Annotated in this window: 35 protein-coding genes and 1 riboswitch (1 of these 36 running past the window's edge); of the genes, 9 read left to right on the forward strand and 26 right to left on the reverse strand. The window is 43.0% G+C overall.

Going from position 1 to position 42,923, the window contains the following annotated elements; genetic code table 11:
- The 23 genes from rng to ACED28_RS03025 all read right to left on the reverse strand — a co-directional run.
- A protein-coding gene (gene rng, locus ACED28_RS02915; RefSeq protein ID WP_009847846.1) for a ribonuclease G crosses the window boundary here: on the reverse strand, positions 1-579 show its start. It extends 891 nt beyond the left edge of the window; only the first 579 of its 1,470 coding nucleotides appear in the window; its start codon is at positions 577-579; its stop codon lies beyond the left edge, outside the window.
- 20 nt (positions 580-599) lie between these two features.
- Complete coding sequence (locus ACED28_RS02920) at positions 600-1,232, reverse strand: nucleoside triphosphate pyrophosphatase (protein ID WP_017098896.1); 633 nt, start codon at positions 1,230-1,232, stop codon at positions 600-602.
- A gap of 7 nt (positions 1,233-1,239) precedes the next feature.
- Positions 1,240-1,728, reverse strand: coding sequence for a rod shape-determining protein MreD (gene mreD, locus ACED28_RS02925; RefSeq protein WP_009847848.1), 489 nt, complete (start codon positions 1,726-1,728; stop codon positions 1,240-1,242).
- Complete coding sequence (gene mreC / locus ACED28_RS02930) at positions 1,718-2,605, reverse strand: rod shape-determining protein MreC (RefSeq protein WP_012603147.1); 888 nt, start codon at positions 2,603-2,605, stop codon at positions 1,718-1,720. The genes mreD and mreC overlap by 11 nt, the downstream gene beginning before the upstream one ends.
- A gap of 94 nt (positions 2,606-2,699) precedes the next feature.
- Entirely contained in the window at positions 2,700-3,743 is a 1,044-nt protein-coding gene (locus tag ACED28_RS02935) for a rod shape-determining protein (protein WP_009847850.1), read from the reverse strand.
- A gap of 148 nt (positions 3,744-3,891) precedes the next feature.
- The gene (locus tag ACED28_RS02940) at positions 3,892-8,256 is read right to left on the reverse strand and encodes a DUF6701 domain-containing protein (protein WP_371709239.1); all 4,365 of its coding nucleotides are present in this window, start codon (positions 8,254-8,256) and stop codon (positions 3,892-3,894) included.
- A gap of 5 nt (positions 8,257-8,261) precedes the next feature.
- Positions 8,262-8,693, reverse strand: coding sequence for an MSHA biogenesis protein MshP (locus ACED28_RS02945; protein WP_371709240.1), 432 nt, complete (start codon positions 8,691-8,693; stop codon positions 8,262-8,264).
- Positions 8,683-9,405 carry a PilW family protein gene (locus ACED28_RS02950; protein WP_371709241.1) on the reverse strand — a complete coding sequence of 241 codons (723 nt, stop codon included), beginning with the start codon at positions 9,403-9,405 and terminating at the stop codon, positions 8,683-8,685. Before ACED28_RS02950 ends, ACED28_RS02945 begins: the two co-directional genes overlap by 11 nt.
- Positions 9,405-9,989 (reverse strand): prepilin-type N-terminal cleavage/methylation domain-containing protein, encoded by a 585-nt coding sequence (locus ACED28_RS02955; RefSeq protein WP_371709242.1) that lies wholly within the window; start codon positions 9,987-9,989, stop codon positions 9,405-9,407. Before ACED28_RS02955 ends, ACED28_RS02950 begins: the two co-directional genes overlap by 1 nt.
- A complete protein-coding gene (locus ACED28_RS02960; RefSeq protein WP_371709243.1) occupies positions 9,980-10,531 on the reverse strand; it encodes a prepilin-type N-terminal cleavage/methylation domain-containing protein in 552 nt (183 codons plus the stop codon). The genes ACED28_RS02955 and ACED28_RS02960 overlap by 10 nt, the downstream gene beginning before the upstream one ends.
- Before the next feature lie 139 nt (positions 10,532-10,670).
- Positions 10,671-11,225 (reverse strand): type II secretion system protein, encoded by a 555-nt coding sequence (locus ACED28_RS02965; RefSeq protein WP_009847856.1) that lies wholly within the window; start codon positions 11,223-11,225, stop codon positions 10,671-10,673.
- 34 nt (positions 11,226-11,259) lie between these two features.
- Positions 11,260-11,835, reverse strand: coding sequence for a prepilin-type N-terminal cleavage/methylation domain-containing protein (locus tag ACED28_RS02970; RefSeq protein ID WP_269335426.1), 576 nt, complete (start codon positions 11,833-11,835; stop codon positions 11,260-11,262).
- 79 nt (positions 11,836-11,914) lie between these two features.
- Positions 11,915-12,370 carry an MSHA biogenesis protein MshF gene (locus ACED28_RS02975; protein ID WP_371709244.1) on the reverse strand — a complete coding sequence of 152 codons (456 nt, stop codon included), beginning with the start codon at positions 12,368-12,370 and terminating at the stop codon, positions 11,915-11,917.
- Between the two features lie 3 nt (positions 12,371-12,373).
- The gene (locus tag ACED28_RS02980; RefSeq protein ID WP_009847859.1) at positions 12,374-13,597 is read right to left on the reverse strand and encodes a type II secretion system F family protein; all 1,224 of its coding nucleotides are present in this window, start codon (positions 13,595-13,597) and stop codon (positions 12,374-12,376) included.
- A gap of 12 nt (positions 13,598-13,609) precedes the next feature.
- Positions 13,610-15,334: a GspE/PulE family protein gene (locus ACED28_RS02985; protein ID WP_371709245.1), complete on the reverse strand. Its 1,725-nt coding sequence runs from the start codon at positions 15,332-15,334 to the stop codon at positions 13,610-13,612.
- Positions 15,324-16,418 carry a tetratricopeptide repeat protein gene (locus tag ACED28_RS02990; protein WP_371709246.1) on the reverse strand — a complete coding sequence of 365 codons (1,095 nt, stop codon included), beginning with the start codon at positions 16,416-16,418 and terminating at the stop codon, positions 15,324-15,326. The genes ACED28_RS02985 and ACED28_RS02990 overlap by 11 nt, the downstream gene beginning before the upstream one ends.
- A gap of 2 nt (positions 16,419-16,420) precedes the next feature.
- On the reverse strand, positions 16,421-17,260 hold the full coding sequence (locus ACED28_RS02995; protein WP_017101381.1) for an ExeA family protein: 840 nt from the start codon (positions 17,258-17,260) through the stop codon (positions 16,421-16,423).
- 56 nt (positions 17,261-17,316) lie between these two features.
- Positions 17,317-18,972: a pilus (MSHA type) biogenesis protein MshL gene (gene mshL / locus ACED28_RS03000; protein ID WP_017101382.1), complete on the reverse strand. Its 1,656-nt coding sequence runs from the start codon at positions 18,970-18,972 to the stop codon at positions 17,317-17,319.
- 15 nt (positions 18,973-18,987) lie between these two features.
- The gene (locus ACED28_RS03005) at positions 18,988-19,320 is read right to left on the reverse strand and encodes an MSHA biogenesis protein MshK (protein WP_371709247.1); all 333 of its coding nucleotides are present in this window, start codon (positions 19,318-19,320) and stop codon (positions 18,988-18,990) included.
- Positions 19,313-19,960: a type 4a pilus biogenesis protein PilO gene (gene pilO, locus ACED28_RS03010; RefSeq protein WP_371709248.1), complete on the reverse strand. Its 648-nt coding sequence runs from the start codon at positions 19,958-19,960 to the stop codon at positions 19,313-19,315. The genes ACED28_RS03005 and pilO overlap by 8 nt, the downstream gene beginning before the upstream one ends.
- Positions 19,960-21,402: an MSHA biogenesis protein MshI gene (locus ACED28_RS03015; protein WP_371709249.1), complete on the reverse strand. Its 1,443-nt coding sequence runs from the start codon at positions 21,400-21,402 to the stop codon at positions 19,960-19,962. Before ACED28_RS03015 ends, pilO begins: the two co-directional genes overlap by 1 nt.
- Positions 21,403-21,404: 2 nt before the next feature.
- Positions 21,405-23,420, reverse strand: a complete 2,016-nt coding sequence (csrD, locus tag ACED28_RS03020; protein ID WP_371709250.1) for an RNase E specificity factor CsrD — start codon at positions 23,418-23,420, stop codon at positions 21,405-21,407.
- A gap of 161 nt (positions 23,421-23,581) precedes the next feature.
- The gene (locus ACED28_RS03025) at positions 23,582-24,139 is read right to left on the reverse strand and encodes a single-stranded DNA-binding protein (protein WP_009847868.1); all 558 of its coding nucleotides are present in this window, start codon (positions 24,137-24,139) and stop codon (positions 23,582-23,584) included.
- 277 nt (positions 24,140-24,416) lie between these two features.
- On the opposite strand from ACED28_RS03025, the gene ACED28_RS03030 reads away from it, so the two are divergent.
- The 4 genes from ACED28_RS03030 to ACED28_RS03045 all read left to right on the forward strand — a co-directional run bounded on the left by ACED28_RS03030 (position 24,417) and on the right by ACED28_RS03045 (position 30,933).
- The gene (locus ACED28_RS03030) at positions 24,417-25,064 is read left to right on the forward strand and encodes a LuxR C-terminal-related transcriptional regulator (RefSeq protein WP_029222919.1); all 648 of its coding nucleotides are present in this window, start codon (positions 24,417-24,419) and stop codon (positions 25,062-25,064) included.
- Between the two features lie 154 nt (positions 25,065-25,218).
- Positions 25,219-26,091 carry a UTP--glucose-1-phosphate uridylyltransferase GalU gene (galU, locus tag ACED28_RS03035; RefSeq protein WP_017101387.1) on the forward strand — a complete coding sequence of 291 codons (873 nt, stop codon included), beginning with the start codon at positions 25,219-25,221 and terminating at the stop codon, positions 26,089-26,091.
- 150 nt (positions 26,092-26,241) lie between these two features.
- A complete protein-coding gene (gene uvrA, locus ACED28_RS03040; RefSeq protein WP_017101388.1) occupies positions 26,242-29,073 on the forward strand; it encodes an excinuclease ABC subunit UvrA in 2,832 nt (943 codons plus the stop codon).
- Between the two features lie 96 nt (positions 29,074-29,169).
- Entirely contained in the window at positions 29,170-30,933 is a 1,764-nt protein-coding gene (locus ACED28_RS03045) for a PglL family O-oligosaccharyltransferase (RefSeq protein WP_371709251.1), read from the forward strand.
- A 104-nt stretch (positions 30,934-31,037) separates the two neighbouring features.
- On the opposite strand, the gene ACED28_RS03050 is transcribed toward ACED28_RS03045, so the two are convergent.
- Positions 31,038-32,177 (reverse strand): alanine--glyoxylate aminotransferase family protein, encoded by a 1,140-nt coding sequence (locus ACED28_RS03050; protein WP_371709252.1) that lies wholly within the window; start codon positions 32,175-32,177, stop codon positions 31,038-31,040.
- A gap of 176 nt (positions 32,178-32,353) precedes the next feature.
- A riboswitch (Lysine riboswitch) is annotated at positions 32,354-32,531 on the forward strand.
- 108 nt (positions 32,532-32,639) lie between these two features.
- Here ACED28_RS03050 and lysC point away from each other — a divergent pair.
- Positions 32,640-34,007 (forward strand): lysine-sensitive aspartokinase 3, encoded by a 1,368-nt coding sequence (lysC, locus tag ACED28_RS03055; protein WP_371701451.1) that lies wholly within the window; start codon positions 32,640-32,642, stop codon positions 34,005-34,007.
- A gap of 115 nt (positions 34,008-34,122) precedes the next feature.
- On the opposite strand, the gene metH is transcribed toward lysC, so the two are convergent.
- The gene (gene metH, locus ACED28_RS03060) at positions 34,123-37,800 is read right to left on the reverse strand and encodes a methionine synthase (protein ID WP_371709253.1); all 3,678 of its coding nucleotides are present in this window, start codon (positions 37,798-37,800) and stop codon (positions 34,123-34,125) included.
- A 169-nt stretch (positions 37,801-37,969) separates the two neighbouring features.
- On the opposite strand from metH, the gene ACED28_RS03065 reads away from it, so the two are divergent.
- The 4 genes from ACED28_RS03065 to ACED28_RS03080 all read left to right on the forward strand — a co-directional run bounded on the left by ACED28_RS03065 (position 37,970) and on the right by ACED28_RS03080 (position 41,959).
- Positions 37,970-39,250, forward strand: a complete 1,281-nt coding sequence (locus ACED28_RS03065; RefSeq protein WP_017102902.1) for a sodium:proton antiporter — start codon at positions 37,970-37,972, stop codon at positions 39,248-39,250.
- 1,055 nt (positions 39,251-40,305) lie between these two features.
- Positions 40,306-40,740 (forward strand): hypothetical protein, encoded by a 435-nt coding sequence (locus ACED28_RS03070; RefSeq protein ID WP_017084678.1) that lies wholly within the window; start codon positions 40,306-40,308, stop codon positions 40,738-40,740.
- A 283-nt stretch (positions 40,741-41,023) separates the two neighbouring features.
- Positions 41,024-41,407: a hypothetical protein gene (locus ACED28_RS03075; protein ID WP_017084676.1), complete on the forward strand. Its 384-nt coding sequence runs from the start codon at positions 41,024-41,026 to the stop codon at positions 41,405-41,407.
- A 123-nt stretch (positions 41,408-41,530) separates the two neighbouring features.
- Entirely contained in the window at positions 41,531-41,959 is a 429-nt protein-coding gene (locus tag ACED28_RS03080) for a hypothetical protein (RefSeq protein WP_017084675.1), read from the forward strand.
- 126 nt (positions 41,960-42,085) lie between these two features.
- Here the strand turns inward: ACED28_RS03080 and ACED28_RS03085 are convergent.
- The coding region (locus ACED28_RS03085) for a tyrosine-type recombinase/integrase (protein WP_371709254.1) at positions 42,086-42,923 on the reverse strand (838 nt) is incomplete at its 5' end.

Genomic DNA, 42,923 nt, shown 5'->3' on the forward strand with positions numbered 1-42,923 from the left:
CCATAATCGCTTCAAGAATGCGGCATCTTGCGCCAACTCATTTGAATCTGCGCCTTCTGCTGCCGTGCGGATGATAAAGCCACCGTGCTCGTCACAGTAACGAGACACGACTTTTTTTAGGCGGTTGCGTTCTGACTCACTATCAATTCTCTGAGAAACACCAACGTGGCTTGCGCCCGGCATGAATACCAGATAACGAGATGGCAAAGTAATGTCTGTGGTTAGACGGGCACCTTTGGTACCAAGAGGATCTTTGACCACTTGAACGACAATATCTTGCCCTTGGCGAACAAGCTCTGAAATATCACGAACCTGAAATTGCTTCTTTTCATTCTCAGCAACACATTCAGTGTGGGGGACAATATCAGAGGCGTGCAAAAAAGCTGCTTTATCAAGGCCAATATCCACAAATGCCGCCTGCATTCCAGGCAAAACACGGCTTACACGTCCTTTGTAGATATTTCCTACGATCCCGCGTCGAGCATCTCGTTCGACATGGATCTCTTGAAGAGCTCCCCCTTCAATCATGGCCACACGAGTCTCACTCGGGGTCACGTTCAGCAACAATTCAGCACTCATGGTGCACCTCAGATTAGTAATTATAAGAATTCTTGCAGTAGCTGGTCCGTTTCAAATAAAGGTAAGCCGACAACGGCGTAATAACTACCTTCGATTCGGGTAACAAAGCGTCCGCCCAAACCTTGGATCCCATAGCTACCAGCTTTATCGCATGGCTCCCCTGTTTGCCAGTATTGTTCTATTTCTTTTTCACTGAGGGGTTTAAACCATACGTCGGTAATAATGATTTCTGTCTTTTGTTTTTCTTCCGATACAACAGAAACTGCCGTCATCACTTGGTGACGATCATTCGCTAACTGAGTAAGCATACGCTTAGAGTCAGCAAGGTCTATTGGCTTCTCGAGCACTTGCCCTTGGCTTACGACGACTGTGTCAGAGCCCAGAACCACTGTTTCAGAATCAAGAGAACTAGCAACTACAGTATCAGAACCAGAAGCAACATGCTGTTTTTCAGAAGGGTTACCTTTCAATAAAGACAACGCAGCTAAGGCTTTATCTAAAGATAGTCGCTTAACGTACTCTTCGGCGGTTTCTTGAGCGTGTTTACACTCTTCGACATCAGTTACAAGGACAGAAAACTCATAACCGAGTTGAGATAACAATTCTTTGCGGCGTGGAGAGCCGGATGCCAAAACTAAATGTTTCTTTTCCATCGTCACTCTACCTTACATGCCAATGGCGACGTACACGTCTCATTAATAAAAACATCCAAGGCCAAAGTATACAGTTTATCAATGCGCTCCATAGCGATAACGGATTGAAAACGACATCTTGGATCAAATATTCACCAAAGAATATCAGCACTTCAAACAACACTGTTAAGGCTGCAATGATTATCGCTTGCTGCCATAGCGCCATATTTCGAATCACGAGGAAGTTCATTGCAATAATGTACATTACTATTGCCATCATCATGCCTCTAATACCGAGAGTCGAACCGATCAAAAGGTCCCACAATAAGCCCAGTACTAGAGCACTACCAACGTTAACTCTGTAAGGTAACGCTAAAACCCAATAGCAGGTAACCAGTAATAACCAAGATGGCCTGAATAGGTCTAAACTACCCGGCCAAGGGATCGTTTGTAGAATAAGTGCTATCAAAAATGAGCAGCCAATTACGACTTTGCTTCTTAAAACGCTATTGGCCATTTTCACCTTCTAACAATGCTTGTTCGATACTGGATTGTTCTGCTTGCATCTGTTTATTTTCATCAGGCCACACAAGCAACAAGTATCTGAGCTTATCAAACTCAACTACAGGTTCTGCTTTAATAACGGCGAACTCACGCTTCGGATCATAATCAACGGCAGTCACATAAGCGACTGGGTAACCCTCTGGATATACACCACCAAGTCCAGATGTCACCAGCAGATCTTCTTCTTGGATATCTGTACTGGTTGGAATGTGCTCTAACTGGATCTCATCAATCATGCCATTACCAGAAGCAATAACACGTATATCGTTACGAATAACCTGAACAGGAATTGCGTTATTTGCATCAGTCAGTAGCAAAACACGACTATTATGAGCAGCAACAAAAGTGACTTGACCAACAATGCCTTTTTCATTGATCACAGGCTGACCTTCGTACACTCCATCAATCTGACCTTTGTCGATCACGACTTGATGTCGGTATGGTGAAGTATCCACCGCCATAACCTCTGTGACGACCTTCTTCTCATCACGAATAAACGGAGAGCCTAATAGCTTGCGAAGGCGCTTGTTTTCTTCTTGATATTGCTCAAGCAGAATCAACTCGCTCTTCAGTCGCAAGACTTCTCGTTTAATATTATGGTTGGATTCAATGAGCCCTTTACGAGTACTAAAACGGTCGTATACGCCATCAAACATGGTGCGAGGCAAATTAGCGGCATACTGAATTGGCGCAACCATGCTGTTTAATAGATAGCGGACATTTGAGAATGCATCTAAACGACTATCAGCCAGCATAAGGCTGGCTGATAATGTTACAGCAAAAAACAGGCGCAATTGTAGAGAGGGACCTCTACCAAAAATTGGCTTCATTCTATATTTGGTCCTAGAGCGACATTTGATCCTATAGACAAGGTGTTAGGCTCTTTACATAAAACTAGATAAGAAAAGAGCCTAACACTAGATACTATTCTTCGCTGAAAAGATCACCGCCGTGCATGTCGATCATCTCTAGAGCTTTACCACCGCCTAGAGCAACACACGTTAATGGCTCTTCCGCCACAACAACAGGGATACCCGTTTCTTCAGTTAGCAGGCGATCAAGGTCTTTAAGCAGTGCACCACCACCTGTCAGTACCATACCGTTTTCTGAGATATCAGAAGCAAGCTCTGGTGGACACTGTTCAAGTGCAACCATGACTGCAGATACGATGCCAGATAAAGGTTCTTGAAGCGCTTCAAGGATTTCATTTGAGTTCAGGCTAAAGCTACGAGGAACACCTTCAGCAAGGTTACGACCACGTACTTCAATCTCATCGACTTCATCGCCTGGGTAAGCAGAACCGATTTCGTGTTTGATCTTTTCGGCTGTTGCTTCACCGATCAAGCTGCCGTAGTTACGACGAACGTAGTTGATGATAGCTTCATCAAAACGGTCACCACCGATACGTACAGAAGACGAGTAAACCACGCCGTTTAGTGAGATAACGGCAACTTCAGTCGTACCACCACCGATATCAACCACCATTGAACCTGTTGGCTCAGATACACGTAGGCCTGCACCAATCGCAGCAGCCATAGGCTCATCGATTAGGTAAACCTCACGAGCACCAGCACCCAGTGCTGATTCACGGATTGCACGGCGCTCAACTTGCGTTGAACCACAAGGAACACAAACCAATACGCGAGGGCTTGGTTTAAGAACACTGTTATCATGCACTTGCTTAATGAAGTGCTGAAGCATTTTTTCCGTTACGTAAAAGTCAGCAATTACGCCGTCTTTCATTGGACGGATTGCTGAGATATTACCAGGCGTACGGCCAAGCATTTGCTTAGCAGCGTGACCAACCGCAGCGACACTCTTTGCAGAACCCGCACGATCTTGGCGGATAGCTACAACTGAAGGCTCATCAAGAACAATGCCTTGGCCTTTTACATATATAAGGGTATTGGCAGTACCTAAATCAATCGATAGGTCGTTTGAAAACATGCCACGAAGCTTTTTAAACATATTCTTCGCTCATCCTGCAAGAATTAGAAGACAAAAATTGCACTAAATGTACCAATGCCTTGCTGTCACGGCAAGGCATTGAAGTATAAACATGGACTGAAACCCACAATTTCTTACAGATTCCTAACTTAACAGCCAAAAAATCATATTATTGCTGACCTATTAAGCCACTTTCACCTCGGTAGATCACACGATCGTTCCCGCGATGGATGCCAAAGGTGACTACTGTTGAGGGATCTTCTTCACCAGCAACTTCCACCCGGTTAGGATCTTGCCAGCGATAACGGAGCCAAGGAGCGGCATTTACACCGCTATTTAGCTCCAACCAAACCTGTGTTTGTTGCCTAACCTCTGGATCTATTGGCGCTTGAACAACCTGTATAGAGTTAGATATACCATTCACAACACCACCGCCCCCTAAAAGATTTACATCAGCGGCCGTAGCTCCCGTTTCAACCCAGATATCTCGGTTGTCACCTTCCGTATTTATACCGGCTAAATTCGTCGAGTTATCACCTTCATGAGTGGCAAAACTTGTTCCGGTCCAATGCTCTATGCGGAGCGGTATATTCATACCACCACCAGCAACTCCACCAACGCTATCTATTACAGCGCGACCAAATCGAATAGTAGGCTGAACCGTTAGTAATCGAGGAGTACCATTATAGTGATAGCTAATAGGATCGACGTTGTTCCCCACAGCATCAATTGAAATCGTCGAGGTTGCACTTACCGCGGTATTGAATGGTCCATCCTCATAGCCATCAACCGATGATGCTTTAGCCCAACACAACTCGCTAGCACAGTTAGTAGAAGGCGAATTCTCATGTAGCGTAAATGTGCCAATACTCTTATCCGAGGCGGAAGCCCACGACTTACTCGGAGTCCCAGAATGAAAACGACTGACAAAAACAGGGTTAGCCTCATACAAAGCAAAGTTAGCGGTAATTGTTGGATTAAAATATCCATAGTTCTTCACCGCAGTGAGTTGTAGACTCAGTGCTTCCACATCAAATGTAACGCCGTCAAAAGGCTGATTCATGTATGCATATGATTGATTTCCCGGGTAATCCCACACCGCATTGTTCACCACTTGAAAATATTTAGGATAAAAACGACCAGCGGTTGTTTTATAACCTGGCACCGTCATCCCATTCAGGTAGTCCGGTTTGTCTGCCCATAGTTTAATGCTACCTACTTCAGACCAAGCTAAGCTCTTATACGCGTAGCCATTCAACCACATATCAGCAGGGATAGGTTGCGGTGACAATTCATCACCACTGTTTTTATTACCAACGCTTAATACGCCATTATGGCCATTACTCGGGCTTTCAAGAGCATAATTGACATACACAACTTCATCATCAAAGCCAGATACTGAAAGAGCCCTACATAAATCCCCCGAAAATGAACTGTCAATGAGACCGTCATTATTACGATCAGCACTAGGCTCCCAAGCTATCGCACTAACCGCTAAGTAAGCAGTATTACCTGCGGCGATAAATGAAGCTCCTCCTGTTGAGCTACCGGAAGGGAATGGGGCATTTGGTACACCGGAGTTATCTTGGCAACTCACCAAAGCAAATGGCCTAACATACACATCAGTAGAACTCTGTAAGCCTTTCCAATTGGGTATAGATTGATTCGTGGGTTGCCAGTCAGCATCTGCCAAATGAAGTTTTATATGACCAGCCGACCAGTATTGAGAAGTCAGTTTTGCAACACCATTCTGAAAAACAATATTGTTCACTTTAGTTCCATTTAAAGGTGAACTGCCGATCTTAATGCTATACGAATTGAGAAATAGCTCATTATTCCAACCACTATTGCCTTGAGTTATCTGCTCATAGGAAGCATAAAGTGATTTAGTTCCATCATAATCCGATATTTTCTGACATGCCCTTGGGTTAGAAGCCCCTGATGCTACTGCAGTAACTTCGGTCTCAAATGTTCGGAAAGCAACCTGCCCCTTACCTCCATCAACCCTTTGTTTATCTTCAATTTTAAATCCGTAAGGCACAAACTGATACGGTCCACCGGTTGCACTGATGTTACTTTGCCCCCGAATAGAAGCAGAGATTGAAACCGGAGATAGGCCAATACTTGACAGTGACTTGGTGTAAGTAGCTGTCTGCCCTGCTACGAAATCGTGACTCAAGGATGCAGAACAGGTTCCATCTGAATTTAACCAACACGCATCCCTCGAACTATTATTTGGAATTGTCACATCAAGAGTTCCCGTATAATTATTAACAGGTTGCTTGGTTATTTTATCGACCAACTTAAAGTTTATAGGAATACCGGTACAAGCTAACCCAGAGCTAGAGCCTGGAGTAATAACCAACTCTGGCTCAGAAAAACATTGGCTTTCCCCGGTAATCTGAGATGCTCCACTCATATGAAGGTCACGAACGGTAACCGCACCGTACACATGTGATCCATTAGATAACCGAACCTCCCCCTCGCTGTAAATCAATGCTTTGATTTGTGATTGACTGGATAAATCCATTTCACAACCATATGCAGGGCACGTTTGTCCAGATGAACCTTTAGTAGGGTCATACCCAACTATTACAAGGTTATCTGCATTACCTGAATTATTAATCCTTGAATTATTCGATAAATTTAAGTATCGAGTATGAATAATCACCTTCCCTTGAATATTCAAGGAAGAGTGGGTATTGATATTCAAAGAATTAAAATAGTAGTCGCCAGCAGTCAGTGTCACGGTTGACTGACCAATTGATAAGCTCTTTTGAGATAAAGGTGTTAACGTTTTTGTTGTATTCCAGATATCACTACCTGAATTTGTTATCAGGAAATCATCCAGTTTAGATTGGACGATTTGCTTTGTGGGATCGTTAGTACACGATATCCCATCACATTTCACTGCATTCCCAAATTGAGCACTTCCAAACCCGACCTTTCTTTGGCCAGCCTCCAATAACGCATTGGTAATTTTAGATTGGTTCCACATCTCAATACTGCTACCTGACGAGTTTCTCCAACCTTGAACTGCAGAAGGAAAAGCCGAACAGTAGTTTTTCGTAAACTTAGGGAGCTTATTGACTTGAAAAGCAAAGTACCCGATCTTTTCGTCAGTATGAGACCTCCATCCTTTTGAACCACTCAGAGACAGATCTTCATCAACAACAAGTCCTACTTGATAGTCATTATCGTCACTGCCGTTATGCTTCACGCTACAAAGTCTCAACCAACCACCTTGGCCTCCTTTACGGGTGACTTTACTTGCGACAATTCCAGGTAGGGACTGATATTCGTTTTCAAGATCATGCATATCATTACAAGATTTAAGGATAGGTTTTGAGGATCCGCTGTCATCATCAAGAGAAATGCGGCCAAACTCATAATTAATTCCGTTTGACGTGCCATCATGTTCATCTGAAATTAAAAATGCTATTTTTTCTGTTTGAGAAGGCGGATTGTTTGTATTCACACGTGTTAACTCTAAAAAGAATTTAGCACTCGTTCTTCCCGCACCGTCTACGCCTGCCGTTAACCATCGGCTTGTTGAACTATTAACCTGTGTAAATACAACGGGATCATCATCCTGTATTCGGTGTGAGCTAAATTTTGAATAAGAAGCAGATTCCCATTTAGGGTTACTTTTTTTTCCATGAGCTTGATACGCTTTAGTCTCTATATATCCCGCAATTGCCTTATGTCCATCACTAAATGTTATGGTTCCGGGCTCAACAACAAGGTAGCTAATCGAAGACATTGGTTTAGAAGCCAGATTGTAACTCCAGTCTTGAGGTGCCACGTCTTGATGGAATGTCGCTTGCGTTGAATTGATGCTTTTTATAGAAAGTGTTGCAGGCGCATCACTATCAGGATTAACAGGATCAATCGTTGGCATAAGAAATACCAATGGAGTCGTTCTATAGGTTTTATTGAAGGTGATCGTGCAATCGCTAGCTTTACAGTTGGCTGAGTCCAAACGACCGAACTCAAAGCGAGCATCATCAAATTTTGTTACGGGTGGAGGAGGTAATGCTCCACAGCTACCACTACTAATACAATATTTATCGCTATCGTAAAATTGTGTTCCTTTTAAGTTCAATCTCAAATATGGGTAAAATTTATCAACACCTGTTTTTTGAGACAAATTGATCGCAAAAGGAGAACCTTTTACTACTCCATCAACAGAGTAGGTAATTATGCCTTTAATATGCCTAGCATTATAATTTGAAGTTCGTGTAAATTTAACTTGGAAAGTTCTTTGTTTTCTTTCTGATACATAGTCTCTTTCATAAACATTAGAGCTATAACCTTGATAAACAGTATCATCGGTCCAAATTGGGAAATAGTAAGCTCCTTCCAAACGAGCACGATTTTTTCCATCAGAATCAATTTGAAAAGTGAAACAAAAACCATTTCGAGCATCTACCCATGCCCCTTTCGTTAAACACTGATTCGCCAATGCCTTGGTTTGAAAAAGTACACTGCAAAGAATAAAAAGTACGACACTAATTCTACTAAATAGGCGCATTCCTGTTACTCCCTCACCCACACATCTTGACTACGTTGCATTAAATTCACACCCGTTCCGCACATTGCGACCGCTCTTACCGTGTATAACTGAGAACTATCGACAAGTTGACCACCTGTTGGTGAGCACGTTATTTGAACATCTGCACATGTAATTGTCGTTGCGAAGTTCATTGCTGTTCCATTCAAGTTTGTACACTCTGCAGCCACATCAAATGAAACCGTTGTGTTGGCTCTAGGTGGATATATCTGCATTAAGGCTAGCTCTATTGCCGAATGAGCTAAAAGATGGGCTTGAGTACCAATCACATCTTTTGTATGTGCGTCATTATTGGACCACTCTATGCGGCTTAAGGTTGTAGCAAGAAACCCCATCACCACCAATACAAAAATAACGACAATATACAGGCTTCCGACTTGTCTTTTTTTAAGGAACATTGATCACCTGTATGTCTTGCTGGAAATTGGTCAGTTCATCCCCGACTTGGTTTCTAAATTCAAACTCAAGATGGACGATACCATTACGCTGAACATTTGCGGGTTGATAGTCTAAATCCCCAGTCACTCCCGTATCCGAAATTGGGATTAGCGCGCCATTACCTTCACTTCTCCATACTCGGCCATTCACAATGCAATAGGTGACGCGGCCATTAGGATTGTAAATATAATGTCGATTTGAAACCGAATTACCCACAAGGTTTACAGACTCATTAGCAAGCAAGAAAGTATTATTGGTTGCAGTTACAGTAGCTAAGGGGAAAATATTATTGGTCGGCGCCGCCTCTGTAGGGTTTATCACTAAAGATAATGGGGTTAGCGCAGCTGTCGTCAGTGTATTATCAGCCGTAACAAATTGAATATCATCGCCCGACACCGCATAAATCCCAGAGGTAACGATAGGGAAAAATGAAACACAGCGAGCTCCCGGGACGACAGCATTCTGATTGAACATATTCGGTACAGCATGACGCACTTCACGAGTGATTTTTTCCAAGACAAACTTTGCTTGAGTTTGTAAACGCTGCCTATCTACGGTGTCCGTATAACCACGCGCACCCAATTCAACAAACCCAGCAATGCCTACAACTAAAATGCTACCAACAATCATGGTGATAATCATTTCAATAAGAGTGAAACCTTGCCTTCTCATTAGTAATTACCTCGATAGGCATCCAGCACGATAGGAGGATAATTTGAGGCCGAGATCGTGAGGTTGATTCTTTTTAGTTGATCGACAATTTGGTACGTCACATCAACATCTAGTCGGTAGTTGTTGTAGGTTGTGGCCCTGTTTGCCTCCATGCCTATAAGTTCATTTAGATCTTTACAATTATTCGTGGCATCAGGCTCCCAACAACCGATATAGTCATCGACATCATTATAATCTTCAACATTTCCCCCATCGTCTCCAAGCCTTTGATTCAATGGATTGTTTACATCACCAGAGCAGAATTCCTGACGAGAACCTACAGTCCCTTCACCGCACCTAAGCTCCCCGCCATCAAAGTCGCTATTCTCATCGAACCCTCGAGCAAGAATCATAGACATCACACTCTGCCCTAACGCGGCTGAACGGGTTTGATAATGAGGATCACCAGATCGGCTAATCTGAGGCGCTAAAAAGTTTATGATGGTCATCATCGCGAGCCCCATAACCACAATCACAATCACACTTTCAATTAATGTGAAACCACGTTCTTTTGCAGGCGATTTATGGATGGTGTTCATGAGCACACCCCATTTTCAACATAACCTTGCGAGTTAATTTCCACACGGCAGGTGTTCACATTTGAAGTAATCGTAATCACCACACCAGCTGCAACGTTAACGACAACGCCTGCAGGTGTTTCACCTGTTGTAGGGTTGCCTAATAAATCAAAGTTAACTAGAGATAGGGGACTGGCAGGTGCGGTATTCGATGCCGCCGTTAAGGTGACCCCGTCGAGCATAACCCAATCACTACGCGCTTGGTTTTGCGCGGTACAGCTCACTTCGGAACCGATACAATTGCCAACGATAGCGAGAATAAAATTGCTCTCTCCAACGACGGCCCCAAGGTCCACATTGGACTGCATACGATTCACTTGAACTTGGCGGACAACAGAAGTTACTTGCTCTTGAGCTGCAAAGGCAGAAAAGCTATCCCTTCCAGAAAGACGGCTAGCAGCGTAGGCAGAGACAATCGCGATCAACAAGATCACAATGATTAACTCGACTAAAGTAAAACCTTGTTGCTGAAATCCGATGTTTCTGTATGTTCTATTGAATTGATTCACCGAAATCCAATCCGCTAAATATTTGATAGTTTGAAGATTAAGTGTAACTCAGGGAAAGGAAGTTGTCTTTGTCGCTTACCTGAATTTCAGATAGAAAAAAGACCAGCAATGCTGGCCTTGATATCCTCTAATAATACTATTAACAGCCATCCGCACCAGTAGTGACAACATCAACAAATGCTGGTGTTGTGGCATTGGCAGCTTCAACATAAATGACAAAACAGCCATTGTTATTCGCAGGTGTAGTTGCATCGTATACAAAACCATTGTTCGCTTGTACTGGGTCAGTCCCCGCAAATGAATAAGCGACAGCGTCTGGAACAACGCCAGTTTCCGTCACATTCACTACAACCCAATCGGTACCAGGTAAACCAACTACAGCAGTTTCAATACCAGCCGGAACACCTGCGATATCAGCAGAAGTTGGATAACCAAAGTTAATAGCCACACCATCTGTTGTTTGTGGCGTTGTTGCCAGAGCTGTTTTAGGTTGACCTTCACGACCATCTACTGCTGCACGGCCATAAACGATACCCGTCGCACCTGCCATTGCGCCACGCAGGCCTTGCATAGATGATGTACGGGCATCACCTTGTAAGTTAAGAAAACGAGGTGCTGCAGTAACTGCAAGAATACCTAGAATAACAATTACCACCACTAGTTCTATTAGGGTGAAACCGCTTTGTTTTTTCATAGTCTTTTCTCTCTATGTATATTTAAACGCAGGTTTACTGCAGTGTTACGGTCACACGACCAGTTCTAATCTCGTAAACGAATTGATGCTGAGTACCGCCTTCCAATTGAATGTAAGTGCAGTAGTCATTGCTATTATCCGCTTGCGCTGAATATTTGTAATTCGAACCATTAGCCACATCGGTTAATGTTCCAACTTTTGGTGGGTTCTGAAGAAGGTTTTCCATTAAATCGACACACGAAACATCAGTCACATCATTAGACGGAGCTGAAGCTGAATTTGTGTTTATAGACCATGGGTAGCCGTCTCTAAAATTAGTACTTCCATTGCTACTTGTTGATCTGGTTAGCCAAAAATCAACACCATCGTAATTTACAGTATTGTATGTTTCAACACCAATTTTTTCTGATGGACGAGCTTCTGCTTCCCATTGCGCTCTTGCTGAAAGTACGCCTGTCGCAAAACCACCCGCGACACCTTCAATACTGGCTTTCTTGGCTTCGTCTGTCACATCCAAGAAACGAGGTAAAGCTGCAACAGCTAATAAACCCACAACAACAATCACTATGACTAACTCAACTAGGGAGAAACCCTTTTGATTTTTAAGCACTTTCTACCTACTCATCTAATTGCTAATGCGCATTATACATTTGACCATGCATAAAACCATAAAAACAGCGCCAATACGTTCACAAGGCCAATATATTGACTTTGACACTAAATCTTTCTTTTTTGAGTAATATATCTATCTGATACTTATCACTATAATGATAACGGCAATGAAACTGTATATTATCACTTTTGTCTTCAATACTTGGAGTACTTAGACCTAAAATACGCCCCTTAGGATATAATTGCTCCAACCAATAACCGCAATTTCGAGCCGAGTCTTGAATTGGCATAACCCATCCCGTTCTGCTGTAAATCTTTGCCGGTTTCGAATCATTTATTTGCTCTACACCAGATAACAAATACTGCTGTTTGAACAAATTCGCTTGCTCAAGAATTCGCTTGCTCGCAACGATTAATGCCGTGTTCGTTGCTTCTTCTTCTACTGTTTTCCATACAGAAAGCAAACCCATAACGAGAAAAAGAATAACCGCAACCCAAATAACAAAACGTGAGCGCTGTAAGTTATTCAGCATCCTCTAACCTTTGATTGCATCCAGCATTCCCCACATCGGTAAGAAAATACCCAGAGCTAAAACCAGCACCATTCCCGCAACGATCGTCAACAGAATAGGTTCAATTCTAGCGGTTAACGTTTTTAGATCGTAATCAACCTCTCGGTCGTAAAAATCCGCAACTTCAAGCAGCAACTCATCAATACGACCCGTTTCTTCACCCACAGAAATCATTTGTATCACGAGTGGTGTGAAAATCTCGCTGTTAATCGCGGTAGAAGAAACGGTACTTCCCGCTTCTATTGCCGATTTCATGCCTTGAACACGAAGTTCTAAAAAACGATTGTCCAAAGCTTCAGCCGATAGCGATAACGATTGGTTAAGCGGTACACCTGCTTTTAGCATCAAAGCAAAAGTACGTGAGAAGCGCGACAATAGAGCTCGATTAACCACCCCACCAATCACTGGCATTTTTAAGCGCAGCCGATCCCACTTTTCCCACCCTTTATCTGTCTTAACCCATGCTTTAAAAGCAAAAACAAGACCAAAGATTAATCCAAGCATTAACCCCCAGTAATTAACAAAGAACTCAGACATCCCCATTAAAATACGAGTTGGAAGTGGTAAGTCGACCCCAAAACGCGCGAACATACTCGAAAACTGAGGAATCACGAATATATTCAAGACAAACATAGCGATTGTAATAAAAGTAATCACGAACGTTGGGTAACGCATTGCCGTTTTGATTCGCTTTCGAGTTTCAACCTCTTGTTCGTAGTATCCAGCCAGTTGTAACAATGCCTGATCTAAACGACCTGTATTCTCACCAACACTGATCATCGATACAAACAATGAACTAAATACCTTAGGGTGCATTTGCATCGATGCCGCTAATCCACGACCATTTGTAAGTTCAGCGACCACTTCTTCAAGTGCTACTTTCAGTTGCTTATTTTCACAATGTTGAGTTAACCCTTTCATCGATCTTAATAGCGGAACACCCGCCTTAGTTAAACTATACAACTGTCGGCAAAACAGAACCAACACCTCTAAAGGCACATTCGGGGAGAACAGACTGGATACATCCATATCCAGGATTGAACCGCCACTTTTTCCAAGTTTAATCGAAGTTGGAATGATCCCTTTACTCATCAAACTGTCAGCAGCAAGATCTTCGTTATTTGCATCCAACTGGCCTGTCACTTGACTGCCATCAGAACTGCGACCTACATAACGATAAGTTGGCATATCACTCTACCCCTACAGATAAATTGGATCAGTGGCACCAGAAGCATCGCCTTCGCCAAGGTTCATTACCTCATCAAAGCTCACAACCCCCTGTATGGCCAATTCCATCGCAGAAGCTAACAGCGGTTTGTAATTTTCAGACTGCCTTGCCGTTTGAGCAAAACCAACGGCATCATTGGCTCTAAGCGCATCCATCATAGGCTGATCGAGCTCCAACATTTCAAACACACCAATACGACCACTGTAGCCTGTCAAATTACAATTTTGACAACCACGCCCTTTCATAAATGGCGTACCTCGCTGGTTTGGGAAACGAACACTCAACCATTGCTTACGCGCTTCATCCAGCTCATCATCAACCTTGCAATCAGTACATACCTTACGAACTAACCGCTGTGCGACCACGGCTCGAACAGCACTTGCTACCAGATAACCCGGAGCCCCCATGTCCATCATACGCAATGCACTGTCTACTGCATCATTGGTATGCAGAGTACTTAACACTAAGTGACCAGTAAGTGCCGCTCTCAAACCAATTTCAACGGTTTCGTGATCTCGCATCTCACCAATAAGAATGATATCCGGATCCTGACGTAGGAAAGTTCTCAAAATCGTTGAGAAGTTGAGGTTAATCTTAGGGTTTACCTGAACCTGATTCACACGAGGAAGACGGTATTCTACAGGGTCTTCAGCGGTAATGATCTTTTTACCCGGTTCGTTTAATTCACTTAACGCACCGTATAGAGTGGTTGTTTTACCTGAGCCCGTAGGCCCGGTAACGAGGATCATGCCATGTGGGCGGCGTAATTGATGACGAAGACGAACGAGCAAATCACTCGGAATGCCTGACAACTCCAATTTACGTAGGCCAGCCGATTGATTAAGCAAACGCATAACCACTGACTCACCGTGCTGTACTGGCATAGTCGACATACGAATATCGACCGATTGACCTTTAACGCGAATATTAAAGCGACCATCTTGAGGCAGTCGTTTCTCTGAAATGTCGAGGTTAGCCATCAGCTTCAAACGCAAAACCAGTGCAGAAGCAATATTCACTTCATTCAACAACGTTTCATGCAGAACACCATCAATACGTTGACGTAAACGTAATACGTTTGAATCTGGTTCAATATGAATATCAGACGCACCAACTTGAATAGCATCTTCAAACAGCGAGTTTACTAGCTTAACGACCGTAACTTCGTCGTTGTCTTCTTCAGCGATATCAAAATCAAAGGCTTCATTAACTTTATGCTCAGCATGAAGCTGCTCAGCAAATGAGGCAATCTCTTTGGTTCTTCGGTAATAACGGTCGAAACCATCAACTAATTGTCTCTCTTGTGCGACGACAAATTCGAGTGCGTAGTCGCCTAGTTGACTCAGCAAAGATTCTTGGGCAAACAGATCAGCAGGATCACTCATTGCAACACGTAATGTGTCACCTTGACGCCCAATGACCAAAGCTCGAAGGCGGCGAGCATGAACCTCAGGTAAAAGCTGCACAGCTTCGACGTCAACATTAGCTCGGCTAATATCAATAAGAGGAATAGCAAGCTGTTGCGACAAGAAACTGAGCATTTGCTGCTCTGATAAAAAGCCAAGCTCGATCAGTGCATCACCAAGCTTGCGGCCTGTCCTTTTTTGAGCGGCCAGAGCTTGTTCAACTTGATCTTCAGTAATGATGCCCTCTTCTACGAGCAAATCACCGAGCCTTTTTCTTAATCTAATTTGCATCGCCACTCTCCTCTAAAGCATTGAGTATTTTTAAACGATCACGTACAAAGCCTTGCGACTGAGATGAGATCCCAACTCTAACCAACGCTCCTTGGTATGATTGCTTTGCAGCCGTGAAATCAAGTTGACGCTCTTGTTGAATCGCTAAACCTAACCACCAGCGAGCATTATCTGAATCGACCTCAGTCAATTTTTGGTAGCTCTCTAGCGCAATATCTTCTTGCTGAGACTTTTGACTTAATGCAGCGCGCATTGCTAAGTAGTCTTGAGTTGGACTAGGTGGTAAGTGTATTAATGGGCTCAAAGCAGCTTCCGCTTGATTGGCTTTCACGAGTAGCTTCGATAAACCTAGGCGCAGTTTTTCACTGTTGATATTGAGTTTGATACCCGACTGAAATAACTCATACGCTTTGCGAGTATCACCTTTACCAAAATAGAGAATTGCTAGTTTCTGACGGACATCTTCATTTCTTGGATCATAACGAAGCGCTTCGTTATAACCTTTCAACGCATCAGAAAGGTCATTGGCATCAAGAGCTTTCTGAGCTCGGCCTTGAGCATTAATAGAAAGTTGTTCAGGCGTTAATTCTACCTGCTCAATCAACATTCCATTACTTTCTAAATCGCCAGACGTTTCAGGTTGATTCGATACTGGTGTGGGATCTTTTTTAGCCACGCTAGCAACAAGCATTGGCTTTGTAACTGACTGAGTTGATACAGCAATGACTGAATCCGATTTAGCTTGAGCACTTTTTAGTATCGTCGTGTTGTGAGCCGAAAGGTTCGCTGAATCTAGCGTCACTAACTTCTTAGTCGGCGAGGACACAGGTTGAGTAACGGCCGCTTCAGACATACCTTCCGAACTGTCAATAACAGAAACTTGTATATCTCGAGTTGATATTGAGTTATCGACAGCTGGGCCTTGTGATATAGCCCACCCCCCCATGGCCAAGCTAAGGGTAAAACCTGCGACTACCCAAACCAATGGAGAGCGTGTTTTTACTTTAGGTACCACCGCAGCTTCAATCGATGCTGTTGACTCTTTTTTTGCCAATTCAGACAAGGCGTTATTAATGACGCTCATAATTAGTTCCAACCCCACAGCATTGGCGTTTTAAATTTAGGTTTACACACATCGTATGTTTCATGCATTGCAGCAAAGAGATGTTGGTTTTCTATATTTTTCTTATCTTCACTAAAAGCAAGCAACAAAGCTTTATGACACAACTGGTTAATCAACCTTGGGATCCCCAAAGAAGAGCGCCAGATCGCTTTTTTATGGCTCAGGCTAAAGGGAGCATATTTGCCACCAGATTTAGCGATCCGGTTATCAATGTAAGCTACCGTTTCATCGAGAGTCAGTGGCCTCAGTGTCGAACTAAATGTGATTCTTTGACGAAATTGCCTTAAATGATAAGCCTCTAATCGAACATCCAATTCCGGCTGCCCTAATAGAACAATTTGCAGCAGCTTTTTATCTTCAGTTTCTAAGTTACCAAACAACCTTAAGGTCTCTAGAGCTTCATCTGACAACGCCTGAGCCTCATCAAGAATCGCAACCACTCGTAAGCCTGAGTTGTGCAATTCAATAAGTTTATGTTGAATGTTATCCACTAAGGTGGCTTCATTATCGGTAATCAAACCAAGCTCTTTAGCCACGGCTTGTCGTAAGTCAGCCCCAGATAGCACTGGGTTAGGCAGGTAAATTAAAGCAGTACAATCATTGAGATGATTGACCAACATTCGGCACACCATGGTTTTGCCTGTGCCGACCTCCCCTGTAACCTTAACTACCCCCTCGCCCATTTCTAACGCCGAAATGACCGTTTGAATTGCCTCAAAATGAGGTGCTAAACCATAAAAAAAATCGGTATTCGGCGTTAACGTAAATGGTAACTGTTCAAAATCAAAATGAACTTGATACATAAGACGACCTAGCTTAGTAATTCACTACCAATCTGCATTGATAAAGTGAGTGGTTACTATTCATCAGGGAACCATTCTTGTAAAAGATCTCGAGAACGCTCCATTTCTGATTGCCAAGTATTTACACCTACAACCGTTGGCTTTAATAGAATAACGAGTTCAGTTTTTTGAGTAAGTTGACTGGTATTACGGAACAAATGACCGAGTGCAGGGATATCACCAAGAAATGGAACTTTTGAAGTCATGTCACTGGTGTTTGATTTCATCAATCCGCCAATAACAACCACATCACCATCTTGCGCTCGAATCACGGAGTCAGACTCACGAATAGAGCTTTTAGCCAGCGGCAGCGTCACAACACCAGTTGTTGAGCCAAGATTAAGCTCTTTCACTTCCTCTTCCACCTCAATCACTGCGGGGTGAACATGTAGGAACACATTTCCTTTATCATCGATCTGCGGCGTCACATCCAAAGAAATACCGGAGAAGAACGGGGTTAGCTCAACTTCAGGGGCAACATTCGCGTTATCACCACTACCGACCGAACTTGATAAATTCGTCACGAAATATTTATCTATACCCACTTTTATAACCGCTTTCTGGTTATTAGCTGCTGTCACTCTTGGGCTAGATAACACATTCAAGTCACCCTGTGTATCCATAAAACTCAATACAGCTTCAAAGCTACCACCAGAAACAACGAGGTTAGATTGACCACCTAAAGCGGTACCGATTGGGTCCATGCCTGGTAGTTTGCCTGGGATGATCGTACCAGCTGCATTTTTAACGATAGAACCCATACCTAGCGTGTAGTTAGTACCGTTCGACGAAAACATCTTGGTCCAGTTAATGCCTTGTTGATAGCCGTCACTAAGTGTCACTTCCATGATTTTGGCTTCCAAGATAACTTGGCGCTGCAGACGTTTCTGAGAAATACCAAGGAACTCACGAACCTCTCGGATTTCATCGGGGTAAGCACGTACCGTAATCACACTCGCTTGTGGCGTAACCACAACGCTTTGCCCATCACCAGAACCAATTAAGTGAGCGACTGCCGCTTCAAGCTGCGGCCAAAAATCACTTTCAGATATCGTTTCAATCTCCGTACCACCGTTAGATGTGGAGCTAGACGAATTGGAGTTCGAGTTTGATGAGTTTGAATTCGAGTTAGATGAGTTCGAGTTAGAGTCTGAAGTGGAAATTGTTCCAGTAGTAATCGTCGTTAAAGAACGACCAGAACGCTTTACTTGCAAGTAATCCACTGGAATCGTGACTGTGCGCAAACCGGCCGGATAAATTTGAATCACTTTGCCACGTTTTTCAATATCGTAACCATACATATCCTGAGCAACAGCCAGAACTTCATCTAAGGTCACGTCTGTTAGATTTAGAGTAAGTTTTCCAGCAACGCTTGGATGAATCGCGGCACTGTACTCTGTACCTTTCACTAGGCTTGCAAAAAAGGTTCTCGCTTCAACGCCTTTTGCTTGAATACGAAAGCGCTTGACGGTTTCCACATTCGGAGACATAGAGTCCGAACTTAGCTGAGGCATAAGGTCATCTTGTACCGACGAAGGTAAGTTATGAAGTGCTTTGCTATTCGCTTCATTAATAGATTCGTTTAAAGACTCTTTTATCTCAACAGGGTCTCTATGCCCCATCGAACAGCCGACTAAAGATGACACTAGAATTGCTACTACAAGTTTACGCATGTCTTCACTCTAACCTTAATTATTCTTAACATCTAAAGAGAACATCTCTAATTTCCACTGCTTAGAGCTTCTCTGCAGAGTGACGTACTCTGGATCAATGTTCTTAACTCGGTACCCTCTGATCGTTTCTCCTTGTTCGAGAATCTGACCATTCATAATCGCATAACAAGGTGTATCGCCCTTGCAAACAATGCTCTCTAGAGACGGTAAACGATATTGAACTGGCGCCTTTTTAACTGATGCTGATTTCTGTTGGGGCGAAAGCCAACCTAATGGCGCAGTTGGGTCTTGTTCTGCCCATACCACTGAACTACCAAACAGCAAAGATAACACTAGAGTTCTAACCACCGATAAACTCCTGTCTGGTACCTAGGGTGTAAACCTCGAACACAATTCGAGCTTTGGGATATTCTTCTACTGAATACTCAAACGTGCGCCAATAATAGCTCACAGGAAGTGACTCAAGTGCTTGAAGATAAATTGAAATATCGAAGTAGCTACCCGTCAACTCCATTCTAACAGGATGGAGAAAGTACTTTGAATTGTCGCTGTTCTCTTGATTGTCCGAAATAGCTTCTGGTTGTAACGATTCTAAAGACTCAAGCTTCAGCCCATTACCTGCATTAAGAACACTCTCTAATAACTGCGCCATTTGAGAAGGCGTAACCAACCTATCAACGATTTCAGCGAGCTCAAATGATAGCTCTTGGCTCTCAACCAATAGTTTTTTTAACTCAAGATCAATTTCTTTATCTGGGTCTTTGTTCAACTTGGCTTGTAGAGCAAGTAATTCACCTTGTTGTTTCTGATTTGACTGCGTAAGGCTCATCGACTTCACATTCTTTTCTTGTAAATCAAGATATGCAGGTTCAATCAATAAGGTAAATACAAGCATGGATAAGCCCACTAGACCACACACGAAAAGTAGCCATTTCTCTCTCAGGCTTAATGCAAGAAACTTATCGCTAAGCTGATTCCGCAGTTGCATTATTCACCCTCCCTATGAGTACTTAACTCAAACGTCACCACATCTTGCTCATTACGACCTATCTTTATCTTTTCAAAGGTACGTCCGACTAAATTAAGTTCATTCTTAAATTGACCAACCCAATTTGGAACAACATTAGCGTCACGAGCCAAACCGCGAAGCTCTAAGGTCTCGTGAGTCATGTAGATATGCGAAAGCGAAATATCATTTCGGCCTAATTTAGCGAAGGAATTCATAACACCAGAATACCCGACTTGCTGGGATTCATCGTATTGACCGACCGCCTTCAAAGCCTCTTTATTCGCTTGTATCTCACTAGTGAGACGAGCAACCGCAGCTACTTTCACTGGAGACGGTTTATGTTGAACCAACTTACTATTTAATTGATTAACTTCTTGATTAAGCTGATTCAAGTCATATTGTAAAGCTGCTAGCTCTTCATCCAAACTCGATGCTTGATACTGCATTACACAATAACTGCCAAGCAACAAGGTACACACAAGCCCCCAAACCATAACCACATTCACTAGAGTGAAATACTCTTTTTTAGGCTTAAGGTGCTCAGGGTAGAGATTAACGTTAAAAATATTCTTTTCAGCCGCGAGCGTAACTAACCATTTCTCTGAATTTTCGCGTTCACCTTCAACAAGCAAAGAAACAGTCGAACTCAATGTGCTATTTAACACACTCTGTAATTCAGCTTCATCTTCATCATCACAGCATATTTTTAACTGATGAAGTTGAGTGCCTTTAATTTGAGAAGACAGGTAATCAATCGATCGTTGGAGTTCTAAAGCTAGACCATCCAACTGCAATGCACTTGATGCGGTACCAGTTAAGGGGGGGGCAACACTGCGGATTGTTCTTTGGAAGCAAACCGTGTTCTCAACAAATGCACCAAGCTTAAAATGTGAGTTGGGGCTGCGTTGTAACAGAATGAAATTAGAGAGCTCACCAGCACTGTAGCCCCAAACTTCATCTTCGGGAGCAATACCTTTAAGATCAACTTGTGCTGAATTAGTAATGCTTACAAGCTTGTCCAATAGCTTTTTAGGCAAAACATACACTTGTAGCTTATTCGAGGTCGGTAGCGCTACCGCACTCGCTGTAATATCAGCCACCCTTTCAGAGATCAGATCTTTCAATAGAAAAGGCAATGCAACCGACCATTCACTCTGTGGAATGTCCGGTTTATCAATTTGATAGGTTTGGTAGTAGTTCGCACATACAATTAGCTGAAGGCTATCACTAGTAAGCGACTCACTGCTCAACAATTTTTTCAGCGCACTTTCCCAGTCACCGTTAACCACAGGGAAACTGGTGACTTGAGGTTTTGACTCAGTCGATGAAATATAAACGGTATCATTACCCAAAAGGACAATTTGAGAACTACCGTTATTATTCGTTGGCTTTATTTTGTCTAAAATCGCTTTAAAATTCATGCTTAACTATTACTCTTACGCCATCGATTTCTTCGACCGACTTTTACAACGGATTCAGCTTTCACTGTCTTCTTCCCTTGAGTAGGCAAGGGAATGATTTGTTGTTCTTCGTCGAAATATCTCCCTTGATAACCGTTAATGCCTAACTCTATCAAGGTATTCTTTTCTTGCTTTGTCTCAACTCCGACCGCGATCACTTCAGTTGGAGAATCACCGCATGCTCCAATCAGACTTCGAACAAACAGTTGGTTTTCATGCCTTTGATCGATTTTCTTTACCAAACTTCGATGAAGCTTAATATAGTCAACCTTCAAATCCTTTATATAATGAGTACTAACAATGGTTCGCCCAGCTTGGCCAACCACCACTTTACACCCTAACCCTCGTAACATCTTCGCCACTGGTCGCATATAATCAAGGTGAGTAATTAGATGGCCTTCTGAAAACTCAAAAGCAAGCTGAGAACGATGCTGAGCAGAGAGCTGTAACAACTCACTTCTGAACCATTTAAAATGTGATTTATTTGCAAACGGAGTGACACTCAAGTTCACCGAATAATTGACAGGCTGTGTTGATACTTTCAGCGACTTAAACAAAACCGTCAAAACCGATTGATCCATTTGAGCTTGATAACCGACTTGTTCTACCGCAGACATAAAGCGAGAAGATTTCAATAGACCTTTATCTGGATCTTGAATTCTAACAAATATTTCTTTATGCAATTCATTAGCTTGACCTGAATCCGGCATAAGATAACACCGCTGAGCAAAGATTACTAAATTTTCAGGTAGCAGGGCTTTATCAAGTAATGTTCTCCAGCGAACACTGCCTCTGTCTATCTCATTTTTATTTTCTTTTGGGTAACGGCTCCAGTTATTAATGCGCTCTAACTGAGCGCTCTTTAACGCCGTTTCCGTTTCATCCATAATTTGGCTATGGCGTTCACCTTCGACATACATTGTCACGCCAATATGGCACCAGTTATCTGACTCCAAAGGCTCCGGCGGAGTCAATTTATCTAATTGCCTTAAACATTGAGCAGCCAACGTCGCAATATCCTTTGTTCCTTGATGCGGAATAAACACGGCAAAGTCTGCTTCGTAATAGCGAGAAAAAATGACATCGGGATAACGCTGAACAATATTCGACAATACTTCACCAACTTCAATAATAAATCCGTCGGTGAGCTGCTTGTCATTGGCATCTCGAACTTGTTCCCACTCGTCGATACGTATCAGTAAAACGCCTCCACGAGCGCCACTTTCATGCAGTACAGATTCAAGTTTGTTATCAAATAGTACTCGGTTGGCTGTACCAGTGAGCTTATCTAGAAAAGTATGGGTGCGGATAAAAGTATCAAAGCGACTTCGCTCTTGGCGTGCATCTTTCAACTCTTCAATCAGTACATCAAGCGCTTCACTTGCCGTATATGGCCATTCTCGCTCGTCCCCTTTTGAATGAGCCTCTACCTGCCCAGCAAGGATCATTCTCCCTCGCTCTTCCAAAATCTCTGAGCCCATTAACTGTTCTTTTAACCAACGAACACCACGAGCCAAACAAAAAAGGATCAATGCCACCGCCAAAGTAATCGACCACATAGCTTCAATCGAGTAGTTGTAACCAATATAAGGGGGGAGTGCTTTAAATTCGATTTGATAGCCTTCATTTCGATCTAAAATGAAGCTTCTTTCATAGAGACGGTTTGGATCAATTTGTGGGGAGGTATCTTTAAATCGGTAAACGATACCGGTTTTGTTTGAAAGCTTCATCTCAACGATATTGCTTGCCTGCAACATCTTCGGCATCCAACGTTGCATTGAATACGCAGCATCTGGATCTTCCATCTCTTTATCTACGACGTCAACAATGCCAACCAAATAATGATCTAAATATTCCTGTCCTATACGCTTAAAGGAGAGTGTGCCACCAATAAAAAGGATGAACATCGCACTGATCACTATCACGGTGACAAATGCGACCAATCGAGTGCTCAATTTTAGTGTCGGGGTATATCTCATGAATAACGAAATCCTTTTCAACTCACATTATACCGTATTGCTACTTATACTATAAATTGACGTTGTAAATAAAGTGTTAAGAATTGTAGGTAACAAAAAGCCGCGATGAACGCGGCTTCTTCCAATTTAATACTGCTTTTATAATATATTAAAAACAGTGCTTAAAATGGGATGTCATCATCAAAATCCATCGGCGGCTCATTATATTGAGGTTGAGCCTGCTGAGGAGCTTGTTGAGGTGCTTTCGGCTGCTGTTGAGCTGGCGCACTGTATTGTTGCTGCTGTTGTTGTGGCTGCTGTGGTTGCCCCCAACTACCTTGCTGTTGGTTGTTACCCATACCACCTTGGGCAGGAGCACCGCCTTGAGCACGACCGCCAAGCATTTGCATTACACCGTTGAAGCCTTGAACAACGACTTCTGTTGTGTAGCGATCTTGACCGCTTTGATCTTGCCATTTACGCGTTTGAAGTTGACCTTCAATGTAAACTTGGGAACCTTTACGTAGGTACTCACCAGCAACTTCCGCCAGCTTGCCAAACAGAGCAACACGGTGCCATTCTGTTTTTTCGCGCTGTTCGCCAGTTGCTTTGTCACGCCATGACTCTGACGTTGCAATGGTAATGTTCGCTACTGCACCGCCATTTGGCATGTAACGAATTTCAGGGTCATTACCTAGGTTACCCACTAATATAACTTTGTTAACTCCACGGCTAGCCATGATTTGCTCCGTCTAAATTCATAGTCTCAGAAAATTTTAGCGCACAAGAATAGCATGCTTTTCTGCTGTGATAAATCGCTTCCTATTCTCACTCCACCACAAAGAATAAAAACGTAACAAATCATGATATTCAGAGCGATGTTGCTTTTTTCTCCACTTACAAACCACTCATTTACTTTGATAATTGATATTCAACGCAAGTCACTATCAAGGCGCTAGAGAAGCGAAAGCCTGCATGACAACGTGGAATCTAATCCCACTCAAACAGGACGTTTCAATGAGAAAATCAAGATACGCTCGCACTTTACACTTTCTGTGCATCGACCCAAACGATACCTATCTACATGTAAAGGAGATAGAAAAGCACTTATCTATTATTCTCTACAAAATGACACCCGACGAATTAATGTTAGTTGATAGAAAGCAGAGTAACCGGATCTTGCTCGTCGATTATAGAGAGGTACCACAACTACTGGTTATTTGTCCTAACCTGACTGTTATGTGGAAAAATCACGAAATCATTTTATTCAATGTCCCCCAGCAACTTCCAACCTCAGAGCTTCTTACCTATGGGGTACTAAAAGGACTCTTTTACAACACTGAACAAAAGGACAAGATTGCTCGTGGTCTTCAAGAAGTGATCGATGGTGACAACTGGCTACCTAGGAAGGTGACTAATCAACTTCTGTTTTATTATCGTAATATGGTCAATACCAATACGACCCCAACCAATGTTGATTTAACTATTCGTGAAATCCAAGTCATTCGCTGCCTTCAATCAGGATCATCAAATACTCAAATAGCCGATGACCTTTTCATTAGCGAATTCACGGTCAAATCCCACCTCTATCAAATATTCCGTAAGTTAGCGGTGAAAAATAGAGTCCAAGCTATTGCATGGGCAAACCAAAACTTGCTTGCATAACCACTCCGCCTCTAATCTGACAATAATTTTGAGGGAAGCTCGAGTAATCATTGGTATTGTTGCTGAAATTTCGACATAACATATGCTAGAGTTGCCCTCAGAAATATCAACAAATCAGTTGAATCAATAATTATTATAGATAAAGGGTCTTATCATGATCAAAAAGTGCCTTTTCCCGGCAGCAGGCTACGGTACACGTTTTTTACCAGCAACTAAGTCAATGCCGAAAGAAATGATGCCTGTAGTAAACAAACCTCTGATTGAATACGGTGTAGAGGAAGCTATCGAAGCCGGTATGGATGGAATGTGCATCGTTACTGGCCGTGGTAAACATTCACTGATGGATCACTTTGATAAGAACTACGAGCTAGAGCACCAAATTAGCGGTACCAATAAAGAAGACTTGCTGATCAATATTCGTGAGACGATTGAAGCAGCAAACTTTACCTACATTCGTCAACGCGAAATGAAAGGTCTAGGCCATGCTATCTTGACTGGTCGTGAACTTGTGGGTGATGAGCCTTTCGCCGTTGTGCTTGCTGATGACCTTTGTGTGAACGAGCAGCAAGGCGTTCTGGCTCAAATGGTTGCGCTATACAAGCAGTTCCGTTGCTCAATCGTTGCAGTACAAGAAGTGCCTGAAAACGAAACTCATAAATACGGTGTTATCTCGGGCGAGATGATCAAAGACGATCTTTTCCGTGTCGATGACATGGTAGAAAAGCCAGAACCAGGTACTGCACCAAGCAACCTAGCGATCATTGGCCGCTACATTCTGACTCCAGATATCTTTGAACTGATCGAGCAGACTGAACCAGGCAAAGGCGGCGAAATCCAAATCACTGATGCATTGCTAAAACAAGCAAGAGCAGGCTGTGTGTTGGCTTACAAATTTAAAGGCCAACGTTTTGATTGCGGTAGTGTTGAAGGTTATATCGAAGCAACAAACTACTGCTTTGAAAATCTATACAAAAAAGACCAAAAGCAAATCGAACTAGGTAAGCACTCGACAAAGAAAGAAGCGTGACAACGGGTTAATAATCAACGTTTAAATTGGTAGAAAGGGTGGCTCTTTGAGTCACCCTTTTTTGTTTACTGTTTTTTTATCCAGTAAAACTTTGCACAAATCTCACTCTATGTAATACTTTAGCCACTTAAAATTACATGGTCTGTTGAGATGGATAAAATAGAAATTAGAGGCGCTCGTACGCATAACCTCAAAGACATTAACCTAACCATACCTCGTGATAAGCTAACGGTTATCACTGGATTATCAGGTTCAGGAAAGTCGTCACTTGCGTTTGATACCCTCTACGCAGAAGGTCAACGTCGTTATGTTGAGTCTCTGTCGGCCTATGCTCGTCAATTTCTATCTCTCATGGAAAAGCCTGATGTCGACCACATCGAAGGTTTATCTCCAGCCATCTCTATCGAACAGAAATCAACTTCTCACAATCCTCGTTCAACGGTTGGCACCATCACTGAAGTCTATGATTACCTAAGACTGCTTTATGCTCGTGTCGGTGAACCACGCTGTCCTGATCACAATACCCCTCTTGCAGCACAAACCATCAGTCAAATGGTCGATAAAGTCTTAGAACTGCCTGCTGGTTCAAAGATGATGCTTTTGGCTCCGATAGTCAAAGAACGTAAAGGTGAGCACGTTAAAACGCTTGAGAACCTAGCGGCTCAAGGCTTTATCCGTGCCCGTATTGATGGCGAGACCTGTGATTTGTCCGATCCACCAACATTGGAACTGCACAAGAAGCACACCATTGAAGTTGTCGTTGATCGCTTTAAGGTTCGCCCAGATCTTCAACAGCGTTTAGCTGAATCGTTTGAGACAACATTAGAGCTCTCTGGCGGTATCGCTGTAGTCGGTTGGATGGATGATAAAGAACAAGAAGAGATCGTGTTCTCGGCTAATTTTGCTTGTCCAAAGTGTGGCTACAGCATGCAAGAACTTGAGCCTCGCCTATTCTCATTCAACAATCCTGCTGGTGCATGTGGTACGTGTGATGGACTTGGTGTTCAACAATATTTTGACCCAACTCGAGTAATTTTAGATGAGAACCTAAGCATTGCAGAAGGTGCGATAAAAGGCTGGGATCAGAAAAATTATTACTATTTCCAAATGCTGACATCGCTATCAGACCATTATGGTTTTGACCTTTATGCTCCGTTCAACTCTTTACCAAAGAAAACTCAAGAGATCATCCTCAAGGGCTCTGGTAGAACTGAAGTTGAATTCAAATACATCAATGATCGTGGTGATATCCGAGTCAAGCGTCACCCCTTTGAAGGTATTTTAAATACGCTGGAACGCCGTTACCGCGACACTGAATCTAGCGCGGTGCGTGAAGATCTTGCCAAGTACATATCAACGAAATCATGCTCTAGCTGTGATGGTACACGCTTAAGATTAGAAGCTCGAAATGTCTTTATTGGCGATACCACACTGCCAGAAATCGTTCAGCTCAGTATTGCTGACGCACTACAATTTTTCCAAGAGTTGAAGTTAGACGGCCAGCGTGGACAAATTGCTGATAAAGTGATGAAAGAGATCAATGATCGTCTGCATTTTTTGGTGAACGTTGGTTTGAATTACCTGAACCTATCACGCAGTGCAGAAACACTGTCAGGTGGTGAAGCGCAAAGAATTCGTCTAGCAAGTCAAATTGGAGCCGGTTTAGTTGGCGTTATGTATGTGCTGGATGAACCATCGATTGGCCTCCACCAGCGTGATAATGAACGTCTACTACAAACTCTGGTTCACCTAAGAGACTTAGGAAATACCGTACTTGTTGTTGAGCATGACGAAGATGCGATTCGTTGCGCTGACCATGTTATCGATATAGGTCCAGGCGCAGGTGTTCATGGTGGTCACGTGGTGGCAGAAGGTACCATGCAAGACATCATCGAAAATCCGAACTCTTTAACAGGGCAATACCTGAGCGGCGCCAAAGAAATTGCGGTACCAAAACAAAGAACGCCTATCAACAAGAAAAAGGTCGTCGAGATCGTTGGCGCGAAAGGAAACAACCTAAAGAATGTCACTGCGACAATCCCTGTAGGCTTGTTCAGCTGTATTACGGGTGTATCGGGGTCAGGAAAATCAACACTAATCAATGACACCTTCTTTAAAGTTGCTCACACTCAATTAAACGGTGCAACCACTGCGGTTCCGGCACAGCACAAAAAGATAAAAGGCTTAGAGCATTTCGACAAAGTGATCGATATTGATCAAAGCCCTATCGGTCGCACCCCTAGATCAAACCCTGCAACCTACACTGGTATTTTCACGCCAATTCGTGAGTTATTTGCAGGTACCCAAGAATCACGATCTCGTGGCTACAAGCCAGGTCGATTCAGTTTTAACGTTCGTGGTGGTCGCTGTGAAGCGTGTCAGGGAGACGGTGTCATCAAAGTAGAGATGCATTTCTTGCCAGATGTGTATGTACCGTGTGATGTGTGTAAAGGTAAGCGTTATAACCGTGAGACTCTAGAGGTCCGCTACAAGGGTAAAACCATTGACGAAGTTCTAGAGATGACTGTCGAAGATGCTCGTGAATACTTCAACCCGGTACCCGTTATCGCTCGTAAGCTGCAAACCCTAATGGATGTTGGCCTTTCCTACATTCGCCTCGGACAAGCAGCGACAACCTTATCTGGTGGTGAAGCGCAACGCGTTAAATTAGCGCGTGAATTGTCTAAAAGAGACACGGGAAAAACCTTATACATTCTCGATGAGCCAACAACAGGCCTACATTTCCACGATATCCAGCAACTGTTAACGGTATTACATAGATTACGTGATCACGGTAATACGGTTGTCGTGATTGAGCATAACCTAGACGTCGTCAAAACAGCGGACTGGATCCTAGATCTTGGCCCTGAAGGTGGTCAAGGGGGCGGGGAAATTGTTGCAGAAGGTACACCTGAAGATGTGGCGTTAGTCGAAGGTTCGCACACTGCTCGCTTCCTTAAGCCTATGTTAAATTTGAAGTAGGTGTAAAATAGCTCCCTGCGAGCAGACAGAAAAATGTTAAAGTAACAGAGCTTGTTTCAGAAGGAACAAGCTCTGTTTTTATAAGGTTAGGGATTTATGGCAACAATACATACTAGCGGTACCCAGCTAGAAAATCAGAGAACTCAGCTTCCGCTTAACAAGGCATTCCTTGCCTCTCTAGCTATTGTATTCTTAATAGCCATGCATTTTTTCATGCCCAATCCTGGAGGCTCAGGCCTTGCTTTATCCTTTAATCCAACCACTTGGTTAGCTCTTAGCTTTACGTTGGCGATTGGCTTCTACCAGCTTGCCACTAACCGAACACTCAAATATTCAAAGTTAACCGTTGGCTTTCTGATAAGCTGCATCATACTCACACTGCCGATTTTATACAGCAATGCCGCCCCTCAAGGAGCATCAGGGCGCTTACTTGGATTGTGGGCGGGCTTTGCATTATTCGTCGTGCTACAACAATTTAAGTTCAGCAATAAGCACAAGCAGCGCATGTTGTGGTTCATTGTGCTTGCTGTTGTCATACAGGCACTATTTGGCTATGTGCAATATTTCCTATTAGAACCTGGCAACCTATTTGGCTACAACACTGCTGCAAACCGACCATATGGGATATTCCAACAACCTAATGTAATGGCAAGCTTTCTTGCTACTGGTTTTGTGCTGTCAGCTTATCTTTTAGCAAGGCAACCAACTAAATATAATCACCAAATTAGCGAGTCGCTTCTACTTTATTTAACACCAGCCTTAACCGTACCTTTGCTGATCATCATCGCATCACGTACCGGATGGTTGGCTGCCGTCATTGGATTTGTATGCATTCTGCCTTATCTATACAAGTTCTCGACCAAGAAACGCTTCTACGGGTGGTGTGCATCAGTGCTCGTCGGTATCGTCGTCGCTTTTTCGGTTATCAGCCTTAGTGCAACTGATAGCCTCGCAAGTAAAAGGACGAACTTAGAAAGTCCACGAGCTTATACCTTTCCACAAGCGCTCGATATGATGATCGAAAAACCATTTACCGGTTATGGCTACGGAAAGTTCGAATCCGAATACACGCTATACACAGCCCGCCAACATCAACTTAACTCAAATTATCATCCCGGCCTTCCTGCAATGGATCACCCACACAATGAGTTCCTGTTTTGGGGGGTTGAAGGCGGAATAGTAACAATCATCGGGATCTTGATTGCTGCAGTGTTGGTGATGTCACGCATAGCAAGCTCAGCGAAAGGAACACGTCTAGCACTACTTGCGCTATTCATACCTATACTCTTACATTCTCAGCTTGAGTATCCTTTTTACCACTCGGCGATTCACTGGATAACCTTTATCATTTTGATTTACTGGGTCGACCAACGGGCTTCTCGCCACTATCAGCAGCCGTTTAGTATCGTCAGTAAAACCCTATTCAGAGTGTCGAGCTTAGTCGTTCCTATCTTGGTGAGTTTTTACATGCTGAGTGCCTTACACACCAATTATGTACTCACTAAATTTGAAATGTCTAAGCCGAAAAACCCGGACATTCTTAAGCAGGTAACAAACCCCGTAGTCTGGAAAGATCGCTATGATTGGGACGTGTACAGTACCTATCTAAATATCGGCCTCTACAAAGCCGATCCTAGCCTGATCCAACCTTATATAGATTGGTCGTTAGAGATCATAAAGAGTAAGCCAAGGCCTACTTTCTACAGTAACCTGATTCTCGCGTATCAAGGATTAGGTGATCACAGCAAGGCAGAACAAATTCGTAGTGAAGCGAGCTTCTTGTTCCCAAATCGAGACTTTTCCAAGGTTCAGTATAAGAAGATATCGGAAGCAGAAAACAATATCTCTGCTGCTAAATGATGCCAAGGAATCTAGAGTCATTTTGCTGTAATGACGTTTAGCCTAGACACAAAAAAGCGCACATTCTCTCGTGCGCTTTTCTTTTAAACTTCAATTTATTAGCGTTATTTTAAAACGTCTTGTAACGCTTTTAAGCACAAAGCGACATTCTCTTTTCGAGCGCCATAACCCATTAAACCAATACGCCAAGCCTTCCCAGCCAGAGAGCCCAGCCCAGCACCGATTTCAAGATTATACTCTTCTAACAGCTGCGTTCTTATTTTGGCTTCATCAATCCCTTCAGGGAAGTAAAGCGCATTCAATTGAGGTAAGCGACTCTCTTCAGCAACCACAAACTCCAACCCCAAAGCTTCTACGCCAGCTTTAAGTTCTTGGTGCATCGCATAGTGACGAGACCACGCATTGTCTAGGCCTTCATTTTTCAACAAAACCAACGACTCATGCAGAGCATATAGGCTGTTCACAGGCGCAGTGTGGTGATAGCTACGCTTACCTTCTCCACTCCAATAACCTAATACCAAGCTCTGATCCAAGAACCAGCTTTGTACGGGAGCTTGACGTGCTTTCATTTTATCGACAGCACGTTGAGAGAACGTCACGGGAGATAAACCAGGTACACAAGACAGACACTTCTGACTGCCTGAATAAACCGCATCGAGTTGCCATTCATCAACCAACAATGGCACACCACCTAATGATGTCACCGCATCCACAATCGACAATGTATCAAACTGGCGAGCGACTGCGGAAATAGCTTGAGCATCCGATAACGCGCCAGTAGACGTCTCGGCATGCACAAATGCGACAGCAACAGCATCGGGGTTTTCTGCCAATGCCTTTTCTACCTTTTCAACTGAAACGGGCTTACCCCACTCGTCATCAACAAGGATGGCTTCACCACCGCAGCGAACAACATTCTCGCGCATACGCTCACCAAAAACACCGTTACGACAAACAATGACCTTTTCACCAGGCTCAATCAAATTAACAAAACAGGTTTCCATACCTGCACTGCCTGGTGCAGAGACAGCAATCGTAAATTCATTCTCTGTTTGGAATGCATACTTAAGAAGTTGTTTAAGCTCATCCATCATCGCAATAAATAGCGGGTCGAGGTGACCAATGGTTGGACGGCTTAAGGCCTGTAAAACTTGAGGAGAAATGTCTGAAGGCCCCGGCCCCATTAACGTTCGGTGTGGCGGATAAAAGCTATCGATAGCAGCAGTGAGTGTTAAATTAGACATGTACATCCCTTACGTTAATGTTGTGAACAATCCACCCTAAAGCAAATTGATTACCTCAGCAATTAGCCATAAGTATTGAGGTCAAACCAGTGTCACATAATTGTTAAAATTATTTTTCAATTATCTCACGTTACGGATTGACATTATTTGCGCAAACACGTTCAATGAAATGGCTATCTAGCAGAAGAGGAGCACTGCCCAGGCAGGTGTTTTGTGGAACCGCATTTCCAATACAAAACATTCATGGGGAGCAGTGCCGAGATAATAAAAGGATGCAGGACCTTTATTATCGGTTGAGCGGGCTGAATCCCGTTAACTGTCGCCATTTCTATATGGTGAAGAGCTTCTGAGGTTACTATTCTAATAATTCCTCTCTTTTTTGCTCTAAAACTCTCTTCGAAAAACATCGGACGTTGGATTACCCAACAGTAATTTATTTTAGGAAATCGTGGGAGATATATCGTGAGTGCATCTAATGTAGCTGGTTCTTTTAATGTCGCTAAGTTTGGTGGAACAAGTGTTGCCAACTTTGAAGCAATGAGCCGTTGTGCTGCCATTATTGAAAACAACTCAAATACGAAACTGGTCGTGAGTAGCGCATGCTCTGGCGTGACTAACCTGCTTGTTGAACTCGCGAATGGTGTTCAAGATAAAACTCGTCGCCAAGAACTAGTGACACAGTTAACCGACATTCATAATACGATTCTTGCTCAGCTAGCAGACCCAATTAGCATTGAAAAAGATGTGCACTGTATTCTGGATGATATTGCGAGCGCTGCAGAAGCCGCATCATTCCAAGCCAGTACCAAACTCACTGATCACCTAGTGGCATGTGGTGAACTGATGTCGACACATATCCTCGCTCAAATCATTCGCGAACGTGGTACACCAGCGGCTCGTTTTGATATCAGAGAAGTGATGCGCACCAATGATGATTTCGGTAAAGCAGAACCACAACTGGAAGATATTGCAGCCCTTGCACAGCAGAAACTGATTCCACTTTGCGAAGAACAAGTTGTCGTTACCCAAGGTTTTATCGGTGCCGACAGCGAAGGTAACACCACAACGTTAGGTCGTGGCGGCAGTGATTATTCAGCTGCACTGATTGCGGAGTCGGTACAAGCGATTGGCTTAGAAATTTGGACTGATGTTCCAGGCATCTACACCACAGATCCACGCATCGCATCGAAAGCATCTCCTATCCCAGAGATCAGCTTCAGTGAGGCATCTGAGATGGCAAACTTTGGCGCGAAAATATTACACCCTTCAACTCTGGTTCCTGCACTACGCCATCAAATCCCTGTTTTTGTCGGCTCATCAAAAGCACCAGAGCTTGGTGGAACATGGATTCGTCAACAAGTTGAAAGCTCTCCTCTGTTCAGAGCGCTTGCCCTACGCTGCAACCAAACCATGGTTACGCTACGCAGCGCTAACATGTTCCATGCCTATGGTTTTTTGGCAAAGGTATTCGAGATCCTGGCTAAACATAAGATCTCAGTCGATCTTATCACTACCTCAGAGATCAGTGTCTCACTTACTCTCGATCAAACCGATACCTCTGGTGGTGCTCCTGAGTTACCTGAAGCCGCTCGCCTTGAGCTTGAAGAGTTGTGTTCCGTAGATATTGAGCACGACCTATGCCTTGTTGCTCTTATTGGTAACAACATGAGCGAAAGCAAAGGCTATGCAAAGCAGGTATTCGGCACTCTAGAAGATTTCAACCTACGTATGATTTGTTACGGAGCAAGCCCACACAACCTATGCTTCTTGCTAGATGAATCTGTGTCTAAGTTGGCGATTCAAAAACTTCATCAAGAGTTATTTGAGTAGATAGTCCGTTTATCATCGACAGATAAATAACTAAATTACAGATACAAAAAGGGTTGCTATTAAGCAACCCTTTCTCTTTTTTACGTTACGAATCAAAGCTCGTTATAGATTCAAACTAGTTAATGTTTGGGCCTAACCACTTCTCAGCTTCCAACATATCCCAACCTTTACGGTCGGCATAGCTATCCACTTGATCCTGTTGAATCTGTGCAATCGCAAAGTATCGGGCATCAGGATGTGAAAAATACATACCAGACACTGAAGCACCAGGCCACATCGCGTAGCTCGTGGTTAGTGACATGTCGATCGCTTTTTCAACGTCCATCAACTCCCACAACGTTCCTTTTTCTGTATGTTCTGGGCAAGCAGGGTAACCTGGAGCTGGACGAATACCTTGGTACTTCTCACGAATCAAATCGTCATTAGACAGATCCTCATCCGGCGAGTAGCCCCAAATGTCCTTTCTCACTTCTTTATGCAGGTATTCAGCGAACGCTTCAGCCAATCGGTCAGCAACCGCCTGAATCATAATCGCGTTGTAGTCATCACCGTTGGCTTTGTATTCATCAGCAAGCTCACGCTCGCCGATACCACCAGTCACTGCAAAGCTACCAATCCAGTCCGCTTTACCGCTATCTTTCGGCGCAATGTAATCAGACAAACAGTAGTTAAAACCTTTTGGCTTCTCGGTTTGCTGACGAAGGTTGTGTAAAACGTTTAACACTTCAGTACGAGATTCATCGGTATACACTTCGATATCATCGCCAACGCTGTTAGCAGGGAACATCGCACACATCCCACGAGCTTCAAGTAATTTCTCTTTCTGTACTCGATCCAATAAATCGTTGGCATCTTTGAATAAGCGTTTCGCTTCCTTGCCCACTTCTTCATGATTAAGAATTGCAGGGTATTTACCGACCAATGACCATGTCATAAAGAATGGAGTCCAGTCGATGTACTGACGCAAAGTTGCCACATCAAAATCATTAAAGATGTGAACTCCCGGTTTAGCGGGTGCCGGTGGCGTGTAAGCATCCCAATCGATAGCTACTTTATTAGCACGTGCTCTTTCAAGAGTGACCGGTTTAGTACGAGGCTTCTTACGATTATGCTGATCGCGAACGCGATCGTAATCAATATCCAACTTCTCAACAAATGCAGGTTTCAATTCGTTAGATAGCAACGAAGTACACACACCCACCGCACGTGAAGCATTGTTTACGTAGACCACAGGCTCAGAGTAGTTCTGTTCTATCTTAACGGCTGTATGCGCTTTAGATGTGGTAGCTCCACCGATGAGAAGAGGCAGTTTAAAGCCTTGTCTTTCCATTTCTTTCGCAACATGCACCATCTCATCCAAGGAAGGAGTGATCAAACCCGAAAGGCCAATGATATCGACGTTTTCTTCCTTAGCGACCTTAAGGATTTTTTCACATGAAACCATCACGCCTAAATCGATAATTTCGTAGTTATTACACTGCAAGACAACGCCCACAATATTTTTGCCAATATCGTGAACATCGCCTTTTACGGTCGCAAGTAAGATTTTTCCGTTAGTTGCACCTACGTCTTTGGTTGCATTGATAAATGGCTCTAGATGGGCTACCGCTTGCTTCATAACACGTGCAGATTTCACCACTTGAGGAAGGAACATCTTACCTTCACCAAAGAGGTCACCAACCACATTCATACCATCCATTAATGGGCCTTCTATCACCTCGATAGGGCGAGAGGCATTAACACGAGCTTCTTCGGTATCTTCAACAATAAAGTCGGTAATACCTTTAACTAAGGAATGCTCTAAGCGTTTTTCTACTGGCCAGGTACGCCACTCTAAAGCAGATTTATCTTCAACTTTTCCAACTGCACGCTCTAGATATTCAGTTGCGATATCTAGCAAGCGCTCAGTGGAATCATCTCGGCGGTTTAGAACCACATCTTCAACGGCTTCACGTAAATCCTCAGGGACATTATCGTAAATCTCTAATTGCCCAGCATTTACGATGCCCATATCCATACCGTTTTTAAAGCAGTGGTATAGGAATACTGCGTGGATAGCCTCACGAACGTAGTTATTACCTCGGAATGAGAACGAAACATTCGATACACCACCAGAAATCATCGCATGAGGTAAGTCTCGTTTGATGTCCCCTACAGCTTCAATGAAATCGACCGCATAGTTGTTATGCTCATCAATACCTGTCGCCACAGCAAAAATGTTCGGGTCAAAAATAATATCTTCAGGTGGGAAGCCCACTTCATCAACCAGAATATTGTAGGCATTAGTACAAATCTCAACCTTACGCTCTCGAGTATCAGCTTGGCCAACTTCATCGAACGCCATCACGATAACGGCTGCACCATATCGGCGAACCAGTTTCGCTTGTTCGACAAACTTCTCTTTCCCTTCCTTCAATGAGATCGAGTTAACGATGCCTTTACCCTGAATACATTTCAGACCCGCTTCAATCACTTCCCATTTTGAAGAGTCGACCATGACTGGCACTTTCGAGATCTCAGGCTCAGACGCACATAGATTAAGGAATTTAACCATACACGCCTCAGCGTCTAGCATCCCTTCATCCATGTTGATATCGATAATTTGAGCGCCATTCTCAACTTGCTCTCGAGCCACACTCAAAGCTTCATCATATAGCTCTTCTTTGATAAGGCGCTTAAAGCGAGCAGAGCCCGTAACGTTAGTTCGCTCACCCACGTTAACAAACAGAGATTCCTTGGATATCGTCAATGGCTCTAAACCAGAGAGACGACAAGAGACGGGTAAATCTGGTAATTGGCGCGGTGTCACACCTTCAACAGCTTCTGCCATTTGGCGTATATGTTCTGGCGTTGTACCACAACATCCACCAATTAAGTTCAAGAAGCCACTTTCAGCCCATTCCTTAACGTGTTCAGCCATATCTTCTGGAGACAAGTCATATTCACCGAATGCATTAGGTAAACCTGCATTAGGGTGAGCGGAAACATTGCATTCTGAAATACGAGACATTTCACCAACGTATTCACGCAGTTCGTCAGGACCTAATGCACAGTTCAATCCAAATGAGATAGGTTTTACATGACGAAGGGCATTATAGAAGGCTTCTGTTGTTTGTCCGGAAAGCGTTCGACCAGATGCATCTGTGATAGTACCGGAGATCATAACCGGTAAAATGATACCTACTTCTTCAAAGACAGATTCAACCGCAAAAGCACACGCTTTCGCGTTTAACGTATCGAAGATAGTTTCAATAAGAATTAAGTCTGAACCGCCCTTGATAAGCGCACGAGTCGATTCAGAGTAAGCGTCAACAAGTTCATCAAAGCTAACATTACGATAGCCCGGATCATTAACATCTGGGGAGAGAGAACAAGTTCGGTTAGTTGGACCTAACACACCCGCCACGAAACGGGGTTTATCAGGAGTCTTCACTGTCCATTCATCTGCTGCTTCACGAGCCAACTTAGCAGCAGCATAGTTAATTTCTTCGCTAAGACTTTCCATATCATAGTCGGCCATAGCGATGGTTGTAGCGTTAAAGGTATTGGTCTCGAGGATATCAGCACCGGCTTCCAAATACTCCATATGGATATCTTTGATAAGCTTAGGTTGTGTAAGTACCAAAAGGTCGTTGTTACCTTTTAAGTCACTATACCAATCAGCAAATCGCTCACCGCGATAGTCTTGCTCTTCCAATTTATAATCCTGAATCATGGTACCCATGCCACCATCAATCAGTAAAATTCGTTGCTTCAACAGAGCGTCAATCTTTTGCCTTACATTACTTCCCACGATACAACCTCATTCCTTTAATTATCTCTCCATCCTACCACACATTCGAAAGGAGTCTAGACGTCTAAAACATGAAGTAAATAACCAAGTCATGACAAAAAAATGTTTGCTATTTGAGCATGAGAGAACGAGAATTAATATTCATATTTTGTTACATATTGGAATCCCAATGTCGGTCTATTACACCTTATGCTTCTTGTCCGCTGCAGCCATGCTTATTGCTTTCGTTAATACCAAAATTGGTAAAATGCAGACAACCATCGCCATCACAGCTGGCTCAATGATGCTATCTCTATTGATTATCATTGCGGGACAAAACAATTGGTTCCAATTGGCTGACATCGCTTCAGAAACCGTTGCCAGTATCAACTTTGAAGACTTCCTCCTAAAAGGAATACTGGGATTCTTACTTTTTGCAGGTGGTTTGGGGATTAAGTTACCTAATCTAAAAGATCAGAAATGGGAAATAACGGTACTCGCTCTTGGTGCTACACTGTTTTCGACATTCTTTATTGGCTTTGTACTTTATGGGTTTTGTCAATTTATCGGTATTCAATTTGACCTAATTTATTGCTTACTGTTTGGTTCTCTAATATCTCCAACCGATCCAATAGCTGTATTAGCAATAGTGAAGAAGCTCGATGCTCCCAGACGAATCTCTACTCAAATCGAGGGAGAATCTCTATTCAACGATGGTTTTGGCCTAGTTATCTTCGTAACCCTATTTACCATTGCGTTCGGCACAGAAGCTCCGACTGTAGGTAGCGTGACCATGTTATTCGTCCAAGAGGCTATTGGCGGTATCGTCTACGGATTTGTTCTAGGTTTGATATTCCACTATCTAATCAGCAACACCGATGACCACTCGATGGAGTTGCTATTAACCATCGGTATTCCTACAGCTGGTTATGCTTTTGCAGAGGTTCTGCATGTATCTGGACCATTAGCAATGGTGGTATCTGGTATCATGATAGGCAACTGGACACGCTTCATCGGATTTTCTAAGGAAAGTGAGGATCACCTAGACCATTTCTGGGAATTAATAGATGAGTTCTTAAATGGCGTACTATTCTTATTGATTGGTATGTCTATGCTGCTATTCAAGTTCCACCAAGAAGATTGGATTTTGATGGCGTTCGCAGTCCCTCTAGTATTGAGTGCACGCTATCTAAGTGTTTTCTTGTCTTATATTGGATTTAAACGCTTTAGAACTTACAACCCATGGTCGACTAAGATTCTAACTTGGGGTGGTCTACGCGGAGGCTTAGCTCTAGCTATGGCACTTTCAATCCCTTCAGGTATCTGGGTGATTGAAGACAAAGCAATAGATGTTAAAGAGATAATCCTCGTTATGACCTATGCTGTTGTTGTGTTCTCTATTCTGGTTCAAGGATCAACAATCACTCCAATGATAGAAAAAGCGAAACAAGCTGAGAAAGAATTGGATTAATACCTAAAAATATAAACGAAGGTCGCTTAGTAGAAGCGGCCTTTTTTGTACCTGTGTCCATCAACAAGCACGCCTCTCTAGCCTACAAGTTGCTCCCTTATCTCTGACCACTACTTTAGTCATGATTGCTATCTGCAATCACGACTCTTGGTCGTACCTAACGCTTCCAAACAGGCCAACAAGCAACCACCAGTTTGAGTGCATTCGAGCGAAGATAAACACAAAGCATTTACGGAAATAAATTAAGTAAAGATACATGGCCTTCTTTTCAAGTGAAGTATTGAAAGCATAATAAAGTGTAGAAAGAGAACCACGATCGAAGAGGAATTGTAATTAGAGTAAAGCTTCGCACACCAATGTTCTAGAACCGAAACTTCTCTATAGAACATCTGATGCAGTAGCAAGAAGGGTCTAGTCTTTCTACCGGGGCGTGCAGTCTAGATCCTTAAATATGCCAGAGGAGGACTGAGTCGCACTCCGGAGATTCAACCAAACTGGTAAGTTAGGAGGACGCCTAGTTCTCCCAACATTGCTTCGAAGAAGCAACAGACGTAAAAAAACCTAGCATTTCTGCTGAGGCTTTGTATGTGGCAGGAGTAGAGGTTTAGACTCCCAACACGCGCTATTTTGGCAAGCCGGAGAATCCGCTGCTTTGCTAATGGCGTATAATTAGCTTCAGAAAGCAAAAAGGCCCTAGCATTTCTGCTAGAGCCTTAAATATGGCAGGGGTGGAGAGATTCGAACTCCCAACACGCGGATTTGGAATTATATAAAAAAATATAAAAATCATAATCTTATAAATAAAATCAAATCGATATACGGGTATTACCGTTTATTTCTGTATTTTAAATCTTGGAAATAACCACATCGAGACTAACAACCTTCCCCCGACTCTTAGCCAGTGTTTAAGCGTTAGCAAGCTATAAACCTATGATTCATATCATTCACAGATAATCAAATAAGTGCATAATAGAAAGTTATATGGCAACTTTTGCCTAGAGCGGTATAGCTCATGCATGATTAAATACGAGACTTAAATATCAAGGAGGTAGTTTGTGTTAGGCATATGTTCGAGTATCAAGATCTATATTTACATTGGTTTAGCGGTACTATTCTCTTGCTTGTCGTATTCACTCTACCAAAAAGAGCAAGAGCTTTCGGGTTATCAAGTGCAGGTGAGCCAATTGGAAGCGAATAATTCTATTTTGAAAGGCAATCTAGATAGTATGCATAATACTCTTGAGTCTCTCCAATTACAGTACGATAACTACAGGGACTTACACTCTACTGCTGATTCAGAAGTGGCTGAGTTACATAAAAAGAATAGAAAACTAGACAAAAAAAATACATCGTTTGGTAAAGAAATAATCAAAATTAAAAAGGAATTGAACATTGCTGAAGCAAAGTTACTTGAGTACCAGATCCCCGATTCTATTATTGATGCTTACAACGCTAACGGCATGTACAACGCACAAGTTACCTCCCCCTGAACCTGTAGTAGTAAAAAAGACAGTTAATATATATGTGACTATCCCTGAATCACTGCTTGTAGATCAATGCGCTGAACCAGCAGTTTTGAGTCACGGTGACACGGTTAGTGACCTAGTTAACGCTGTCAACCAGAATCGCACAGGCATTCAAAAGTGCCAAAACGTAATTGATGCAATCATCAACTATAACAATGAGGCTAAGAGCAAATCTGGTGTTTAATGCTGACTTTCTTTGTAAAATCGGAAAAGAGCGACAACAAGCATTATATTTTTTGGGTTAAGTATGAATTTAAAGTCTTTAAGAAAAAAGTCAGTAATTGAACTTGGAACATCAGTTCCAATATTGTTGTTAGCCGTTGGCATTCCATTTATGTGTTGGTTTGGGGTTTTAAAAGGAAATGGCGACGTATCTTCGTGGTTTCAACGTAGTGGATCTATTATGGTTCTCTTTGCTGTATGGGCTGAGTTTAAGCTCTTTAAACTAGGTGCAATTCTTAATCCTAGAAGTGATGATGGACAAACTTGGGAGGACTTAGATCATGCAGATATTCTTCATAAAGAGTTTGCTGTCTATTTAGCTACGTTCAAAATTATTGCAGCGATGTTAGCAATTACCGGAACGCTGATTTGTGGATATGGCGATCTGCTCCACAAACACTTGTACTAAAAATATAGCAAATTGTTCAAGAGTGATTTGGGACGGAAAATTACAACTCTACGTTTAAGTAAACTGTGACTTGAAAATGGTTATGGATCACCCTATAGCCTCATTATGTGCATGGAGAGTTTTATGTTCAGCATCTTTAAGAAAAAAAAGACAGGTTTAGATATCGTTCTTCATAATTTAACTATGATGGGATATGACATTCTTCCTCATGGTATTACTGTTGCTACAGCTGAATTAGCCAGTGGTTATCGTCCTGCAGAAGTCGCTTCTCATATCGCGTTCACTACTATGGCTCGTGATATCCATGAAGCTAGGGATAATTTTCTAACAATCAGTGCAATTTATCCCCATGGTATGGCGTTGCTCGATGTTCTCAAAGACTGCAAGGATAATCATTTAATGAATCCAGCTCAGTGGGAAAATGATTCAACCGCAGTGTATCGAATCATTACTCTTGATGAGCAGCAACTAGAGTGGATCGGAAAGATTTTAAATGACCCTGTAGCTGGCAAAAATCGCTTGGCAACGAGCAGAATCGAGTATCAAGTGTAGAAAACAAATAGCTCACGAATGGCAGTTAACCTTCAGCACTTTGGGTTCGTTATTACAATGGCTCTGACATTACGCTGCTTGCTAATAAACCCAGACAAACATTTAAGGGTATCCAAACGTTTAGCACTACGCTTTTTGATGCTGATTCAAAGGATTCAGCATCAAAGTCTCTTCTAAATGTTCAGGGGCTAGATGCGCATAACGCATGGTTGTTGTGATTTCACTATGACCCAGTACATCTCTTAGCTTCACAATATTGCCGCCGCTCATCACATAATGACTCGCAAAGGTATGACGTAGAACGTGAGTCATTTGCCCTTTCGGTAAGTCAATATTTGCTTCTGAAACCGCCTTTCGAAAAGCCGATAAGCTGTTTAAAAACATCCTCTCTTCACTGATAGACTCAAGAGCGGTGAGTTCATCATAAAGCGTTTGATTAATCGGTACGGTGCGATTCTTGGATGATTTGGTATTCAAAAACGTGATCTGATTATTTTTGATTTGTGAGGGCTTTAGGCTTTCCGCCTCTCCCCACCTAGCACCCGTTGCTAAGCAAATTTTCACGATAAACACCAAAGACCGATTGCTGACTGTTTGACAAGAACCCAATAGCCTTGCGATCTCATCATGGTCCAAATACCTCAACTCTTTTTCACGCTCTTTGAACTGACGAATTTTACTCAGCGGGTTCTCAAACTCAATCACCCCTAACCTCTCTAACTCATTAAACATCGCCCTAAGGTAGGCATGCTCTCGGTTTATGGTAGTGGTGGTCACTTCAATGCTTCGTTGTTCTCGATAGTGCGCAAAATCTTTACTCGTAAAATCGCTCGCAATGGGGTTACCCAAACGCTCTGATATTCGATAAAGACTCTTTCTCAGTCGAATATGATCGCGTAGCGTTTTACCGTGCATTCGATACCAAAGCGTGATCAATTCATCCAGCGTTCGAAAGTCCTTACCC

Origin of the sequence: Vibrio sp. 1F253, assembly GCF_041439295.1 — a bacterium.
GTDB lineage: Bacteria > Pseudomonadota > Gammaproteobacteria > Enterobacterales > Vibrionaceae > Vibrio > Vibrio tasmaniensis_A.

What these genes read in the sequence shown, in the direction of transcription:
- ACED28_RS02920 (WP_017098896.1), bottom strand. Translation starts at nt 1,232, where the DNA reads ATGGAAAAGAAACATTTAGTTTTGGCATCCGGCTCTCCACGCCGCAAA.
- mreD (WP_009847848.1), bottom strand. Translation starts at nt 1,728, where the DNA reads ATGGCCAATAGCGTTTTAAGAAGCAAAGTCGTAATTGGCTGCTCATTT.
- mreC (WP_012603147.1), bottom strand. Translation starts at nt 2,605, where the DNA reads ATGAAGCCAATTTTTGGTAGAGGTCCCTCTCTACAATTGCGCCTGTTT.
- ACED28_RS02935 (WP_009847850.1), bottom strand. Translation starts at nt 3,743, where the DNA reads ATGTTTAAAAAGCTTCGTGGCATGTTTTCAAACGACCTATCGATTGAT.
- ACED28_RS02940 (WP_371709239.1), bottom strand. Translation starts at nt 8,256, where the DNA reads ATGCGCCTATTTAGTAGAATTAGTGTCGTACTTTTTATTCTTTGCAGT.
- ACED28_RS02945 (WP_371709240.1), bottom strand. Translation starts at nt 8,693, where the DNA reads ATGTTCCTTAAAAAAAGACAAGTCGGAAGCCTGTATATTGTCGTTATT.
- ACED28_RS02950 (WP_371709241.1), bottom strand. Translation starts at nt 9,405, where the DNA reads ATGAGAAGGCAAGGTTTCACTCTTATTGAAATGATTATCACCATGATT.
- ACED28_RS02965 (WP_009847856.1), bottom strand. Translation starts at nt 11,225, where the DNA reads ATGAAAAAACAAAGCGGTTTCACCCTAATAGAACTAGTGGTGGTAATT.
- ACED28_RS02975 (WP_371709244.1), bottom strand. Translation starts at nt 12,370, where the DNA reads ATGCTGAATAACTTACAGCGCTCACGTTTTGTTATTTGGGTTGCGGTT.
- ACED28_RS02980 (WP_009847859.1), bottom strand. Translation starts at nt 13,597, where the DNA reads ATGCCAACTTATCGTTATGTAGGTCGCAGTTCTGATGGCAGTCAAGTG.
- ACED28_RS02985 (WP_371709245.1), bottom strand. Translation starts at nt 15,334, where the DNA reads ATGCAAATTAGATTAAGAAAAAGGCTCGGTGATTTGCTCGTAGAAGAG.
- ACED28_RS02990 (WP_371709246.1), bottom strand. Translation starts at nt 16,418, where the DNA reads ATGAGCGTCATTAATAACGCCTTGTCTGAATTGGCAAAAAAAGAGTCA.
- ACED28_RS02995 (WP_017101381.1), bottom strand. Translation starts at nt 17,260, where the DNA reads ATGTATCAAGTTCATTTTGATTTTGAACAGTTACCATTTACGTTAACG.
- mshL (WP_017101382.1), bottom strand. Translation starts at nt 18,972, where the DNA reads ATGCGTAAACTTGTAGTAGCAATTCTAGTGTCATCTTTAGTCGGCTGT.
- pilO (WP_371709248.1), bottom strand. Translation starts at nt 19,960, where the DNA reads ATGCAACTGCGGAATCAGCTTAGCGATAAGTTTCTTGCATTAAGCCTG.
- ACED28_RS03015 (WP_371709249.1), bottom strand. Translation starts at nt 21,402, where the DNA reads ATGAATTTTAAAGCGATTTTAGACAAAATAAAGCCAACGAATAATAAC.
- csrD (WP_371709250.1), bottom strand. Translation starts at nt 23,420, where the DNA reads ATGAGATATACCCCGACACTAAAATTGAGCACTCGATTGGTCGCATTT.
- ACED28_RS03025 (WP_009847868.1), bottom strand. Translation starts at nt 24,139, where the DNA reads ATGGCTAGCCGTGGAGTTAACAAAGTTATATTAGTGGGTAACCTAGGT.
- ACED28_RS03030 (WP_029222919.1), top strand. Translation starts at nt 24,417, where the DNA reads ATGAGAAAATCAAGATACGCTCGCACTTTACACTTTCTGTGCATCGAC.
- galU (WP_017101387.1), top strand. Translation starts at nt 25,219, where the DNA reads ATGATCAAAAAGTGCCTTTTCCCGGCAGCAGGCTACGGTACACGTTTT.
- uvrA (WP_017101388.1), top strand. Translation starts at nt 26,242, where the DNA reads ATGGATAAAATAGAAATTAGAGGCGCTCGTACGCATAACCTCAAAGAC.
- ACED28_RS03045 (WP_371709251.1), top strand. Translation starts at nt 29,170, where the DNA reads ATGGCAACAATACATACTAGCGGTACCCAGCTAGAAAATCAGAGAACT.
- ACED28_RS03050 (WP_371709252.1), bottom strand. Translation starts at nt 32,177, where the DNA reads ATGTCTAATTTAACACTCACTGCTGCTATCGATAGCTTTTATCCGCCA.
- ACED28_RS03065 (WP_017102902.1), top strand. Translation starts at nt 37,970, where the DNA reads ATGTCGGTCTATTACACCTTATGCTTCTTGTCCGCTGCAGCCATGCTT.
- ACED28_RS03075 (WP_017084676.1), top strand. Translation starts at nt 41,024, where the DNA reads ATGAATTTAAAGTCTTTAAGAAAAAAGTCAGTAATTGAACTTGGAACA.
- ACED28_RS03080 (WP_017084675.1), top strand. Translation starts at nt 41,531, where the DNA reads ATGTTCAGCATCTTTAAGAAAAAAAAGACAGGTTTAGATATCGTTCTT.